The sequence below is a fragment of the Pseudoclavibacter sp. CFCC 14310 genome (assembly GCF_008831165.1).
Taxonomy (GTDB): domain Bacteria; phylum Actinomycetota; class Actinomycetes; order Actinomycetales; family Microbacteriaceae; genus Pseudoclavibacter_A.
Window position 1 is genome coordinate 1 of sequence record NZ_WBKC01000002.1, and the last position, 57,671, is coordinate 57,671.

Annotated in this window: 47 protein-coding genes and 1 tRNA gene (1 of these 48 running past the window's edge); 36 read left to right on the forward strand and 12 right to left on the reverse strand. The window is 65.5% G+C overall.

Annotated features, from left to right (window positions below; genetic code table 11):
- From tig to clpX, 4 genes are all read left to right on the forward strand, one after another.
- A partial coding sequence (tig, locus tag F8O06_RS03805; RefSeq protein WP_158037619.1) for a trigger factor occupies positions 1-1,378 on the forward strand: 1,378 nt, incomplete at its 5' end.
- A gap of 216 nt (positions 1,379-1,594) precedes the next feature.
- The gene (locus tag F8O06_RS03810; protein WP_158037620.1) at positions 1,595-2,194 is read left to right on the forward strand and encodes an ATP-dependent Clp protease proteolytic subunit; all 600 of its coding nucleotides are present in this window, start codon (positions 1,595-1,597) and stop codon (positions 2,192-2,194) included.
- Positions 2,195-2,301: 107 nt separating this feature from the next.
- Positions 2,302-2,955, forward strand: a complete 654-nt coding sequence (locus tag F8O06_RS03815) for an ATP-dependent Clp protease proteolytic subunit (RefSeq protein ID WP_158031811.1) — start codon at positions 2,302-2,304, stop codon at positions 2,953-2,955.
- A 60-nt stretch (positions 2,956-3,015) separates the two neighbouring features.
- A complete protein-coding gene (clpX, locus tag F8O06_RS03820) occupies positions 3,016-4,287 on the forward strand; it encodes an ATP-dependent Clp protease ATP-binding subunit ClpX (protein ID WP_158031089.1) in 1,272 nt (423 codons plus the stop codon).
- 4 nt (positions 4,288-4,291) lie between these two features.
- On the opposite strand, the gene F8O06_RS03825 is transcribed toward clpX, so the two are convergent.
- On the reverse strand, positions 4,292-5,083 hold the full coding sequence (locus tag F8O06_RS03825) for an alpha/beta hydrolase (RefSeq protein ID WP_158037621.1): 792 nt from the start codon (positions 5,081-5,083) through the stop codon (positions 4,292-4,294).
- Positions 5,076-5,339: a hypothetical protein gene (locus tag F8O06_RS03830; RefSeq protein WP_158031091.1), complete on the reverse strand. Its 264-nt coding sequence runs from the start codon at positions 5,337-5,339 to the stop codon at positions 5,076-5,078. The genes F8O06_RS03825 and F8O06_RS03830 overlap by 8 nt, the downstream gene beginning before the upstream one ends.
- Before the next feature lie 116 nt (positions 5,340-5,455).
- On the opposite strand from F8O06_RS03830, the gene F8O06_RS03835 reads away from it, so the two are divergent.
- On the forward strand, positions 5,456-6,796 hold the full coding sequence (locus tag F8O06_RS03835) for an MFS transporter (RefSeq protein ID WP_158031092.1): 1,341 nt from the start codon (positions 5,456-5,458) through the stop codon (positions 6,794-6,796).
- A 79-nt stretch (positions 6,797-6,875) separates the two neighbouring features.
- Here F8O06_RS03835 and F8O06_RS03840 read toward each other — a convergent pair whose 3' ends face one another.
- Positions 6,876-7,964, reverse strand: coding sequence for a radical SAM protein (locus F8O06_RS03840; protein WP_158037622.1), 1,089 nt, complete (start codon positions 7,962-7,964; stop codon positions 6,876-6,878).
- A gap of 164 nt (positions 7,965-8,128) precedes the next feature.
- Here F8O06_RS03840 and F8O06_RS03845 point away from each other — a divergent pair, with 164 nt between their 5' ends.
- Positions 8,129-8,746, forward strand: coding sequence for a hypothetical protein (locus F8O06_RS03845; RefSeq protein ID WP_158037623.1), 618 nt, complete (start codon positions 8,129-8,131; stop codon positions 8,744-8,746).
- Positions 8,747-9,571: 825 nt separating this feature from the next.
- On the opposite strand, the gene valS is transcribed toward F8O06_RS03845, so the two are convergent.
- Positions 9,572-12,217, reverse strand: coding sequence for a valine--tRNA ligase (valS, locus tag F8O06_RS03850; RefSeq protein WP_225733380.1), 2,646 nt, complete (start codon positions 12,215-12,217; stop codon positions 9,572-9,574).
- Between the two features lie 218 nt (positions 12,218-12,435).
- Here valS and F8O06_RS03855 point away from each other — a divergent pair, with 218 nt between their 5' ends.
- The 8 genes from F8O06_RS03855 (at position 12,436) to ndk (ending at position 24,991) form a co-directional block, all read left to right on the forward strand.
- Positions 12,436-13,953, forward strand: coding sequence for a L,D-transpeptidase family protein (locus F8O06_RS03855; protein ID WP_192496830.1), 1,518 nt, complete (start codon positions 12,436-12,438; stop codon positions 13,951-13,953).
- Between the two features lie 151 nt (positions 13,954-14,104).
- Positions 14,105-17,131: an FAD-binding and (Fe-S)-binding domain-containing protein gene (locus F8O06_RS03860; RefSeq protein ID WP_158037625.1), complete on the forward strand. Its 3,027-nt coding sequence runs from the start codon at positions 14,105-14,107 to the stop codon at positions 17,129-17,131.
- Positions 17,132-17,293: 162 nt separating this feature from the next.
- On the forward strand, positions 17,294-18,547 hold the full coding sequence (locus F8O06_RS12150; protein ID WP_192496831.1) for a transglycosylase: 1,254 nt from the start codon (positions 17,294-17,296) through the stop codon (positions 18,545-18,547).
- Between the two features lie 45 nt (positions 18,548-18,592).
- Complete coding sequence (locus tag F8O06_RS03870; protein ID WP_158037626.1) at positions 18,593-19,027, forward strand: pyridoxamine 5'-phosphate oxidase family protein; 435 nt, start codon at positions 18,593-18,595, stop codon at positions 19,025-19,027.
- Positions 19,028-19,312: 285 nt separating this feature from the next.
- The gene (gene ileS / locus F8O06_RS03875) at positions 19,313-22,588 is read left to right on the forward strand and encodes an isoleucine--tRNA ligase (RefSeq protein ID WP_158038188.1); all 3,276 of its coding nucleotides are present in this window, start codon (positions 19,313-19,315) and stop codon (positions 22,586-22,588) included.
- A gap of 4 nt (positions 22,589-22,592) precedes the next feature.
- On the forward strand, positions 22,593-24,092 hold the full coding sequence (locus F8O06_RS03880) for a bifunctional folylpolyglutamate synthase/dihydrofolate synthase (protein WP_225733381.1): 1,500 nt from the start codon (positions 22,593-22,595) through the stop codon (positions 24,090-24,092).
- 31 nt (positions 24,093-24,123) lie between these two features.
- On the forward strand, positions 24,124-24,525 hold the full coding sequence (locus F8O06_RS03885) for a DUF4233 domain-containing protein (protein ID WP_192496832.1): 402 nt from the start codon (positions 24,124-24,126) through the stop codon (positions 24,523-24,525).
- Positions 24,526-24,550: 25 nt separating this feature from the next.
- Positions 24,551-24,991, forward strand: a complete 441-nt coding sequence (gene ndk, locus F8O06_RS03890) for a nucleoside-diphosphate kinase (protein ID WP_225732830.1) — start codon at positions 24,551-24,553, stop codon at positions 24,989-24,991.
- A gap of 156 nt (positions 24,992-25,147) precedes the next feature.
- On the opposite strand, the gene F8O06_RS03895 is transcribed toward ndk, so the two are convergent.
- Entirely contained in the window at positions 25,148-25,747 is a 600-nt protein-coding gene (locus F8O06_RS03895) for a vitamin K epoxide reductase family protein (protein ID WP_158037628.1), read from the reverse strand.
- A gap of 245 nt (positions 25,748-25,992) precedes the next feature.
- Between F8O06_RS03895 and F8O06_RS03900 the strand changes: the two genes are divergently transcribed.
- From F8O06_RS03900 to F8O06_RS03965, 14 genes are all read left to right on the forward strand, one after another.
- On the forward strand, positions 25,993-28,854 hold the full coding sequence (locus tag F8O06_RS03900; RefSeq protein WP_158037629.1) for an Rne/Rng family ribonuclease: 2,862 nt from the start codon (positions 25,993-25,995) through the stop codon (positions 28,852-28,854).
- Between the two features lie 113 nt (positions 28,855-28,967).
- Positions 28,968-29,276, forward strand: coding sequence for a 50S ribosomal protein L21 (rplU, locus tag F8O06_RS03905; RefSeq protein WP_158031102.1), 309 nt, complete (start codon positions 28,968-28,970; stop codon positions 29,274-29,276).
- Between the two features lie 19 nt (positions 29,277-29,295).
- Positions 29,296-29,553 (forward strand): 50S ribosomal protein L27, encoded by a 258-nt coding sequence (gene rpmA, locus F8O06_RS03910; RefSeq protein WP_158031103.1) that lies wholly within the window; start codon positions 29,296-29,298, stop codon positions 29,551-29,553.
- 76 nt (positions 29,554-29,629) lie between these two features.
- Positions 29,630-31,258 (forward strand): GTPase ObgE, encoded by a 1,629-nt coding sequence (gene obgE, locus F8O06_RS03915; protein WP_158037630.1) that lies wholly within the window; start codon positions 29,630-29,632, stop codon positions 31,256-31,258.
- Positions 31,255-32,106: a glutamate 5-kinase gene (gene proB, locus F8O06_RS03920; protein WP_158037631.1), complete on the forward strand. Its 852-nt coding sequence runs from the start codon at positions 31,255-31,257 to the stop codon at positions 32,104-32,106. Before obgE ends, proB begins: the two co-directional genes overlap by 4 nt.
- 173 nt (positions 32,107-32,279) lie before the next feature.
- Entirely contained in the window at positions 32,280-32,999 is a 720-nt protein-coding gene (locus F8O06_RS03925) for a response regulator transcription factor (protein WP_225733382.1), read from the forward strand.
- Positions 32,996-34,639 (forward strand): sensor histidine kinase, encoded by a 1,644-nt coding sequence (locus F8O06_RS03930; RefSeq protein WP_158037633.1) that lies wholly within the window; start codon positions 32,996-32,998, stop codon positions 34,637-34,639. The genes F8O06_RS03925 and F8O06_RS03930 overlap by 4 nt, the downstream gene beginning before the upstream one ends.
- Positions 34,640-34,671: 32 nt before the next feature.
- Positions 34,672-35,973, forward strand: coding sequence for a glutamate-5-semialdehyde dehydrogenase (locus F8O06_RS03935; protein WP_158037634.1), 1,302 nt, complete (start codon positions 34,672-34,674; stop codon positions 35,971-35,973).
- Between the two features lie 97 nt (positions 35,974-36,070).
- Positions 36,071-36,286, forward strand: coding sequence for a hypothetical protein (locus tag F8O06_RS03940; RefSeq protein ID WP_158037635.1), 216 nt, complete (start codon positions 36,071-36,073; stop codon positions 36,284-36,286).
- Between the two features lie 14 nt (positions 36,287-36,300).
- The gene (gene nadD / locus F8O06_RS03945) at positions 36,301-36,915 is read left to right on the forward strand and encodes a nicotinate-nucleotide adenylyltransferase (RefSeq protein ID WP_225733383.1); all 615 of its coding nucleotides are present in this window, start codon (positions 36,301-36,303) and stop codon (positions 36,913-36,915) included.
- Positions 36,916-38,064, forward strand: a complete 1,149-nt coding sequence (locus tag F8O06_RS03950) for a hypothetical protein (RefSeq protein ID WP_158037637.1) — start codon at positions 36,916-36,918, stop codon at positions 38,062-38,064.
- Positions 38,061-38,447, forward strand: a complete 387-nt coding sequence (rsfS, locus tag F8O06_RS03955) for a ribosome silencing factor (protein WP_158037638.1) — start codon at positions 38,061-38,063, stop codon at positions 38,445-38,447. The genes F8O06_RS03950 and rsfS overlap by 4 nt, the downstream gene beginning before the upstream one ends.
- Before the next feature lie 16 nt (positions 38,448-38,463).
- Positions 38,464-38,763: a TIGR02611 family protein gene (locus F8O06_RS03960; RefSeq protein WP_225733384.1), complete on the forward strand. Its 300-nt coding sequence runs from the start codon at positions 38,464-38,466 to the stop codon at positions 38,761-38,763.
- Positions 38,764-38,932: 169 nt separating this feature from the next.
- A tRNA-Ala gene (locus tag F8O06_RS03965) sits at positions 38,933-39,005 on the forward strand.
- Positions 39,006-39,461: 456 nt separating this feature from the next.
- On the opposite strand, the gene F8O06_RS12155 is transcribed toward F8O06_RS03965, so the two are convergent.
- Positions 39,462-39,617, reverse strand: a complete 156-nt coding sequence (locus F8O06_RS12155) for a hypothetical protein (RefSeq protein WP_192496833.1) — start codon at positions 39,615-39,617, stop codon at positions 39,462-39,464.
- Between the two features lie 103 nt (positions 39,618-39,720).
- On the opposite strand from F8O06_RS12155, the gene F8O06_RS03970 reads away from it, so the two are divergent.
- Complete coding sequence (locus tag F8O06_RS03970; protein WP_158037640.1) at positions 39,721-41,223, forward strand: aldehyde dehydrogenase family protein; 1,503 nt, start codon at positions 39,721-39,723, stop codon at positions 41,221-41,223.
- A gap of 1,035 nt (positions 41,224-42,258) precedes the next feature.
- Here F8O06_RS03970 and F8O06_RS03975 read toward each other — a convergent pair.
- A complete protein-coding gene (locus F8O06_RS03975; protein ID WP_158037641.1) occupies positions 42,259-43,383 on the reverse strand; it encodes a 5-methyltetrahydropteroyltriglutamate--homocysteine S-methyltransferase in 1,125 nt (374 codons plus the stop codon).
- Positions 43,384-43,544: 161 nt separating this feature from the next.
- Between F8O06_RS03975 and thrC the strand changes: the two genes are divergently transcribed.
- The 6 genes from thrC (at position 43,545) to F8O06_RS04005 (ending at position 51,059) form a co-directional block, all read left to right on the forward strand.
- Entirely contained in the window at positions 43,545-44,972 is a 1,428-nt protein-coding gene (gene thrC, locus F8O06_RS03980; protein WP_158038190.1) for a threonine synthase, read from the forward strand.
- Between the two features lie 69 nt (positions 44,973-45,041).
- Positions 45,042-46,619: a cryptochrome/photolyase family protein gene (locus tag F8O06_RS03985; RefSeq protein ID WP_158037642.1), complete on the forward strand. Its 1,578-nt coding sequence runs from the start codon at positions 45,042-45,044 to the stop codon at positions 46,617-46,619.
- A gap of 306 nt (positions 46,620-46,925) precedes the next feature.
- On the forward strand, positions 46,926-47,669 hold the full coding sequence (locus F8O06_RS03990) for a TetR/AcrR family transcriptional regulator (RefSeq protein ID WP_158037643.1): 744 nt from the start codon (positions 46,926-46,928) through the stop codon (positions 47,667-47,669).
- Positions 47,666-48,532 (forward strand): 3-hydroxyacyl-CoA dehydrogenase, encoded by an 867-nt coding sequence (locus F8O06_RS03995; RefSeq protein ID WP_158037644.1) that lies wholly within the window; start codon positions 47,666-47,668, stop codon positions 48,530-48,532. Before F8O06_RS03990 ends, F8O06_RS03995 begins: the two co-directional genes overlap by 4 nt.
- Positions 48,533-48,678: 146 nt before the next feature.
- Positions 48,679-50,208 (forward strand): amino acid ABC transporter substrate-binding protein/permease, encoded by a 1,530-nt coding sequence (locus F8O06_RS04000; protein ID WP_225733385.1) that lies wholly within the window; start codon positions 48,679-48,681, stop codon positions 50,206-50,208.
- Entirely contained in the window at positions 50,205-51,059 is an 855-nt protein-coding gene (locus tag F8O06_RS04005; RefSeq protein WP_225733386.1) for an amino acid ABC transporter ATP-binding protein, read from the forward strand. Before F8O06_RS04000 ends, F8O06_RS04005 begins: the two co-directional genes overlap by 4 nt.
- A gap of 4 nt (positions 51,060-51,063) precedes the next feature.
- On the opposite strand, the gene F8O06_RS04010 is transcribed toward F8O06_RS04005, so the two are convergent.
- On the reverse strand, positions 51,064-52,461 hold the full coding sequence (locus F8O06_RS04010) for a peptide synthetase (protein WP_158037645.1): 1,398 nt from the start codon (positions 52,459-52,461) through the stop codon (positions 51,064-51,066).
- Positions 52,462-52,556: 95 nt separating this feature from the next.
- Between F8O06_RS04010 and F8O06_RS04015 the strand changes: the two genes are divergently transcribed.
- A complete protein-coding gene (locus tag F8O06_RS04015; protein WP_158031126.1) occupies positions 52,557-53,396 on the forward strand; it encodes an alpha/beta fold hydrolase in 840 nt (279 codons plus the stop codon).
- Here the strand turns inward: F8O06_RS04015 and F8O06_RS04020 are convergent.
- From F8O06_RS04020 to F8O06_RS04035, 4 genes are all read right to left on the reverse strand, one after another.
- A complete protein-coding gene (locus tag F8O06_RS04020) occupies positions 53,384-54,727 on the reverse strand; it encodes an MFS transporter (RefSeq protein ID WP_158037646.1) in 1,344 nt (447 codons plus the stop codon). The genes F8O06_RS04015 and F8O06_RS04020 overlap by 13 nt on opposite strands.
- Positions 54,728-55,015: 288 nt before the next feature.
- Positions 55,016-56,053 (reverse strand): arsenic resistance protein, encoded by a 1,038-nt coding sequence (locus tag F8O06_RS04025; RefSeq protein WP_158037647.1) that lies wholly within the window; start codon positions 56,051-56,053, stop codon positions 55,016-55,018.
- The gene (locus tag F8O06_RS04030) at positions 56,047-57,165 is read right to left on the reverse strand and encodes an NAD(P)/FAD-dependent oxidoreductase (RefSeq protein WP_158037648.1); all 1,119 of its coding nucleotides are present in this window, start codon (positions 57,163-57,165) and stop codon (positions 56,047-56,049) included. Before F8O06_RS04030 ends, F8O06_RS04025 begins: the two co-directional genes overlap by 7 nt.
- A gap of 117 nt (positions 57,166-57,282) precedes the next feature.
- Positions 57,283-57,671, reverse strand: partial view of a phage holin family protein gene (locus F8O06_RS04035; protein ID WP_225733387.1) — the 3' portion only. It continues 16 nt past the right edge of the window; the window shows 389 of its 405 coding nt (coding positions 17-405); its start codon lies beyond the right edge, outside the window — the gene reads right to left on this strand; its stop codon occupies positions 57,283-57,285.

Genomic DNA, 57,671 nt, shown 5'->3' on the forward strand with positions numbered 1-57,671 from the left:
CAAGCCTGCACTGGAGAAGGCCTACAAAGAGATCTCGAAGAACATCCAGATCCCTGGTTTCCGCAAGGGACATGTTCCTGCTCCGATCATCGACCAGCGTGTCGGCCGCGGTGCCGTCATCGAGCAGGCGATTAACGACAACCTCGACACCTACTACCAGAGTGCGGTGCGTGAGCACGATGTGAAGACGCTGGGTCGCCCCAACGCCGACATCGTCGAGCTGCCGAACGTCGAGACGCTGCAGGGCGATCTGAAGATCGCGGTCGAGGTCGACGTGCGCCCGGAGTTCGAACTGCCTGACGTCGCCGATGTGACCGTCGAGGTCGAGCCTGCGGCTGTGACCGACGCCGACGTCGACGAAGAGCTGGAGCACCTGCGCGAGCGGTTCGCGACGCTGACCAAGGTCGAGCGTCCCGCTGCCAAGGGCGACTTCACGACGATCGATCTGCAGGCCAAGATCGACGACGAAGTCATCGACGACGCATCGAACATCTCGTATGAGATCGGTTCGGGCCAGCTGCTCGACGGCATCGACGAGGCGCTCGAGACGCTGACCGCAGGCGAGACCACCACGTTCGAGTCGAAGCTCGTGGGCGGTGACCACGAGGGCGAGACCGCTCTGATCGAGGTCACGCTGAACGCCGTCAAGGAGCGCGAGCTGCCTGAGGCTGACGACGACTTCGCTCAGCTGGCGAGCGAGTACGACACCATCGCCGAGCTGCGCGACAGCCTGAAAGACGAGGCTGCGAAGCGCAAGAGCACCGAGCAGGTCGGTCAGGCCCGTGGCAAGCTCGTCGAGGCGCTGCTCGAAAAGGTCGAGCTTCCCCTTCCCGAAGATCTCGTCGACGCCGAGGTCAAGGCTCATCTTGAGCAGGAGGGCAAGAGCGAAGACGATCCGCACGCAGCGGAGGTTCGCCCTGATGTCGAGCGCGGCATCCGCACTCAGCTGCTGCTCGACAAGGTCGTCGACGACCTGCAGGTGCAGCTGGGGCAGGACGAGCTCTCGCAGTACCTCGTGCAGCAGTCGATGCAGTACGGCATCGAGCCCAACGAGTTCTTCAAGATCATCAGCGAGCAGGGTCAGCTTCCGGCCCTGTTCGGCGAGATCTCGCGCAGCAAGGCGATTTCGACCCTGCTCGGCAAGGTGAAGGTCGTCGACACCGACGGCAACGCCGTCGACCTGAGCGAGTACCTGCCGAAGGATGCCGAGGCTGAGACGGCAGCGCCCGCCTCTGACGAGTCTGCCGAGGACGCCCTCGATCAGGTCAAGGCTCCTGCGAAGAAGGCACCGGCGAAGAAAGCCGCAGCGAAGAAGGCTCCGGCCAAGAAGGCCGCGGCCAAGACCGCTGCTGAGGCAGAAGAGACCGACGCCGAGTAGTTCGCCGTCGACTCGCAGCAAAAGCGGGGTGCGCCCACTGTGGCGCACCCCGCTTTTGCGTTGTCACGGCGAGCTTTTGCCGACGGCGAACAGCGCGAACGAAGACGGGGGATTCCAGTAGATTCATACATGTCGGCCTCTCTCGGGGCCGACGAAGCTTCGAGTGTCGTCATGGCACCTGCGCCGTCGAGGCGCGCTGAGGAATGGAGAGTGGAGATGGCAGAACCCCAAGGGCAGGCATCGGTCTACGAACGCCTGCTGAAAGAGCGGATCATCTGGCTCGGCAGCGAGGTTCGCGATGAGAACGCGAACGAGATCTGCGCGAAGATCCTGCTGCTGTCCGCCGAGAACCCAGACGCTGACATTTATCTGTACATCAACTCGCCCGGCGGCTCGATCACCGCTGGCATGGCCATCTACGACGCGATGCAGTTCGTGCCGAACGACATCGTCACCGTCGGCATCGGCATGGCCGCTTCGATGGGGCAGTTCCTGCTCTCCAGCGGCACGAAGGGCAAGCGCTACGCCACCCCGAACACGCGCGTGCTGCTGCATCAGCCGCATGGCGGCTTCGGCGGCACGGCGTCAGACATCGCCATTCAGGCACAGCTGATCAGCGACATGAAGCGTCGCCTCTTCGAGCTCACCGCCGAGCAGACCGGCAAGACCGTCGATCAGATCGCCATCGACGGCGACCGCGACCACTGGTTCAGCGCCGAAGAGGCCAAGGAATACGGCTTCGTCGATCACATCCAGGCGGCGGCTCTCAATGTCTCCGGTGGCGGCGGCACGGCGCACAAGTCGGAGGAGAAGTGAGCATGGCAGACCAGTTCGGCGACCAGCACCAGTCACACAGCGGGCAGCACCGCAGAGAGATGGGCATGCAGATGAGATTCCCCAACCTTTCCCAGGCCCCTGTCGGCATGCCGTTCGGCGGCGTGCCCAGCGGCGTCGAGATGCCCTCGTCTCGGTACATCCTGCCCGAGTTCGAAGAGCGCACCGCCTACGGCTACAAGCGTCAGAACCCGTACACGAAGCTCTTCGAAGATCGCATCATCTTTCTCGGCGTGCAGGTCGACGACGCCTCTGCCGACGATGTCATGGCGCAGCTGCTCGTGCTCGAAAGCCTAGATCCCGAGCGAGACATCCAGATGTACATCAACTCGCCCGGCGGCTCGCTGACGGCTCTCACCGCCATCTACGACACCATGCAGTACATCCGCCCCGAAGTGCAGACCATCTGCCTCGGGCAGGCGGCCTCGGCAGCCGCAGTTCTGCTGGCCGCAGGCGCACCCGGCAAGCGCCTCGCACTGCCCAACGCCCGCATCCTCATCCACCAGCCGGCAGTCGGCGGCGAGGGCGGCCACGGACAGGCCTCAGACATCGAGATTCAGGCCGCTGAGATCATGCGCATGCGTGACTGGGTCGAAGACACGCTGTCGCTGCACTCCAACCGCACCAAAGAGCAGGTGCACAAAGACATCGATCGTGACAAGATCCTCACGGCCGAGCAGGCGCTGGAGTACGGCCTCATCGACCAGGTGCTGACGACGCGAAAGACGCAGCGCCCCGCCTGACACACAGTGTCTGCGGCAGCGACTAGGCTCGTGTGATGACATCAGGAAGGAACGGCGAGTATGGCGCGCATCGGTGAGACGTCTGATCTGTTGAAGTGCTCTTTCTGCGGCAAAAGCCAGAAACAGGTGCGCAAGCTGATCGCCGGGCCCTCCGGGGTCTACATCTGTGACGAGTGCATCGAGCTCTGCAACGAGATCATCGACGAAGAGCTCACCGAGCAGCCTGCCGTCGAGCAGACCGAACTGCCCACGCCGAAAGAGATCTTCGCGTTCTTGGGCGAGTTCGTGGTGGGGCAGCAGACGGCCAAACGCGATTTGGCCGTCGCTGTCTACAACCACTACAAGCGCATTCGTGCGGCGGGCGCGAGCACAGACGAGAGCGAACCCGTCGAGATTCAGAAGTCGAACATCCTGATGGTCGGCCCCACCGGCTGCGGCAAGACATATCTGGCTCAGACGCTGGCTCGGCGACTCAACGTGCCGTTCGCCGTGGCCGACGCCACGTCGCTGACAGAGGCCGGCTATGTGGGCGAAGACGTCGAGAACATTCTGCTGAAACTGCTGCAGGCCGCTGACTTCGACGTCGAGCGCGCGCAGCACGGCATCATCTACATCGATGAGATCGACAAGATCGCACGCAAAGCCGAGAACCCCTCGATCACGCGAGACGTCTCGGGCGAGGGCGTGCAGCAGGCTCTGCTGAAGATCATCGAGGGCACCGTCGCGTCGGTGCCGCCCCAGGGCGGCCGCAAGCACCCGAACCAGGAGTTCATCCAGATCGACACGACGAACGTGCTGTTCATCGTGGCCGGCGCGTTCGCCGGGCTCGAAGAGATCATCGCCGATCGCTCCGGCGCGCACGGCGTCGGCTTCGGCGCTCCGCTGTCGACCGAGGCCGATCGAGTGAACATCCTCTCTGAGGTCGAGCCAGAAGACCTGCGCAAGTTCGGCATGATCCCAGAGTTCATCGGTCGTCTGCCCGTGCTCACCACTGTCGACGCGCTGGATCGCGCCGCGCTGATCGACATCCTGGTCGGCCCGCGCAACGCTCTGGTCAAACAGTACGAGCGCATGTTCGCGCTTGACGGCGTCGATCTCGCCTTCACCGACGACGCACTGACGGCGATCGCCGATCAGGCGGTCGAGCGCAAGACCGGCGCCCGCGGACTTCGTGCGATTCTCGAGACCGTGCTCGGCCCGGCGATGTACGAAGTGCCCGGCAACGACGAGATCGCCAAGTGCCTCGTCACGGCCGCGGCCGTCGAAGGCACCGACTCGGTGCAGGTCTTCACACACGAAGAGGTCGAGCGCGCCGCTGAGAAGACCGCCTGACCGGTCAGCCCTGCGACTCCGTGAGCACGTGCTCGTCGAGAAATGCCGAGACGTCTGACAGCTCCTGCGCACTCACCGCGTGGCCGATGCCGGCATAGACCCGCTCGTCCAGTGCGCTGTGCGCGGGCAGCCACTGCTCTGTGAACTGCGTCAGGTGCGGCGGAATGACCGGGTCTCGGTCAGCGCGACCCCAGAACACCGGCGGGCGTTCGACGCGCAGGAGCTCATCCAGCTCACGCGGCTGCTGAGCGACGTACCCGGACAGATTCACCGTGGCACGCAGCAGGTGCGCGTGCGTGCGCAGCAGCTCGGTCGTCATCAGCCCGCCCTGCGAGAAACCCAGCACGCTGACCTGCGCGCTGCGGGAGCCGACCGGCGCGACCTCGTCGAGCCACCGCACCAGTGCATCCACCGCCGGGCGCGCATCGGTCTGGTCGCCGCCCGTGGCAGGCTCACGCAGAGCCGCGATCGGGTACCAGGCGAAGCCATAGTCGTTGCCCGCGTCGAGCGGCGCACGCGGCGCGGCGACGACGAACTCGGGCGGCAGGCTGCTGGCCAACGGCAGGATGTCGGACTCACGCGCGCCCCAGCCGTGCAGCATCAGCAGCAGGGGTCGGGTGGCCAGCGCCTCTGCCCGGTCTTCGGGCGACACGTTCCAGAGCGTGTGGCGGTCGTCGATGCTCAGCACAGCGGTTCGACGCGAGTCGGCTGTCTGGGGCGCAGTCGGCTGCGATGCGCCCGACTGGTCGAGCGGATGCTGCGGCCGTGCATTGGGGTGTGCTGACGGTTCAGGCATAGGGGCCTCCGTTGACGTCGTCGTCTTCGTCGAGTCGGTCGACGGTCACCTCACCGATGTCAGGCAGCCAGCTGATGGTCGTGCCGTCGTCGAGCTCGGCCACGGGGTGACGTTCCAGCCAGGTCAAGGTCCACGACCAGCGTTCGCGCTGTGTCGGTTCGAGGCCCGCCTCGACCTCGCTGATCGCGGCCAGCATCGGGTCGGGCAGGGCGAGCGGGGGAGTCACTCCGACGTTCCATCTGGTGCCGATCTGCATGAGATCCTTCCGTCATCAGCGGTCTTCTCTGCGTCGTAGGGTACCCTGTTTCACGGCCGACGGTGACCTGTGGAGGTCGCCGGCAGCGGTCGCAACCCAATTCAGGAGTCACAGATATGAGCACGACGACGTCGCCGGCACCCGGCACGCAGACCACAGGCAACTCACGCGCACGCGTGCTGGTCGCCAGCCTGATCGGCACCACGATCGAGTTCTATGACTTCTATGCCTATGCGACTGCCGCGGTGCTGGTCTTTCCGGTGCTCTTCTTTCCGAATGATCCGAACAACCCCGATCACACCGTGCAGCTGCTCTCGTCGTTCGCGATCTTCGGCGTCGCGTTTCTGGCGCGCCCGCTCGGCTCGCTGCTCTTCGGCCACTTCGGCGACCGCATCGGCCGCAAGGGCACACTCGTCGCCTCACTCATGTTCATGGGGATCGCAACGTTCCTCATCGGCTGCCTGCCGACCTACGCCCAGATCGGCTACTGGGCGCCGGCGCTGCTCGCGCTGATGCGCTTCTGCCAGGGCATCGGCCTCGGCGGCGAATGGTCGGGCGCGGCCCTGGTGGCGACAGAGAACGCGCCGAAGGCCAAGCGTGCGCTCTGGGGAACCTTTCCACAGCTGGGAGCCCCGCTCGGCTTCATCCTGGCGAACCTGGTGTTTCTGTGGCTGGCGCTCGGGCTCGATGAAGAGGGCTTCCTCAGCTGGGGCTGGCGAGTGCCGTTCCTGGTGAGCATCGCTCTGGTGGCGATCGGCCTGTGGGTGCGGCTGCGTCTGGTCGAGGCTCCGGCCTTCCAACAGGTGGTCGACCGCGGTGAGATCGAGAAGCAGCCCATCGTGACGTCATTCACGGGCTACTGGCGCGAGATCGTGATCGGCACCTTCCTGATGGCGGCGACCTACACAGTGTTCTATCTGGTGAACACCTTCGCACTGACCTTCGGGACGACTCCGGCCACAAAGACGCCCGGCGGTCTCGGCTATGACCGCAGCACGTTCATTCTGCTGTTGATCTTCGGCTGCGTCTTCTTCACGATCACGACGCTGCTCAGCGGCATCGTCGCCGATCGCATCGGTCGTCGCCGGCTGAACACCATCGTGAACGTGGCGATGGCGGTCTTCGGCATCGTGTTCGGCCCGCTGCTCGGCGGCGGCTTCGCCGGGCTGATCGTCTTTCTCGTGGTCGGCTTCTCGCTCACCGGCTTCGCGTTCGGGCCGATGGCATCGACGCTGCCCGAGCTGTTTCCGACGCGTGTGCGCTACACCGGGTCGGCCATCGCCTACAACCTCTCGGCGATCGTCGGTGCCGCAGTGGCTCCGTTCATCGCGGTCTGGCTGTGGAGCCTCGGTGGTGGCAGCGCATTCTGGGTCGGCATCTACCTGACCGTGATGTGCCTGATCTCGCTGGTCGCGATTCGTCTCGCGCCCGAGACGAAAGACGTCGAGTACCACTGACCCGTTGCTCGACGTCGAGGCGTGGCTGAGCGTTGCACAGGAGTGTGCGGTTCAGCTGAGCTGACTCCGGTGAGCTGTTTCAGAACAGCGTGGGTACCGCGGATGCGTCAGTCGCCAGCGGGGATCGGCTGCGCGTCTTCGCTGCGCGCCGGTGCTGCGGCCGAGGTGCTCGGGGAATGGGAGCAGCCTGTGCCCCAGGCTGAGAGCCGTCGAGCCGATACAACGAGATCAACGGCTTGATCAACCCTGCGAGGTGGCGCCGGTAGTCGCTGGTCGCTCGGTCTCCCTTCGGGTACAGCTCGGTGTACCTGTCGACAAGGTCGGGATGATACTCCCGCAGCCAGCGCATGAACCATGGGCGCACGTGGGGGCGTAGGTGCAGCACTTGATAGAGCACGCGGTGGGCACCGGCTTCTCCGACAGTCTGAAGAGTGTGCATCAGGCTTGACCGGCTGTCGGTGAGCAGTGGCAGAATCGGCATCAGGAACACTCCGACGTCGAGGCCGAGATCACGCGCACGGGATACTGTGCGCAGTCGAGCCTGAGCGCTCGGGGTGCCCGGCTCGAACTGTTGGCGCAGCTGGTCGTCGACGATGGGAATCGACATCGACACGCTCACCGGCACCTGTGTCGCGAGTTCGGAGAGCAGCGGCAGATCGCGTCTGATCAGCGTTCCCTTCGTCAGTACTGAGAAGCCGATGCCTGCCTGCGCGAGCTCGCGGTAGATACCGGGCATCAGTGCGTAGCGACCCTCGCAGCGCTGATATGGGTCGGTGTTCGAACCGAGCATCACGAACGGCACGCGGCCGACATGCGAGGTGCGCAGCTCCTGATGCAGGCGTTCGACGATGTTCGTCTTGACCACGATCTGCGTGTCGAAGTCGTGACCTGTGTCGAAGTCGAGGTACCGGTGGCTGCCCCGAGCGAAGCAGTAGATGCACGCGTGCGAACAGCCGCGATAGGGATTGATCGTGTAGGCCCCGGGAAACTCGCTGCTCGCGTCTGGCACACGGTTCAGCGCGGAACGTGCGAGCACCTCGTGGTAGACGAGGTCTGCGAACCCTGGGGTGCGGACTTCGTGGGTGACCTCGCTGAGGCTTTCGATGCGGTCGAGTCCGCTCAGAGCATCGAGGTCGGTGTGTGCCGTCTCTTGTGCATGCCAGCGCATGATGTGATTCGAACATATATTCGAATGATCGTCAAGCTGGTCGTCGCTCGTCGCTACGAAGACCGAGACGGGCCCAACGTGTGCCTGCGGTCAGCGGCTCGGAAGCTCGGTTCTGCTAGTGTGCGTACTGCGGGTGTCGCGGGCAGGTCAAAGGGGTGGGGAATATGAGAAGAGTGTCTGTCATTCTGGGGGCTCTCGGGTTCCTCGCTGTGGTCATCGGAGTCGCCGTGTTCCTGCTGAGTTCGCATTCGGCTGCGCCAGAGCAAGCAGCACAAGAGCAAGAGGCGCAAGAGCAAGAAGTGCCCTCCAGCTCCGGGCCGTTATCCTCAGTCGAGGACGAATACACACAGGCGATCCAAGGCAGCCTTGCGAATGACCTGCAGCTGCCAGACGGTGTTTCATGGCCCTCACTGTCCGAGATGGTGGTCAGAAGTGATTTCGCCACAGACCCATCGTCTGCAGGGGTCGGGGCCGGTGAGGTCGAGCTGACGTACGAGGCCGGAACGGGAGTCGGGCAGGCACTTTCCTTCTATGCCTGGGCGTGGGAGGCAGAATCCGTCAGAGCGCAGAGAGAAGGCGACTCTGACGCTCTGCAAAAGGCGTTGGACAAGTTGAAAGAGTGGACTTCGCTCCCTCAGACCACTCAGTATCATGCGAACCCGGACGGTTGGTATCACGCAGTCGTTGAGCCCGCGCGCAGGGGTGACTTCGCCGCCATGGAGGAAGAGGTCAGCGCCGGGCCACCAAAGCTGCCCGCGACTGCCGAACAAGCAGGACTCTAGTCAGTCTGCGTGCAGGATCGAGGCGATGCCGTCTGCGTTCGTCATTCGTGCAGCCGGCGACTGATCGCCTGAACTCTGTACCCCGACACCTGAACAAGAGGTGATGAGTATGCCGTGTCGTCGTTGGTGCGCTGGTGTTGCGCGGTTGTGCGCGGTCTTCGTGTCTGTTCTCGCTGCGACATTCTGTTTGAGTGGTTGTTCTGATGACGATCCCCCTGCTCCAAGCCCGAGCGAGCTGCGGAAGATCAATTATTTCTCCGAGGACTTGGTAGGAGGTATGAACCGAGCGATTGATGCAGGAAAGCTTGGCTCTGGTGTGCCTTTGAGCACAACGGAATCTGATGTCCTGAACTGGCTGAGAACTCCAGAAGTCGCCAGTGGGGACTCTGTGTATTACGGTGTGCTGTCCGTCGAATCATTGGACGACCAGCATTCCCTATTCCACCTCGTGGTTTTTATCGGTATCGGTTCCGCTGACCCCTGGCACATACCCCGCCAAGATCCTGACGCACCCACGGAGGCACGGACATGCATCAATATCCCCGTCACCCTCGGGACCCAAGCACACGCCGACGCCTTCACCCGCGTCGCCTGCCCACCAGACACCCCGACATATTCCCAGCAGGAACTGCCAGACGGTTCACGGATACCCAGCCTCACTGGACAATGAACAGATCCATGGACAGCATTCTGGCCACCCAAGGATCTGACATGAACATCAGATCCTCGCGGAAGTGACAGCCCGGCCGGAATCACAGCGACAGATGGGCGAAGAGGCGGATGCCACGGAGCATCCGCCTCTCAACTCGGCCGGCCACAGACCGCCTACTGGTCGAGCGAGCCGAACTCCACATCGCTGACGGTGAACTGCTCGCCGTCTTCGGCCAGCACGATCTGCTCTGCCTTGGCGACCGAACGCAGATCGTCGAGCGCGAGAGCGACCTGCTGGATGCGGTCTGCCGGCCCGTGCAGCGTGGCCGTCACGATCGGGGTGCGCATCTTGACCTTCGCCTCGGTCTTCGCTCGACGGAAGGTGATCAGCGCATCGCTAACCGCCGCGAACACGCCGCCCTCGTCGATATCGTCGCCGGCAGCATCGGCTGGCTCGGCGGGGCGAGCCGCAGGAGTCAGCACCTCGGCGGCAGTCGGCCAGGGCTGACGGTGGATGGACTCGTCGTGCGTCCAGCTGTAGACCTCTTCGGTTGCGTACACGATGAACGGCGCGAAGAGCCGCAGCAGCACCTCGAGTGCCGTCTGCAGGGTGACCAGAGCCGAGTCTCGCTCAGCGTCGCCGGCCGCGCCGTAGGCACGCTCTTTGACGATCTCGATGTAGTCGTCGCAGAACGTCCAGAAGAACGACTCGGTCACTTCGAGCGCACGAGCATGGTCGTACGCGTCGAAAGCCTTGGTCGACTGCTCGACGACCTCTGCCAGCGTCGCCAGCAGGCTGATGTCGAGCGGGTTCGTCGCCTGCGTTCCTTGGGACGCCTGACCGAAGGCGAGCACGAACTTGGCCGCGTTCAGAATCTTGATCGCCAGACGGCGGCCGACCTTGATCTGCTTCGGGTTCTGCGGGTCGAACGCAGCGTCGGTGCCCAGCTTGTAGGCAGCCGCCCAGTAGCGCACGGCGTCCGAGCTGAACTGCTCGAGCAGGCTCAGCGGGGTGACGACGTTGCCCTTCGACTTCGACATCTTCTTGCGGTCGGGGTCGACGATGAAGCCCGAGATCGTGGTGTGCGACCACGGCAGGCGGTGATCTTCGAGCTCGCTGCGCAGCAGGGTCGAGAACAGCCAGGTGCGGATGATGTCCTGCGCCTGAGGGCGCAGATCATAGGGTGCGACGAGGTCCCAGAGCTCAGGATCGCGCTCCCAGCCGCCGGCCAGCTGCGGAGTGAGCGAGGAGGTCGCCCAGGTGTCGAGTACGTCGACCTCACCGACGAAGCCGCCGGCCTGTCCTCGCTGCGACTCGTCGAAGCCGGCGGGCGCCTGCGACGAGGGGTCGACCGGAAGCTGCGACTCGTCGGGCACGATGGGATGCTCATAGTCGGTGACGCCCTCGGCATCGATCGGGTACCAGACCGGAATCGGCACGCCGAAGTAGCGCTGACGACTCACCAGCCAGTCTCCGTTGAGACCGTCGACCCAGTTGTCGTAGCGCACGTGCATGAACGCCGGGTGCCACTCCAGCTCGTTTCCGCGCTCTTTCAGCGTGGCACGCAGCTTCTCGTCGCCCGCGCCGTTCGAGATGTACCACTGGCGCGTGCTGACGATCTCGAGCGGGCGATCGCCCTTCTCGAAGAACTTGACCGGATGCTTGATCGGTTTGGGTGCGCCCAGCATCTCGCCCGACTCCTGGAGTGCCGCGACGACGGCCTTCTGGGCTGAGAACACCGTCTTGCCCACGAGCTGAGCGAAGGCGTCGCGACCCTGCTCGTCGGTGATCCATTCCGGGCTCAGATCGATGACGCGACCGTCCTGGCCGATGATGGTGCGGTTCGGCAGGTGCAGCTCGCGCCACCACACCACGTCGGTGACATCACCGAAGGTGCAGATCATCGCGATGCCCGATCCCTTGTCGGGCTGGGCGAGACGGTGGGCGAGCACCGGCACCTCGACGCCGAAGAGCGGCGTGCGCACCGTGGTGCCGAAGAGCTTCTGGTACCGCTCGTCGTCGGGATGCGCCACGAGCGCGACGCAGGCAGGCAGCAGCTCTGGGCGAGTGGTCTCGATGATGACGTCTTCGCCGTCATGTGCGCCCGTTCCATGGAAGGCCAGGGAATGATAGGCGCCGTCGCGCTCGCGGTCTTCGAGCTCTGCCTGTGCCACCGCCGTGCGGAAGGTGACGTCCCAAAGCGTGGGAGCATCCGCCTGATACGCCTCACCGCGCGCCACATTGCGCAGAAATGCACGCTGACTGGCCGTGATCGACTCGTCGCCGATGGTGCGGTAGGTCTGGTTCCAGTCGACCGAGAGCCCCACGGAGCGCCAGAGCTGCTCGAACTGCTTCTCGTCTTCTTTGGTCAGGCGCTCGCAGAGTTCGATGAAGTTGCGACGCGAGATGGGCTGCTGATCGGCGGCCTTCACGCTCTTGCCGTCGCCGCCTTCGAACGGGGGAACGAAGTCTGGAGTGTAAGGGAGCGAGGGATCGCAGCGCACGCCGTAGTAGTTCTGCACGCGTCGTTCGGTCGGCAGGCCGTTGTCATCCCAGCCCATCGGGTAGAAGACCTCTTTGCCCTGCGCGCGCTGGTACCGTGCGATCACGTCGGTGTGCGTGTAGCTGAAGACGTGGCCGATGTGCAGTGAGCCGGATGCGGTGGGCGGGGGCGTGTCGATCGAATAGACGCCCTTGGCCTTGGCGGCATCGCGATCGAAGTGGAAGGTGCCCTGCTGATCCCACTTGGCGTTCCACTTCTGCTCGAGGCCTTCGAGTGCGGGTTTGTCGGGGATGCCGTTGGCAGCGGAATCGGTCACCTGAGGTGCTCCTTCAGTATGTGCGGCACCGCGTCATGAGCCGAAATGGGCTGCTGTGTGCCTGAATGTCGGATACGAGTCGACGAAACGTCGATCCAATTCAGCATACACATGGGCGTTTCGTCCACGGTCGAGCTTGGTTGTCTGTACTAATATGATTCGACAGACATCAGTGCCCGTCTCGCTTGCGAGGCTGCACGGCGAGAGGAAGCATGCCCATGGGGGACAACGTCACTTTGGATCGAGGCACGGGCACGGGGATGACTCCGGAAGCCAAGCCCACGACCCAACTGATCGATGTCGCGGCCGCAGGCGGCATGCCGCCCGCAGGAGGAGCCGACCGCAGTTCTGGCACAACGGGGCCTGGTCGCAAGCGCCGTCGCAAGGCGCCGTTCATTCTCGGCGGGGTGGGCGTGCTCGTTCTGGCCGCCCTCGGTTTTGGGGCTTGGTACTCAGCTGACCACGTCGCTCCTGGCGTCACGTATGCCGGCGCAGATCTCGGCGGTCAGACCAGCGAACAGGCGGCACAGACCATTCAACGTCAGTTCGATCAGCACTCGGTGCCGTTCAGCTTCGACGGCACTCAGCAGCAGGTCAGCGCAGCCGACCTGGGGCTGCAGATCGATGCGCAGCAGACAGCGCATGACGTGATCGCAGGTCAGCCGGCATGGCAGTTCTGGCGCTGGAACAACGCCTCGACCGTCTCTCCGCAGGTCTCAGCCGATGCAGCCGCAGAGAGCACATTCTTCTCTGACGCATGGCCAGCGGCATACACGGTCACTGAACCGAGCCTGGAGTATCAGCCGGCGAAGGCCTCATTCACGGTCGTTCCCGGGAAGGCCGGCCAAGGAGTCGACGCGGCCGCCGTGCAGACTGCGTTCCTCAACTCCTTCGCCAACGGCGACTCATCAGCCCAACGCGTGAGCCAGAGTGAGGTGCAGCCCACGATCACCGACGAACAGGCTCAGGCCGCTCTGCCCACGGCTCAGCATCTCGTGCGCAAGATGACCTTCCAGGCCGCTGGCAAGCCGCTGATCACGGCCGATGCGGTCACAGTCGGGTCGTGGGTCAAGATCTCTGACCGCGACGGCCAGTTCACCGCGGTCTACGACGCCAAGGCCATCAGTGACTTCGTCGAACAGAACGCACCCACGAAGCTCGACCCGACGCCCAAGACGCAGACCGTGCTCGCCTCTGACGCCAACGTCGTGCTCGTGCCTGGCAGCACAGGCAAGACCTTGGGCGATGTGTCGTCATTCTCTGAAGACGTCGCCGCGAAGGCCGCCACAGGCGACAGCTCGTTCGACCTGCCGGTCACAGAAGTGCCGTTCGAGACCAAGACCGTCGACCGCAAGATCGACATCAGCCTCGCATCGCGCTCGGCCTCGCTGATCGAGAACGGCCAGGTCGTCACGACCTTCCCGATGTCTCCCGGTCTGCAGACGAACTCCGGGGCGATGCAGGCGGCGAAGACGTCGACCAAGGTCGGCAACTACAAGGTCTGGTACAAGACGACGGTGCAGAGTATGGGCTGCACGCCGCAGTACGACTACTGCACGCCGAACGTCAAGTGGTCAACGTTCTTCAACGGTGACCAGGCTCTGCATGGCACCTACTGGCACAACCAGTTCGGCATCTCAGACATGAGCCATGGGTGCGTGAACCTGCGCGAGGCCGACGCGAAGACGGTCTACGACTTCGCACCGATCGGCACTCCGGTCTCAGTGCACTACTGATTCGACGAACCGGCTTCGAAAGCGCGGTTCGCAGGTCTGGGGAGTGCGCTCGCCGATCGCTTCGTCGCGTGCATTGTAAGATTCGAGCTGTGCGCGCATGAGCGCGAAACTCATTCCACGACGCACGGGGGAGTCTCGAAAGGAAGATCGCATGTCGACATTGGCCGGCCCCCCGGTGCTTCGACCACCGGCGGATGTTGCAGCGCTGGATGCTGACGTCGTCGCCGAGATCGCGGGTGTGCTCAGCGGTGGTGCGGCCGATGTGGATTCAGGCACACGCCGCCGGGCCGAGTACTCGTCAGATGCCTCGGTGTATCGCGTGGCTCCACGTGCGGTTGTCTTTCCTCGCACGGCCGAAGACATCGTCGCGGTCATGCGCATCGCCCGATCGCACCAGCTGCCGGTCACCATGCGCGGAGCCGGCACGTCGATCGCAGGCAACGCCATCGGCCCAGGCGTCGTGCTCGACACCTCTCGGCATTACAATCGCATCCTTTCGCTTGATCCCGAAGCCCGCACCGCCGTCGTGCAGCCCGGTGTGCTGCTCGCCGCGATTCAGAAGGCCGGCGCCCCGCATGGGCTGCGCTTCGGGCCAGATCCCTCGACATGGACGCGCTGCACCATCGGCGGCTCCATCGGCAACAACGCCTGCGGCCCCCATGCGCTCGCCTGGGGTCGCAGCGCCGACCAGGTGATCGATCTCGATGTGGTGGATGGCACCGGTCGTCGGTTCACGGCCTCGACCGGGCTCGACGAGTTTCCCGAGCTGCGTGACATCGTTCACGGCGGTCTCGCCACGATCCGTCGAGAGTTCGGCACGTTCGGCCGCCAGGTGTCAGGCTATTCGCTCGAGCATCTGCTGCCCGAGCGCAAAGAGAATCTGGCACGCATGCTCGCGGGCACGGAGGGCACGCTGTGCGTGATCCTGCAGGCCACCATTCGGCTGGTGCCGGTGCCGACCGCCCCACACCTCGTCGTCCTGGGCTACCCCGACATGTTCGAGGCGGCCGACGACGTGGTCAATCTTCTGCCGCTGAAGCCGCTGGCCATCGAGGGAATGGACTCCAGGCTGGTCGACGTGGTGCGCCAGCACAAAGGCGACGGTGCGGTGCCCGACCTGCCCAAGGGCGCCGGCTGGATGATGGTCGAGGTCGGCGGCGTCGACGAGGCCGATGCTCGCGAGCGCGCCCACCAGCTCGCCGAGGCATCCGCAAGCGATGAGGTCGCGGTCTTCCCACCAGGGCCCGATGCGACCGCGATGTGGCGCATCCGAGCAGATGGAGCAGGCCTCGGTGGTCGCACGCCGGCAGGGGAGCAGGCCTGGCCCAACTGGGAGGACGCCGCCGTGCCGCCCGCCCGCCTCGGCGAGTATCTGCGTCGATTCGACGCGCTGATGAAGGAGTACCGACTCGACGGTCTGATGTACGGCCACTTCGGCGATGGCTGCACACACATCCGCATCGACTTCCCGCTTGATCGCGACCCGCAGGTGATGCGCGACTTCATGGAGCGCGCCGCCGATCTCGTGGCGACCTACGGCGGCTCGCTCTCGGGAGAGCACGGTGATGGTCGGGCGCGATCCGAGCTGCTGCCGCGCATGTACTCCGCTGACGCGATCGATCTCTTTCGCCGGGTCAAGGGCGTGTTCGATCCCGATTCACTGCTCAACCCGGGCGTGCTGGTCGATCCTGATCCCATCGACGAGCACGTGCGACGCCCGAACGCCGGGCCGGTGCCGGCATCCGGCGGCTTCTCGTTCGAAAGCGATCACGGCGACTTCTCGACGGCGGTGCACCGCTGCATGGGCGTCGGCAAGTGCCGCGCCGACATGCGCGCCGCCGGCGGGTTCATGTGCCCTTCGTATCAGGCGAGCAAAGACGAGAAAGACTCGACGCGCGCCCGCGCTCGTGTGCTGGAAGAGATGATCCGAGGCACGCTGGTCGACGGCGGGTGGGATGCCCCCGAGGTGGCCGACGCGCTCGACCTGTGCCTCTCGTGCAAGGCCTGCTCGAGCGACTGCCCGGCCGGCATCGACATGGCTCAGTACAAGTCTGAGGTGCTGTACCACAAACACAAGGGACGGGTGCGGCCCATATCGCACTACTCGCTGGGCTGGCTGCCGCGCTGGCTGCGCCTGGTGGGCATCGCTCCGGCAGCGGTCAACGCGATCATGAAAGTGCCCGGCGTGCAGCAGGCGATCATCCGAGGCGGCGGCATGGATCGTCGTCGGCGCATGCCCGGCTTCGCCCCCCAGCAGTTCGGGCGCTGGCTCAAGCGCGACGGTCGACGACGCTCGCATGACTTCTTCACCGATGTCGACTGGGTCGCGTCGGTGGGCGGGCGAGCAGGGGCGGCGACGGGCATGCTTCCTGTGGATGCCGCAGACAGTGACGCGCGGCGGGGCGCGGTGGCGGCGCGGCGGGCTGGAGTTCGCACCCCGGTCGTACTTTGGACCGACTCGTTCAGCAACGGCATCGCGCCGGAGATTCCACGGGCGGCCGTCGCCGTGCTGGAAGACGCCGGCTATGAGGTGGTGCTGCCGCCGGACAACGCCTGCTGTGGGCTGACCTGGATCACGACCGGCCAGTTGGACGGCGCGAAGTCTCGGCTCGAGGATCTGCTGGGCAAGCTGGGACCGTTCGCGGCTCGCGGCATTCCGATCCTTGGGCTCGAACCCTCGTGTACGGCGGTGCTGCGCAGCGACCTGCTGCACCTCTTGCCGAACGATCCGCGTTCGCAGGTGGTCGCTGACCATGTGTTCACCCTCTCTGAGCTGCTCAGTGCCCCCGCCCCTCTCGGGCCCAGGCCCGACTGGCGGCTGCCCGATCTGCACGGCACCACGGCAGTGGTGCAGCCGCACTGCCACCAGTACTCGGTGATCGGGTTCGCCCCAGATCGTGCGCTGCTCAAACGTGCCGGCGTCGAGTTCACCGAGCTGGCCGGCTGCTGCGGGCTCGCCGGAAACTTCGGCATGGAGAAAGGGCACTACGAGACCTCGGTCGCCGTCGCCGAGAACGCTCTGCTGCCGGCGCTGCGCGAGGCCGACCAGAGCTGCGGCGGTGACTACGTCTACCTGGCCGACGGGTTCTCGTGTCGCACTCAGGCAGACAACCTCGCGGACAAAGACGGGCGGGCGCTCGCCCAGCTTTTGGCCGACGGACTGCACCTGAGGTACTGACAGGGGCGGGAGCATCTCTGTGGTCGCCCGCTCTGGCTTCGGGGCGCAGATGCGAACACAGCATGGGTTGACTAGGGTCGAGAGTGTCGTCGTGACGAGCTGAGCACGTTTCTCGCCTCACCCGGTCTGACGACACATTGCTGCAGGAGAGTGAGAGACCGGATGACCTCGAGACGACGACCGCTGCGCTGGGCGGCAGGGTCTGCGGCTGCGTGCACGCTGGCGACCGCTCTCGCGGTCACCCCTTCGTCGTTCGCCCCCGGGCGGGTCGACCTGCCTCTCGCCCGTGCCGACGCCGCCGGTGACACCCAGTCGCAGATCGACGCGATCAACGGGCAGCTCGATGATCTCGAGCAGCGTTCCGACGAAGCCGGTGACGCCGCGGTACGCGCACAGGGCGATGCGAGCGACGCCCAACAGGCCCTCACCACGGCCACAGAGCAGGTGGCGGCGCTGCAGGGCCAGATCGACACCGCTCGCGCCGCCGCCGACGAAGCTCGTCGAAACAGCACCTCCGCAGTGCAGCAGCTCGCGCGCGGCACCGGGATGGAGACAGACCCGGCGGGGCAGCTCGTGACCAGTCGCGATCCCTCTGCCGCGCTCTGGCGGCTGACCACACTCGGGCAGGTCTCGCAGCAGACCGATCAGCGCATGACCGAGGCAGGGCAGCGAGCCAGTGAGCTCCAGGCGCTCACCGACCAGCAGCAGCAGGTCGAATCCGAACGCGAGCGTCTCGCCCGCGAAGCCGAGAGCGACGCTCAGGCCGCGAGTGCGGCATCCGCTTCGGCTGACGCGGCTGTCAGCGCTCTGCAGACTCAACAGCAGGGGCTGCTGCAGCAGCTTGCCGACATCAAGCGCACGACTGCGGCGCAGGAGGCCGAGGAGCGACGACAGCGTGAGCTGGCGGCCTCGATCGCCGCATCGAACCAGCCGCAGGCCGCAGCCTCCGACAGTGCGCCAGCCAGCAGCAGCGCGCCGACTCAGCCGCAGACGCCAGCTGTACCGAACCGTCCTGCTCCCGCTCCCGCTCCTGCGCCGACGCCGACGCCGGCACCGGCTCCTTCGCCTGCACCGGCACCAGCTCCGGCCCCAGCGCCGAGCGGTGGCTCGTCGCCTGCTGCGGCGAAGGCGTACGCTCAGTCGCGCATCTCCCAGATGGGCTGGGGCAACGACCAGTTCGTCTGTCTGGTCAATCTCTGGCAGAAGGAGTCAGGGTGGCAGGTCAACGCTGAGAACCGCAGCAGCGGTGCCTACGGCATTCCGCAGTCTCTGCCGGGCAGCAAGATGGGCTCCGTCGGAGCTGACTGGAGAACCAACGCTCAGACGCAGATCGAATGGGGGCTGGGCTACATTCGCGGTCGCTACGGCACGCCCTGCGGCGCTTGGGGCCACTCTCAGTCGACCGGCTGGTACTGACCGCTCAGAGTGGACTCTTCCCACCACAGGGTGTACATGTGATGTATGGAAGACAACACAGTGATCACTCGAGTCGGCGAAGACGAGGCATGGCAGCTGTTCACCAGGAACACCCTCGGCCACCTCGGCTTCATCGTCAACGATGCCCCTGAGGTGCTGCCCGTGAACTACGCTGTTCGCGACCGCAGCCTCCTGCTGCGCACCGCTCCCGGCACGAAGCTCTTCGGCGTGACGGCGAACCCGAAGGTCGCCTTCCAGACAGAGCAGTACACCGAGACCGGCGGTTGGAGCGTCGTGGCCAAAGGAACCGCCGAGGTGCTGACCTCTGAGAGCGCAATCGAAGCGGCCGAACAGGCCGGGCTCAGGCCGTGGGTGCCGACCGTCAAAGAGAACGTCGTGCGCATCGTGGTCAGCGAGATCACGGGTCGTCGCTTCGTCTTCGGGCCAGAGCCGGAGGCGGAACCGGAAGGCGCGGCCTGATCGCAGGGGCGCTCCGTGACCTCTGCGGGCTCGGACTGATCGCGCTACACTGAGATACTGCACTGATCCGGCCATCACCGGGGAGCATCTGGAAGAACCGCAGGTCGCCGCGAACGACAGGCGCAGTAGACCCAGACGGGTCCGGCCCGAGACAGCCGAAGAGAAGCGGTTCGTCGGTGTCGTCGTCAGACGAGGCAGGCGAACAAGCGAGGTGGTACCGCGCACGTCTTTCGCAGAAGGGCGGCGTCCTCGTGCAGGTGAACGAGCACGAGAGTGACACGCGCAATGGTCTATCCGCTTCCCAGCCCCGGCAGCGAGCATCCCGAATCAGTCCAGCCTTCGCCGAGCTTCCCCGCAGTCGAGCAGGGCATCCTGGCCTTCTGGAAGGGCGATGACACCTTTCAGAAGTCGATCGACCAGCGACGCGACCAGCACGCCCCAGAGTGGGTCTTCTACGACGGCCCTCCGTTCGCCAACGGCCTGCCGCACTATGGGCACCTGCTGACCGGCTACGCCAAAGACGTCTTTCCCCGCTTTCACACCATGCGCGGCCAGCGCGTCGAGCGCCGCTTCGGCTGGGACACCCATGGGCTGCCCGCTGAGCTGCAGGCCGAGAAGGAACTCGGCATCACCGACAAGCGCGAGATCGAAGAGACCTTCGGCATCGCGAAGTTCAACGAGGCGACTCGCGCCAGCGTGCTGCGCTTCACCAACGAATGGCGCGAATACGTCACTCGTTCGGCCCGCTGGGTCGACTTCGACAATGACTACAAGACGCTCGACCTCACCTACATGGAGAGCGTCATCTGGGCGTTCAAGACCCTCTACGACAAGGGCCTGATCTACGACGGCTATCGTGTGCTGCCCTACAGCTGGTACGAGCAGACGCCGCTGTCGAACCAGGAGACGAAGCTCGACGACGCCTACAGGATGCGTCAGGATCCCACCGTCACGGTCACCTTCCCGCTGACGGGTGACAAAGCAGCCGCGCTCGGGCTCGAGGGTGCCAAGGCGATCGCCTGGACGACGACCCCGTGGACGCTGCCGACGAACCTCGCGCTCGCGGTCGGCCCCGAGATCGTCTATGCGGTCGTGCCTGCCGGTGAGGCCGGTGCAGGCGACGGCTCGCCTGCGGGCACACGGTTCGTGTTGTCCCGCGATCTGGTCGGCTCGCATGCGAAGGCACTGGGGTATGACTCCGCTGAGGCCGCGCAGGATGCCGTGGAGCGTACGCTGCTGGGCGCCGAACTCGAGCACGTGCGTTACGAGCGGCTGTTCGACTACTTCGCCGATGCAGAGCAGTACGGCACGCAGAACGCCTGGCAGATCCTGGTGGCTGACTACGTGTCGACCACAGACGGCACCGGCATCGTTCATCAGGCTCCAGCCTATGGCGAAGACGACCAGCTGACCTGCCAGAAGTACGACATCCCCGTCGTGCTCTCGGTCAATCAGGCGGGTGAGTTTCTGCCCAGCGTGCCCGAGGTCGCCGGAGTGAACGTGTTCGAGGCGAACAAGACGCTGATCAAGCTGGTCAAGTCGCACGGCCGTCTGCTCGAACAGGCGACCATCGAGCACTCTTACCCGCACTCCTGGCGCAGCGGCAAGCCGCTCATCTACATGGCGCTGCCTGCCTGGTTCGTGAACGTGACCAAGGTCAAAGACCGCATGATCGCGCTCAACCAGCAGATCAACTGGGTGCCCGACAACGTCAAAGACGGTCAGTTCGGCAAGTGGCTCGAGAACGCCCGCGACTGGAACATCTCTCGCAACCGCTACTGGGGTGCACCGATCCCGGTGTGGAAGAGCGACGATCCCGAGTACCCGCGCGTCGACGTCTACGGCTCGATCGAGCAGCTCGAACAGGACTTCGGCGTGAAGGTCGACAACCTGCACCGGCCCTACATCGACGAGCTGACCCGCCCGAACCCCGACGACCCGACCGGCAAGTCGACCATGCGCCGCGTGCCCGAGGTGCTCGACTGCTGGTTCGAGTCGGGCTCGATGCCCTTCGCACAGGTGCACTACCCGTTCGAGAACAAAGAGTGGTTCGACACCCACAACCCCTCTGACTTCATCGTCGAGTACATCGGGCAGACCCGCGGCTGGTTCTACAACATGCATGTGCTCGCCACCGCGCTCTTCGACCGCCCCGCGTTCACCAACGTGATCAGCCACGGCATCGTGCTCGGCAACGACGGGCAGAAGATGTCGAAGTCTCTGCGCAACTATCCGGATGTCAACGAGGTCTTCGATCGCGACGGCTCGGACGCCATGCGCTGGTTCCTGATGTCGAGCCCGGTGCTGCGTGGCGGCAACCTGATCGTCACCGAAGAGGGCATCCGCGAAGGCGTGCGCCAGGTCATCCTGCCGCTCTGGAGCACCTGGTACTTCTTCCAGATGTACGCGAACACGGCACGGCCCGCCGGTTCTTCGGCGTCCGGCTACGAGGCGAAGTGGCGAACCGACTCGACCGACGTGCTCGACCGGTACCTGCTGGCCAAGACCGGTGACCTGGTGCGCACGGTCGAGGTCGCGCTCGAAGGCCTCAACGGCGTCGACGCGACCGACGCGCTGCGGCAGTTCGCAGACGTGCTGACCAACTGGTACGTGCGACGCAGTCGCGACCGTTTCTGGGTGGGCGAAGACACCGACGCGTTCGACACGCTCTACACGGTGCTCGAGACGGTCACGCGTGTGGCCGCTCCGCTGCTGCCGCTGGTCACCGAGCGCATCTGGAAGGACCTCACCGGGGGCGAGAGCGTGCATCTGCAGGACTGGCCCGACGCCGGTGCGTTCCCGAAAGACGACGACCTGGTCGCCGCGATGGATCAAGTGCGAGACATCTCGAGCGCCGCCCTCGCGCTGCGCAAGGCTGAGCACCTGCGGGTGCGTCTGCCGCTGTCGAAGCTCACCGTGGTCGAGGCGGGCGCGGATGCGCTGGCTCCGTTCGCCGACATCCTGCGTGACGAGCTCAACGTGAAGTCGGTCGACCTCGTCGAGCTCAGCGAGCAGACCGCAGAGCGCTTCGGTGTGTCAAAGCGACTGACCGTGCATGCTCGGGTGTGCGGTCCACGCCTCGGCCGCGAGGTGCAGACCGCCATCAAGGGCTCCAAGACCGGCGACTGGAGTGCAGAGGGAGACCAAGTCGTCTCGGGCGGCATCGCCCTGCAGCCGGGGGAGTACTCGATCGATCTGGTCGCCGACGCCAGCTCAGACAGAGGCACCGATCACGCGGTCGGGCTGCTTTCCGGCGGCGGTTTCGTCCTGCTCGAGACCGCGGTGACCCCTGAGCTCGCCGCCGAAGGGCTGGCGCGTGACACGGTGCGCCAGGTGCAGCAGGCACGACGCGCAGCCGGACTCGAGATCAGCGATCGCATCCACCTCACCTTGGGCGGCGACGACGCTGTGCGTGCGGCGCTCGAGGCCAATCGTGACCTGATCGCCGCCGAGACACTCGCGACCGACCTCCATGTCGTCACTGTCGAAGCGCTCGGCGACGAGGCAGACCAGCCCGTCGGCGACGGCGAGCGGGTCGGCATCCTGATCGAGAAGGCCTGAACCTGTGACTGACGCACGCAACGCCACGACGGCTGCCCTCGCCCCGAACAGTGTCGAGCAGCTCACCGAGCAGCTCTATGGGCGGGCTCCTGAGAACCGCATCGAGCCACGGCTGGACGCGGTCGCTCGGGTGCTCGACCTGTTGGGCGACCCACAGAAGTCGTACCGGATCATCCATATCACGGGCACCAACGGCAAGTCGTCGACGGCACGCATCGCCGCCTCGATGCTGGCGTCGGCGGGCCTGCGAGTGGGAGTGTTCACCAGCCCCCATCTGGTGCGCTTCAACGAGCGCATCGTGATCGACGGATCGCCGATCACCGACGAGCGGCTGCTCGGCACGTGGGAGGACGTACAGCCCTTCGTCGAAATGGTCGACGAACAGCTGCGCGGCGAAGGCCGGGCGGCGCTGACCTTCTTCGAGGCGCTGACCGTGCTCGCCTTCGCGGCCTTCGCCGACGCACCTGTCGATGTGATCTGCCTCGAGGTGGGCGTGGGCGGGGAGTGGGACTCGACCAACACCGCCGACGGCGACGTCGCGGTGTTCGCGCCGATCGCGCTCGACCACACCAAGGTGTTGGGCAGCACGATCGCCGAGATCGCGCATACGAAGGCCGGCATCATGAAGCCGGGCGCCATCGCGGTGACCGCCGCGCAGGCACCGGAGGCGATGCGCGAGCTGCAGGCCAAAGCCGACGCTTTGGGCATCACGCTGAAGCGCGCGGGCACCGACTTTGAGGTGTCGGGCGCGCAGCCGGCTGTTGGCGGGCAGGTGATCGACGTGCGCGGCCTGGCCGGCACCTATCGCGATCTCGCGCTGCCGCTCTACGGCGAGCATCAGGCGCAGAACGCCGCGCTGGCGATCGCCGCCGTCGAGGCCTTTCTCGGCGGGGGAGACGTGCCGCTGGGCGCCGATGTCGTCGAGCCGGGCATCGCCTCGGCCAAGTCGCCCGGTCGGCTGCAGGTGGTCGGCACCGACCCGACGATCATCATCGACGCCGCGCACAACCCACACGGAGCGCGCAGCCTGGCCCGTGCGCTGGTCGAGAACTTTCACTTCGATCGCACCGTCGCCGTGATCGGCGTGTTGTCTGACAAAGACGCGAAGGGCTTTCTGCAGGCGCTCGACGGCGCCGTCGACGAGGTGGTGGTGACCGCCTCGCACTCGCCTCGGGCGATCCCCGCAGACGACCTGGCCGCACTGGCGGTCGAGGTGTTCGGCACAGAGCGGGTCAGGGTGGTCGACGATGTCGAAGAGGCCTTGGACGAGGCTCGCTACCTGGCACGCGAGGTCGAGCACTCCGGCATCATCGTCACCGGGTCGATCACGGTCATCGGCGAGGTGGCCGCGCTGACGGACGCCGACACCTCTGCGGTGGCAGCGGATGCGACGTCGGATGCCGACGTCGAGGCGGCGAAGGAAGCCCTTGAGGCGTCGGCTGCCGAAGACGACGACGCGAACGAGATGTGGCCAGACAGCACGGAGCCAGGAGACCGGTTCTGACCATCGGGCCGCAGCACGTAGAATGAAGGCGATGAAACCTCCGAACAGCGCAGACGGTGCGGCTCCGAGCAGCGGTGTGAGACTTCGTCAGAAGCTCTGCAGCGTGATGCTCGGTTTCGAGTCGTTCGTGATCATCTTCTATACCTTGGTGCTCTTCGGGCTGCGGCTGATCTCGTCGCCGCTGGTCTGGTGGCTCGGCGCCGGCTCGATGCTGCTGCTCGTGCTCGCTCTCGCCTGTATGCGTCGAGGCCCCATCGGACTCTGGCTCGGGTGGGCGGTGCAGGTCGTGCTGCTGCTCGCCGGCCTCTTCAGCGGGTTCATCTTCTTCGTGTCGCTGATCTGCCTGGCCCTGTGGATTTACATCATGGTCGCGGCAGCACGCGCAGACCGGGAAGCTGCAGCGGTGCAGCATGAACAACCGACCCAACACTGACGAAACACCCGAAAGGAATCGACAGATGACCACTGCAGAGCAGAAGCAGATCACCCCAGACCACACCCTCGTGCTGGTGAAACCGGATGGCGTCGAACGCGGACTGACCGGTGAGGTGCTCGCCCGCATCGAGCGCAAAGGCTACCGCCTGGCAGACATCCGGTGGGTGAAGCCGACCCGGGAGCTGCTCGAACGCCACTACGCCGAGCACAAGGGCAAGCCGTTCTTCGACTCTCTCGTGGACTTCATGATCAGCGGGCCGATCGTGGCCGTGATCTTCGAGGGCGACAACGTCGTTCCCGGCGTGCGCACGCTGCTCGGCGCAAGCGACCCGACCGTCGCAGCGCCCGGCACCATTCGCGGCGACTTCGGCCGTGACTGGGGCGTCTCGGTGCAGCGCAACGTCGTACACGCATCTGACTCGACGCAGTCTGCAGCGCGTGAGATCGGCATCTGGTTCGCCTGATCCTCTCCGTGCGCAGTTGACCTGCGCAGATGACAGAAGGGGCCGCGCTCTGCAGAGCGCGGCCCCTTCTGTCATCTTCAGGGCTCAGCGGTGCGCAAGGCGCCGTGAGACATGAGCAGAGCAGGTCAGCGCAGCGCCTGAGCGCCGCGCCGACGGTCAGAGCAGAAACTCGATCCAGCCGAGACGGATCTCGGCGAGCACTGCGATCAGCACGAGGTTGAGCAGGCTGACGACCCACGCCCAGTGGAAGAGCCAGACCCCGAAGCGTTTGAGCCCGCTTCCGAAGTGACCTTCACGCAGATTCCAGGCGGTGATGTACCAGAAGCCGAAGATCATGAAGAACCAGACCTCCATGCACCACGGGCACAGTGTGCCGATGACGAAGATGCTCTGGGAGTAGAGCCACGTGATGAACACATAGCCGCCGAGCATGCCGAGGTTGAACAGCTGCCAGTACCACCGTGTCATGCGTGCCCCGGCCAGAGCGCTCACCCCGACGGCGATCGGGAAGATGAAGCACATCAGGCCGAGCAGCGCGTTGGGGAACCCGAAGAGGCTGCCCTGCCAAGACTGCATGTTCGGACCGCAGGTCACCAGGATGTTCAACGAGCAGTTCGGTGTATACGCGGGGTTCTGCAACGTCTTGACATACTCAGTGGCCAGTTCGAAGGCTCCGAGCAGGCCGCCCAGGCCGATGACGACCATGGTGACGGCGAGCGGCTTGGGAAGGGCAGTGCCCGAACGGTTTGCAGACATGCCGCCATTATGGCACGCAGCGGCGAACACCGGATTCCATGCGATAATGGGCTGGGTCGCGTGAGTCGCCCTCACGCGCAGACGCGCATCACAGGCGTCGTCAAAACGACGCAGATGCTGTTCAGGGCCAGGACGCCCTGCGATAGAGCTGAATTTGGCGCATCGACCTCAGCGGTCGTGCGAACAGTTTGAGGAGCCGGCTCGGGGCGACCGGGACTGCGGCTGGATACAGGAGTGCACCAGCGATGGTGGGTAATGAAGAACATGGGAAGGGCGGTCTGTTCGGGCAGCTCTTCGGTACGAAGCGCACCCGACGGGCGAAGTCTGCCTTCGGCGACCACGAGTCAGCGGACGAGACGTCAGGCGACGCCGCGCCGCGCCACGGTGCCGAGGGTGAAGCAGTGAACGAGCACGCCGCCGCCGGTGTCGCGTCGGCCGCGTCGTCTGATGCTGATCGTGGCGATCTGGCGAACCCGGCTGAGGCTCCGGCCCCTGCAGTGGTCGAGGAATCGCTCGCAGTGGCAGAAGAGACAGCCGATGCACAGGCGCGCTCCAACGAATCGGCGACAGCGGACGAGCACTCGTCAGACCAGGCGGCCCGAGCGGCTGCTGCACCGGGCGAGACCGCGCCTGCAGAGGCAGCGCTGACGGATGCCGAGGCAGCCGCCGACGTGTCGGCTCAGGGCACCGGTGAGCTGGCTGCGACCAAGACCGAGTCTGCTGCCGAGGCGGCCGCTGAAGCGACGCCGGCGCAGGCACCTGAACCAGAGCCGGCGCCTGATCCCCTTGCTGAGATCACGCCGTTCTCGCCGTTCAGCGTTCGAGAGGCGGGGGCGACCTCAGCTCCGGCAGTGCCGGTCGCTGAGACGGTCGCCCCGATCGAGCTGACCTTCAAAGAGCCCGAGCTGCCCGAGCGCGACGATGACGAAGAGCCCGAGCTGCCCGAGCACGTCGAGAGCGTGCGTCGTCGCACCCGCAAGCGTGACGGAAGCCGTCGGTCGCGCACGAGCGACGAAGCCGCCGACGAACAGAGCCCGGAGAGCGGGCAGCGCAGTCATCGTGAGACGCCGACCAAGGTCAAGGGCTCGACACGACTCGAGGCGAAGAAGCAGCGTCGCAACGCCAGTCGCGATGCCGGGCGTCGTCGCCAGAGCGTCACCGAGGTCGAGTTCCAGGCACGCCGCGAGGCGGTCGACCGGCAGATGATCGTGCGCTCGACCGACGACCGCATCCAGATCGGCGTGCTCGAAGACGACATTCTGGTCGAGCACTATGCAGCGCACTCACGAGACCTCTCGCTGATCGGCAACGTCTATCTGGGGCGCATCCAGAACGTGCTGCCCAGCATGGAGGCCGCATTCGTCGACATCGGACGCGGCCGCAACGCCGTGCTCTACTCAGGCGAAGTCGACTGGGAGGCTGCCGAGGTCACCGACAAGCAGCGGCGCATCGAGATGGCGCTCAAAGCGGGCGACACCGTGCTGGTGCAGGTCACGAAAGACCCCGTCGGTCACAAGGGCGCCCGTCTGACCAGTCAGATCTCTCTGCCCGGTCGCTACCTGGTGTACGTGCCGGGCGGTTCGATGAGCGGCATCAGTCGCAAGCTGCCCGACAGCGAGCGTTCGCGTCTGAAGAAGACGCTGAAAGAGATTCTGCCTGAGAACGTGGGCGTCATCGTGCGCACCGCTGCTGAGGGTGCGACGAAGGAACAGCTCGAACGGGACGTCACCCGTCTGCAGCAGCAGTGGGAAGAGATCCAGCGCCTGCGCGAGACGCAGCAGGCTCCGGCGCTGTTGCACACCGAGCCGAATCTGCTCATCAAAGTCGTGCGCGACGTCTTCAACGAAGACATCACGAAGATGGTCATCAGCGGCAAAGACGCAGAAGAGACCATTGAGAAGTACCTGCACACGATCGCGCCGGATCTGGTCGATCGCGTCGAGCACTACAGCGGCGACAAAGACATCTTCGACGCCTACCGCATCAACGAGCAGCTGGCGAAGGCGAGCGAGCGCAAGGTCTTCCTGCCGTCGGGCGGCTCGCTGGTGATCGACCGCACCGAGGCCATGACGGTCATCGATGTGAACACCGGCAAGTTCGTCGGCTCCGGAGGCAACCTCGAAGAGACGGTCACGAAGAACAACCTCGAGGCCGCCGAAGAGATCGTGCGACAGCTGCGTCTGCGCGACCTGGGCGGCATCGTGGTGGTCGACTTCATCGACATGGTGCTCGAGTCGAACCGCGATCTGGTTCTGCAGCGTCTGATCGAATGCCTTGGTCGCGATCGCACCAAGCATCAGGTGGCCGAAGTGACCTCGCTGGGTCTGATCCAGATGACCCGCAAGAAGATCGGCATCGGGCTGGCCGAGACGTTCACGCAGCTCGGCGAGAGCTCCGACTCCGGTCAAAGCACGCACAGTTCTCAGAGCGGGAAATCCGGTTCGGCTCGCAAACCTCGCAGCAAGAAGACCCAGGCTGTCAAGCCGGTGAAGAACACCCTGAACGCGAACGTCAAGAACGCCGTCGCCCAGGTCGCCGCCAGCACGATCGCGCAGATCGCCTCTGCTCCGACCGCCGAGGCGTCTGCACCTCTGGCGGCTGCGGGCGATGTGGCAGCGCATGCGCCTGTGCACGAGCATCGTTCTGGCGAGCCAGTCGCCCGTACTTCGCACGCAGAGTCGGGCCTCAGCGCAGCGGAGGGTGCCGCAGCCGCGCCCGCATCCGATCGAATTCGGCCTGCTGCGACGGCACACGAACCCGCAGAGCGTCAAGAGCCCGTCGAGCCGCACCTGCAGGCGAAGTCATTGCAGTCGGCGGAGTCGAGCGAGCATCCGCAGCGACGTTCGGAACCCGCGTCGGCTCGCCGGTCGCGTCGTGCATCGGCTCCGGCAGGGCCGGCGCGCACCGACATCGACCTCGACCTGGATCTGCCGAAGCCGAAGACCCAACCTGCCGCCGAGGCCTCACCGAAACAGCCGGTCGACCGCGACGCCCTGCTGGCAGACGTGCTCGCGCACCTGCCAGAAGGCGCCCGCACGCCGAACGCAGCCAAAGAGACTCGAGGCCAGAGTTTTCGGCAGCGCCCGGGCGGTGAGCGTCAGGACTGAGACACGCGGTCGCGGGTGTTTGACCTGCACACACACAACTGAGTATTATTGAGTGTTGGCTCGGGCTGGTTCTGCCGGCGAGTGAACACAGACTTCAAGACAAAGGATGACACGTGGTTTATGCAATCGTGCGCGCCGGCGGGCGTCAGGAGAAGGTCGAGGTCGGCACTGTCGTGACGGTCGACCGTGTTCAGGCAGATGAGCAGGGCGCTGTGGAGCTTCCCGCTCTGCTGCTGGTCGACGGTGACAAGGTCACCTCGAAGACCGAAGATCTCGCCAAGGTCAAGGTGACCGCCGAGGTGGTCGAAGACCTGCGCGGCCCCAAGATCAACATTCAGCACTTCAAGAACAAGACCGGTTACCGTCGGCGCCTCGGGCACCGCTCTGAGCTGACCAAGCTCAAGATCACCGGCATCAAGTAACAGCGAAAGGCGTCCTCTCATGGCACATAAGAAGGGTGCGAGCTCAACTCGCAACGGTCGCGACTCAAACGCTCAGCGTCTCGGCGTGAAGCGCTTCGGTGGGCAGGAGGTCAACGCCGGCGAGATCATCATTCGTCAGCGTGGCACCCACTTCCACCCCGGCGCCAACGTGGGCCGCGGCAAAGACGACACGCTCTTCGCGCTCGAGACCGGATCAGTCCAGTTCAGCAGCAAGGGCCGTCGCCGCGTGGTGAGCATTCTCACCGCTGCGGAGTGACATTCCGTTTTTCAGCATGATCGAGGCGGGCTCGCATAGCGAGCTCGCCTCTTTCGCACCTTAAGGAGCACATCACATGGCACTCAGCTTCGTCGACGACGTCGTGCTGCACGTCACAGCAGGTGACGGCGGCGACGGCTGTGCGTCAATTCGCCGCGAAAAGTTCAAACCGCTCGCCGGCCCCGACGGCGGCAACGGGGGTGACGGCGGCAACGTCATCGTCGAATCAGACCCGCAGATCACCACACTGTTGGCCTACCACCGTCGACCGCATCAGCGGGCCGAGAGCGGCGGCTTCGGCATGGGCGACTACCGCGACGGCTATGCCGGACAGGATCTGATCCTGCCCGTTCCGGTCGGCACGGTCGTGCGCGACGCGGATGGCGAGATGCTCATCGACCTCGATCAGCCGGGCATGCGCTACACGGTGGCGCAGGGCGGCATCGGCGGTCTCGGCAACAACTCGCTCGCCTCGACGAAACGCAAGGCTCCCGGCTTCGCACTGCTCGGCACACCGGGCTGGAGCGGCGATGTGCGGCTCGAGCTCAAGACCATGGCCGATGTGGCTCTCGTCGGATACCCCTCAGCAGGCAAGTCGAGCCTGATCGCAGCCATGAGCGCGGCCAAGCCGAAGATCGCCGACTATCCGTTCACGACGCTCGCTCCGAATCTGGGCGTCGTCGAGGCCGGAGATGTGCGGTTCACCGTGGCAGACGTGCCCGGGCTCATCGAAGGGGCCAGCGAAGGCAAGGGGCTGGGCCTCGACTTTCTGCGCCATGTGGAGCGGTGCGAGGCATTGGTGCATGTGCTCGACTGCGCCACGATCGAGCCGAATCGAGATCCGATCAGCGACCTCGAAACGATTCTGGCCGAACTCGCGAAGTATCCGGTCGCCGAGGGCAAAACGCCGCTCATCGAGCGACCGCAGCTTGTCGCGCTCAACAAAGTCGACGTACCTGAGGCCGAGGAACTCGCCGAGTTCGTCACAGATGATCTTGAGCAGCGGGGATTCCGCGTGTTCCAGGTCTCGGCGGCCACACGCCGCGGGCTGCGCGAGCTCACCTTCGCGATGGCCGGACTGGTCGACGAGGGTCGGGCCGCACAGCGTGCCGAGGCAGAAGCCGAGGCTGAGCAGCCGGAGCGCATCGTGATTCGCCCGCGATCACGTCGTCGTGAGGCTGAATTCACCATTTCTCGTGAGACCGGCCCGGACGGCGAGTACTTCCGTATTCTCGGTGAGAAGCCGGAACGCTGGATCGCCCAGACGATGTTCGACAATGATGAGGCGGTGGGCTACCTCGCCGACCGGCTGAACCGGTTGGGCATCGAGCAGGAGCTGTTCCGTGCCGGTGCGCGCGCCGGATCGGCCGTGGTCATCGGGCCGGGCAGCAACGAGCGAATCTTCGACTGGGAGCCGTCGATCACCTCCGGCGCCGAGATCGCTGCGCCGCGTGGCGAGGATCTTCGCCTGAGCGATCACTCGCGCCCGACCCGTGCCGAGAAGCGCGTCGAGTACTACGAGCGCATGGATGCCAAGGCCGCTGCCCGAGCCGAACTGCAGGCCGAACGCGAAGCCGGCCTGTGGACGGAGGATCGAGAGCGGACGAGGGCGACCAGTGCATCCGCCGCAGGCTCGACAAACACGACGGATGCCGCAGGCTCGGCCGCTGAGGACACCTCGGACGAAGAAGGAGAGCAGCGGTGAGCAGCGTCATCTCGCAGGCTGGGATTCCCGGCGCCGGGCGCATCGTCGTCAAAGTCGGCTCGTCGTCGATCACCGGTGAGAACGAGCACCAGCTCGGCCATCTGGTGTCGGCGCTGGCGCAGCTGCACGAGGGGGGCGTCGAGGTCGTCCTGGTGTCGTCCGGAGCGATCGCCACCGGGCTGCCGCTGCTGAACCTGAACGGTCGACCTGCCGACCTGGCGACTTCACAGGCAGCGGCTGCCGTGGGTCAGGCACGACTCATGTACCGCTACGAGTCAGTGTTCGACGCCTTCAGCGTGACGACCGCACAGGTGCTGCTCACCGCGAGCGACATCGACGACCGCAGACATCGCCGTCAGGCGCAGCAGACCATCGATCGACTGCTCGATCTGCGTGTGCTGCCCATCATCAATGAGAACGACACCGTCGCGACGCATGAGATTCGCTTCGGAGACAACGATCGGCTGGCGGCGCTCACCGCGGTGCTGGTTCGGGCCGATGCGCTGGTGCTGCTCTCGGACGTCGATGCGCTCTACGACCGCCCGCCGCAGCGCGAGGGCTCGAAGCCCCTGCACTTCGTCGCGCACGACGACGATCTCGAACACATCGAGGTCTCGCCGGTGACGGTCAACGGCGTCGGCACCGGGGGAGCGGTCACGAAGATCGCCTCGGCTCGGGTCGCGACCGAAGCGGGCATCCCGGTGCTGCTCACCTCGACCGAGCACGTTTCGAACGCGCTTTCGGGGCAGTCGATCGGCACATGGTTCGAGGCGCGCCCGGTGCTCGGTCACGAGCTCACCGACACCGGAGCACTGCAGACCATCGAGTCGGTCACCCACGAGCACTGAATGGCGCGTATGTGCTGAGTGTCTGAGGATCTGGACACCTCGCACACATGACGCTCACAGAATTCGCTCAGTATGCTCGAAGCAGTTCTTCGCGAGAACGCCCGGACGACGTATCGTCGGCACTCGCGCGAAGATCCCGGGTTCAGGCCCGGGTGAGAGAGATCGGAGAGCCTGTGAACGAGTCAGCTGCCAGAAGTGAGAAGCACGATGTGACGGTGCTCGTCGTCGACGACGAACCGAACCTGCTTGAGCTCGTCGCTTCAGCCGTGCGCTATGAGGGCCTGAACGTGATGACCTCGCTCAACGGCCGAGGAGCGGTCGATGCTGCCCGCACCACCCGACCCGACGTGGTGATCCTCGATGTGATGCTGCCTGACCTCAGCGGGTTCGAGGTGCTGCGCAAGCTGCACGAGATCGACGAGAGCATCCCGGTGATCTTTCTCACCGCTCGTGACGCGGTCGAAGATCGCATCGCCGGCATCACCGTGGGCGCCGACGACTATCTGACCAAGCCGTTCAACATCGAAGAGCTCATGGCGCGCGTGCGCGGGCTGCTGCGACGCTCGCGGCACTGGGTCGAAGAGGAGCACGACCCCACTGTCGTCGTCGGCGATCTCATGCTGAACGAAGACTCATACGAAGTGACCCGCGGCGGCGACGAGATCAAGCTCACAGCGACCGAGTTCGAACTGCTGCGCTTCTTGATGCGCAATGCCAAGAAGGTCATGTCCAAAACGCAGATACTCGATCACGTCTGGCACTATGACTTCGGCGGAGAGGTCAATGTCGTCGAGCTGTACATCTCGTATCTGCGCAAGAAGATCGACCACGGGCGCGAGCCGATGATCCACACCGTTCGAGGCGTCGGATACGTGCTGAAGCCTGCGGTATGACCGATCGCGAGGGCCCGCGCACCTCGCACCAGCGTGCTGCGAGGCCCGGCGCCTACCGTCGCAAGAGGCGAGGCCTGCTGCGGCACTGGCGGCTGCTGCCGCTGAGCAAGACACTGCCGATCATGCTCGCTGCGCTGCTGTTCTCGAGCGTGGCCCTGATCGCGACCGTCACCACGTCTGCGCTGAACACCTCGCTGTACGGGCAGCTCAACACCGAGCTGAGTCTCGCGACCGAGCGTGCCCGCGCCACTGATGTGGCGAAAGGGGATGCCGTAGTGCGGCCCGATGACCCGGTTCCGCCAGGCCTCGACGTGCGCACGCAGCGGGCGCACACCATCATCGTCGACCTGCGGCAGGGATCTCTCAGAGCCGGCTACATCGACGACGGCGAGACCCCGACCTTCCACCAGCTCGACTCCGATCAGGTCGCGATGCTGCTGAAGGTGCCGGTCGACGGCGGTTTCTACGACGTGCCGCTGCCCGATCTCGGCACCTACCGTGCCGTCGCGATCAACGACCGAACCGGTGCTCGACAGGTCGTCGCCATCTCACAGGAGGCCGTCGCCAATACGATCACGCAGTACATGGTCGTGCAGATGGTCGTGATCGCGCTGGCCGGCATCGGCGCGCTGCTGCTCGGCTGGATGCTCATGCGCCGCGCACTGCATCCGCTCGAGGTCGTCGCACGAACCGCACAGAGCGTTGCCGGGCGCGAACTCGCCACCGGAGACGCGGCGCTGACCGAGCGCATTCCCGAGATCTTCGTCGACGACGTGACCGAGGTGGGTCGCGTGGCGGGCAGTTTCAACCGCATGCTCACACACATCGACGACGCCTTCCGCGTGCGACGGGCCAGCGAGACGAAGCTGCGCCGTTTCGTCGCAGACGCCAGCCATGAGCTGCGCACGCCGCTCGCATCGATTCGCGGCTACACGCAGCTCGTGCTGCGCGATGCCGACACGCTGCCGCCCCATGCGGCCGAGCAGCTGGGTCGCGTGCGCAGCGAGTCCGAGCGCATGTCTGACCTGGTCGAAGACCTGCTGCTGCTCGCCCGTCTGGACAACGAGCCGGTGATCGAGCGTGAAGAGGTCGACCTGCGAGGGCTGCTGATCGACGCCGTGGCAGACGCGCACGCCGCGGGCCCGAACCACCACTGGCAGCTCGACCTCGACGCCAGCCAGCCGCTCGAGGTGCTGGGAGACGAGAACAGCCTGCGTCAGGTGCTGGTCAACCTGCTCGCGAACTCCCGCACACACACGCCGGCCGGCACGAACGTGGTGCTCGGCGCTGCGATCGTCGGCGACGACGTGCGCATCCAAGTGCGCGACGACGGCCAGGGCATTCCGGAACAGATGGTCGACACGATCTTCGACCGCTTCGTCAAAGCTGACGACTCCCGCACCCCGGGGCAGGGGTCGACCGGGCTCGGACTCTCGATCGTGCAGGCGCTGGTTCATGCACACGGCGGCAGCGTCTCGGTCGCGTCGACTCCGCAGCGCTTCGATGACGACGGCAGGCCATTGGAGGGCGACCACGGAACGACATTCACCGTGCTGCTGCCGAGACTGCAGCATCCACAGCAGGACGACGAGACCGGTGCCCAGAACGACGCGGACGATCCGAACGCGAATCGCGCCTGATCGTGTCGGCGCCGTGTCATAGACTGTGAGGCATGTCAGCAGATCACTCACGCGACGATCGTTCACCGCTCACCGGCGAGGCGGCTCTTGCCGCTCTGCGGCCGCGTCTGCAGGCAGCGAAGCAGGCCGGGCGCTCGCTCGCCACACGCACCTCGGGCGTCAAAGATGCAGCGCTTGAGGCGATCGCCCAGGCGCTCGTCGACAACGAGTCGCGCATTCTCGAGGCCAACGCGCGCGATCTCGATCGTGCGGTCGAGACGGGGCTGTCGTTGCCCATGCACGACCGACTGCGCCTCGATCATGACCGCATTGCAGCGCTCGCCGACGCCGTGCGCGTCGTGGTGGGGCTGACCGACCCGATCGGCACGCTCGTGCGCGGTCATCGGCTGCCGAACGGTGTGCGCATCGAACAGGTTCGTGTGCCTTTCGGCGTGCTGGGCGTGATCTACGAGGCACGTCCGAACGTCACGGTCGACATCGCCGCCCTCGCGATCAAGAGCGGCAACGCCGTGGCGCTGCGCGGCGGCTCGGCTGCGTATGACACCAATGACGTGCTGGTGCAGGTGCTGCGTGAGGCGATCGCCTCGGTCGGGCTGCCGGCGGATGCCGTGGTGAGCGTCGACGACCACGGTCGCGCGGGCGCTGACGCACTGATGCATGCGCGTGGGCTGATCGACGTACTGATTCCGCGCGGCGGCAAGGCGCTGATCCAGCGGGTGGTGCAGACGTCGACCGTGCCGGTGATCGAGACCGGTGACGGCAACGTGCACGTCTATCTCGATGCGAGTGCCGATCTGCAGCATGCGGTCGACATCGTGGTGAACGCGAAGACCCAACGCGTGAGTGTGTGCAACGCCGCCGAGACGGTACTCGTGCATCGTGACGCGGCCGAACGAGTGCTTCCCGCCGTGCTGACCGCACTGCACGACAGAGACGTGACGATTCACGGAGACGAGGCCGTTCAGGCGATCGACTCCTCGGTCGTTCCCGCGACCGAAGCCGATTGGCAGACGGAGTACCTCGCACTCGAGCTGGCGGTGCACGTCGTCGATTCGATCGACGAGGCGATCGAGCACATCAATCACTTCTCGACGCACCACACCGAGTCGATCATCACCGAAGACTATGCGAACGCCGAGCGCTTTCTCGCCGAGGTGGACTCGGCTGTGGTCATGGTCAACACCTCGACCCGTTTCACCGACGGCGGCCAGTTCGGGTTCGGCGCCGAGGTCGGCATCTCGACACAGAAGCTGCATGCGCGCGGGCCGATGGGCCTGCCCGAGCTCACCACCACGAAGTGGATGGTGCGCGGCGAGGGCCAGATCAGACACTGACCGCTGACTGGCGCGGGGCGGGCACGCTGGCGCGTGTGTACTGAAGTGGTCGCGTGATCCTCTATCATGGGGTGAGTAGTCAGAAGATGAGGACACAATGCTTGCAACTGCCGTGAACGTACTTGCCGCTGAATCAGTGGAGCACTCGATGCCGATGCCTCCGTGGGGCTTCGCACTGGTCGCCGCTGTGGTCTTCATCCTGCTCGGGCTCATCGTGTTCAGCTACCGTGACGTCAACAACCGGCATCACGATGAGGTCGTTCCGCCGCTTCCCGAGCTGGCCGCCGGTTCAGAGGCGCACCAGGGGCACTGAGCTCCGCCAGTCGCGTGCACACACAGACCACCCCGCATCGGCGTCGACGTATCGGCGTCATGGGCGGTACCTTCGATCCGATTCACCACGGCCACTTAGTGGCTGCCAGCGAGGTGGCGAACGCGTTCGACCTCGACGAAGTGGTGTTCGTACCCACCGGCCAGCCGTGGATGAAAGCTGATCGCCGGGTCACCGGTGCCGACCAGCGTTACCTGATGACGGTGATCGCCACAGCATCCAACCCCAGGTTCACCGTGAGCCGAGTCGACATCGATCGAGCGGGCCCCACCTATACGATTGACACCCTTCGCGACCTGCATCGTCTGCGCCCCGAGGCCGAGCTCTTCTTCATTTCTGGGGCCGATGCCATCGCCCAGATTTTGACGTGGAAAGACAGCGAAGAGCTCTGGAAGCTCGCGCATTTCGTCGCGGTCAGCAGGCCCGGGCATCCGCTCTCACTTTCGAGCCTGCCGCATGACGACGTAAGCTTGTTAGAGATACCTGCGCTTGCGATATCGTCGACAGACTGTCGACGGCGTGCGCGCCGTGGTCAGCCCGTGTGGTACTTGGTGCCAGACGGCGTTGTCCAGTACATCAGTAAATACGGACTGTATCGGGATGAGGACTAAGTGGCCGAAGAACATCAGCTGACGCGGCGAGAGCTGCGTGCACGAGAGCGCGCGGCTCAGCTGGCTGCCTCCGAGGCCGCAGCGGCAAAGACTCCGAGCGACGCATCGAAGACTTCCGGCGATGCAAAGAAGAAGCAGACAGCAGCCGGTTCAGGGCAGGGTGCTGCCTCGAAGGCGCAGCAGTCGGCACAGAGCACTGCTGCCGACGGGCAGTCGAAACGAGCGCATCATCGGCACGGCGCCCCGGCAGCGGCGGCACAGTCGACTCCTGCTCAGCGCCCGGCATCGGCTCAGCGTCCGGCACCTGTTCAGCGTCCGGCAGTGGCGAAGAAGTCGGCTCCGCAGCCTGCTCCTGCCACATCGGCAGGTCCGGCCTTCGTGAAGTCGGCGGCGCCCGCTCAGGCGAAGCCCACCCCGAAGCCGGCTGAGAAGCCGGCGGCAGAACGGCCTGCTGCAAAACCGGTTGGCGGCCCCTCGTCGACGCCGGGCAGCTCGCAGGTGACGCCTGCAGCGAAACCGGCCGCGGCGTCCCCGACGCCGTCGACGCCGGAACCTCGTCGCCGGCGGCCGCTGCTGGCCGATGCACCGGTGGCCTCATCGAAGCCTCGCGCAGCGGCTCCGACCCCGTCGGTGACGAAGTCCGCAGCTCAGCCGAGCCAACCGGCGAAGGCTGAGAGCACTCCGGTGATCATCACGCCGGCGACGTCTGACAGCGACGTCGACGCCAGGATCGCCCCCAACAAGCCGACCATCACGACCGGGCCAGCAACGGCCAGCGTGCTTGTGCTGCCGAGCACACCCGAGCAGAACAGCCTCGCGCTGCCGCTCGACTCGACCGGTGATGTGCTGATCACGACCGGTTCGATCACACTGCCGCAGCTGACCACCGACACCGGTGTCATCCCGGCGGCGTACGAGAAAGATCGCGGCGACCCGCTGGCCGACACCAGCGACTCGGTGCCGGTGACTGACGAGACTCGGCCGGTGTCTGCCGTCGAGACGGTGCGTCGCTACGAGACCGACCGCATTCTTCCCGAGAACTCACAGCACGATCGCATGAACAAGCTGTCGATCGGTCTGCTGATCGGTGCCGGCGTGCTGCTCATCGCCGCCACCGTGTTCGTGCTGCTGCGGATCTTCGGCGCATGACGGCCACCGCAGAGGCGAAACGCCTGGCACAGATCGCCGCTCAGGCCGCGCTCGACTTGAACGGGCACGACATCGTCGCGCTCGACGTCTCGGGCACGAATCCGTTCGCAGACATCTTCGTGGTCGTCACCGGATCGAGCGACCGTAACGTGGTCGCCATCGCCGACGCTGTGCAGGATGCCATGGTCGAGAACGGCGTGAAGATGCGAGGCCGCGAGGGGCGCGAGCTGGGGGAGTGGGTGCTGCAGAACTTCGGCGATGTGGTCGTGCACACCTTCCAGGAAGAGTCGCGCGACTTCTATGCCCTGGAACGCATCTGGAACACGGCGCCGGTGGTCGAGCTTGACCTGCACGATGGTGTGGAGAGCACCTCTGCGCGCTGAATCGGGTGCGAACCTCGTGACTCCGGCTGACGACGCTGATGCGCCAGAGCAGGGTGCCTTTCGTCGCTGGCTGGGGCGGCATCCTCGGATGCTGCGCATCTGGCGGGCGGGTGTCGCGTGCGTCGGCGGGTGCGTGCTGGCCCTCGGCATCGTGCTGCTGCCGCTGCCCGGCCCCGGCTGGATCGTGATCTTCTTCGGCCTCGGTATTCTCGCGACGGAGTTCGCCTGGGCTGCGAAGGCCCTGAAACCACTGAAGAGGTTCTGGGTGTGGCTCAGCGCACGGATGGAGCGCCGGCGCGAGCGGCGTCGTGGATAGTTTGACAGTGCTGTGGTGAACAGTGCCGCAGCAGGGAGCTGTCTGCTCGGGCTGGGTTCGTGCCTCAGCCTGAACGGACTTGTCGATCTCGGGTTGCAATCTTCAAGCAGTTCAGTCTAAGATTATCGAGTTGGCTGAAACGCCGTAAGGTGTTTTGAAGCTCCGAAAGGGGCCTGTGGCGCAGCTGGTAGCGCACCTGCATGGCATGCAGGGGGTCAGGGGTTCGAGTCCCCTCAGGTCCACACGAGATGGTTGAGACATCGCTCGTAACATTAGAAATCCCGCCAGGTGCAACTGGCGGGATTTCTGCGTTGAGGGGCTGATCTGTGCGCAGTGTTTTGCAGGCACCGTGCTCTGCGCGCGATGTAGTGCTGTGTACTGTGGCGACATTCAGCATGAGGGCGCATCAGGTTTTGACTCTGTGCTGATGAGTCTTTGTGCCGGTGCACGGATCCGCTCGGATTTACATGGTTTTGTCGAGATCAGCTGAGGTTGAGCGGAACGGTGCCGCGCTCGACAAATCCGTGTTGCACTGAAGCAAGTAGGGCGCTGCCGCGTTCGACCAATTAGAGGTGGGCAGTGCTGCCCGGCGGCTGTTTGAGTACTGTTTGTCCTCCACCAGTACCGGGCATGTGCGTTGCAGTGCTCACGCACCAGCCCAGCCGGTATGAGCACTGCCGCGGCAGCGCACCGACCGCTCACTCCGGCGCGGAGTACCGTGCGATCTTGAAATCTGTCGCCTCGCGGGCGAGCTCCAGCTCGGCGATCTGGCGTTCGATGCGGTCTCGTTGATCGAGCATGATCTGTCTGCGCTCAGGAATCGTCGCGTCGCCCTGCTCGAGCAGGGAGACCACTACGGCCAGACCGCAGAAGCTGGGATAGTGTTGGTTCCAGCCTGATCCTGCACACAGAGCACAACATCCAGCCGCGCCCACCCCACGACTGAAAGCAGACCGCATGACTGACACCGCGCATCCCCAGAACGATTCGACGCCTGACGAGACGCGCTCGAGACTCTTCATCGGGGGCGCCGCGCGCGCGACCGACGAGACGACGGCCATCATCGATCCGGCGAGGCCGAGCCATATTGTCGGCCATGCGGCGGCGGCATCGCCAGCAGACGTGGCAGACGCCGTGGCTGCGGCGAAAGGTGCGTTCGCGCAGTGGTCGGCGCTGACCCCGCAGCAGCGCGCCGACCTGATGACCGAGGCCGTCGCAGACATCGCGGCAGACCGAGATGCGGATGCCGCGCTGCTGTCGCGAGAGAACGGCAAGATCGTGGCCGAGGCGTGGGTCGACGCGCTCGTCTTCGAGCTGCGCTGGCGACTGGCGCTCACGCTGGTCGACCAGGTCGATGCCGATGTCGTGCTGCGCCCCGAACCCGGCATCCCGGTCGAGACGACGGTGACTTATCAGCCGCTCGGTGTGGCCACGGTGATCGTGCCGTTCAACCGGCCGCTGGCGATTCTCGCGGCATCGCTGCCGTACGCGCTGCTGGCCGGCAACACAGTGATCGTGAAGCCGCCGCTGACTGCTCCGCTGGCGACGGCGCAGCTCGTGCAGCGGGTGGCCGAGCGTCTGCCCGCAGGCGTGCTGAATGTCGTGACCGGGCCGGACGCGAACATGACGGGACTGATTCGCAACGAGGATGTCGCGAAGGTCTGCTTCACCGGGAGCGTGGGCGGCGGTCGTCGCATGATGGAGCTCGCGGCGCCGACGCTGACCCGTGTGACGCTGGAGCTCGGCGGCAACGATGCGGCGATCGTGTTCGATGACGCTCCGCTCGATGAGGAGCACTTGGACCGGCTCTTCCACGCGGTGTTCGACTCGACCGGGCAGATCTGCATGAACGCCAAGCGCATCTACGTGCACCGGTCGCGCCTCGACGAGCTGGTTGCCGGGCTCTCTGCGCGGCTCGACCACGTGGTGCTCGGCGACGGTGTCGACCCGAAGACGACGATGGGGCCGCTGCATTCGGCGGAACAGAAGAGGTTCGTCGACGGGCTGATCGCCGAGGCGAAAGCGGCCGGGGCCGACGTGCGAGAGTTCGGCGAGCTGCCGGGCGGCGATCTTGCCACAGGCAACTTCGTGCGGCCGGCGATCGTGGTCGAACCCGATGCGGGCCTGCGCGTGGTCACCGAAGAGCAGTTCGGACCGGTGATCCCGGTGATGGCGTTCGACGACGCGGCGGATGCGGTGCGCCTTGCCAACGACAGCTGGGCGGCCCTGGGCGGCTCGGTCTGGACGATGGATGCGGCGCGGGCTCGGCGGGTCGCCGGCCAGCTGGTCTGCGGGTATGTATGGATCAACGACCACGGTGCGAACCGGCTCGATCTGCGGGCGCCGTTCGGCGGACTCAAGTCGTCGGGCATGGGGCGTGAGCAGGGGCTCGACGGGCTGCGTGACTTCCAGGATGCGCGGGCGGTCGCTGTGCTGGAGTCTGAGGTGCTCGCCGGATAGGAGGTGGCGGGGACGGCCCGGTCGAAGCGCGCAGCCTTGCCATAGATCGCCCTCAGGTTCGCGGAAGATGAGCCGGCCAGTGTCGAGGAGCGACCTCACGTGAAGGAATATGTGACTGACTGAGTCGCTCCGAGAGCATTCGTCAGGCTCTGGCAGGATTCGCTGCATGAATCTCATGGTCTGGCGCGAAAATATGCTCTCGGGTCATGGCGCCCACATGCTCCGAGGTTGGTTCGTGTGCTCGGAGGAGCGATCGCCTTGTGCGCGGCTCTGCCCAGACGTGCGCGGCTCTGCCCAGATGTACACCGTTCCGCCGAGATGTACACGGTTCCGCTCAGAACAGCCTGATTTCAGCGGAACCGTGTACATCTCAGCGAATTTGTGCTTCATGGCAGACAGATCAGGTCACTGGTGCAGTGCTGAACCTCGACCGAAGACCAGTATCGGCCGACCTGCGACCTCGCCGAGTTCGTGAAGGCTTGTGACGGTACCTGCAGATTCCCTGGATGCGAGGCTACGGCACACGGCTGTGAGGTCGACCAGACGGGGAACTGGGAATGGGACGGCCCCACCAATCCGGATGACCTCGCCTGTCTGTGCCGTCGGCACCCCGCTCAAACTTCAGAGCCACTGGAAGGTCAAGCAGATCGGTGGCGCGAGGCTGCACTGGACGAGTCCGACCGGTGCAGGCAGAGTGACGAGGCCAAGCGGCAATGACGACCCGTCGTTGTGACCGTTCTTGCCGGTTTCACCACGCTTGTAGGTAGGTCTGCCAGGTTCGACCTGCTGGGCCGATTTTGCAGATCTCACAGGTTCGACCTGTTGAGTCGTTGTATCAGACCCGCCAGGTTCGGCCCTTTGACCGCTCCAGTGGATCAGACCGGTCAGGAGGCTCGCGCTGAGACTTGCTCGCGTTAAAACCCGCCTGCCGTGAGATCTTGCTCGCGCTGAGAATCGCTCGCGCTGAGACCCGCCTGCAGCCAGATCTTGCTCGCGTTGCGACCCGCCTGCGCTGAGACTTGCTCGCGCCGAGAGCTACCGATCCTGCGGAAAGCCCCAGACCTCGTCGGCGATCTTCGTGATCTCGCGGAGCTTCGCCCACTGCTGTTCCTCGGTGAGCACGTTGCCCTCTTCGGTCGAGGCGAAACCGCACTGCGGGCTCAGGGCGAGCTGATCGAGCGGGGCGAATTCCGCCGCCTCGCGAATACGCGCGCGCACGGCATCCGCCGGTTCGAGGTCGCCCGACTTCGACGTGACCAGCCCGAGCACGACCCGGCGACCGTCATGGGGCAGAAAGCGCAGCGGCTCGAAGCCGCCGGCACGATCGGAGTCGTACTCCAGGAAGAAGCCGTCGTAGTCGACCTGGCCGAGCAGGTACGGGGCGACCGGCTCGTAGCCGCCCGACGAGATCCACGTCGAGCGGAAGTTGCCACGACACACGTGCGTGGTGATCGTCATGTCTTCAGGGCGGTCGCGAACGATGTCGTTCAGCAGATCGGCGTAGGCCTGTGCGATGTTCTCGGTGTCGAGTCCGCGCTCGCGGGCACGCTCCAGTTCCAGATCAGAGCACAGATACGCCCATGCGGTGTCGTCGAACTGCAGGTAGCGGCACCCCGCAGCGTGGAAGGCACGGACGGCATCCCGCCACGTCTGAGCCAGATCGGCGAACAGCGAAGCCCGGTCGGGGTAGACGCTGTGGTCGATGCTCTCGGGGGCCAGACGAAAGTGCATGACGGTCGGCGCCGGGATGCACTGCTTGGCCGTGACCGTGGTGTGGTCGCGAACGAAGCGGAAGTGCTCGAGCATGGGGTGGTCGTCGGGAAAGCTCACCTTGCCGGTGATGTGCACGGCATGCGGCTTCGGCGCCGTGCCGTGAAAGGCCATGCCGCTGTCCTCTTCGACGATCTCGACGCCATTGAGCCCGCCGAAGAAGTCGAAGTGCCAGAAGGCGCGACGGAACTCGCCGTCGGTCACCGCCTGCAGACCGACCTCCTCCTGCTTGGCGATGACGCGTGCGATCTGCTCGTCTTCGACGGCACGCAGAGCTGCGGCGTCGATCTCACCGCGGGCGAAGCGGTCGCGGGCCTCGTGGACGGCCGGCGGACGAAGCAGACTGCCGACCTGGTCGGCACGAAAGGGGATGCTGTGCGAGGTTGTCATAGGTTCAGTTCTATCAGTTCGGCGGCCGCTGAGGGCTTCTGGCGGCGCCGGACCACGGCCTGTCGTGGTCAGTCGGTATCCTTGAGTGGCAGCCGTACGAGCGCCGTCTATCGAAAGGCACGAACCGCATGACCGAGGGAATGATCGACCACCAGACCGATCTGCAGTACGTCTCGACACGAGGGGGCATGCAGCCCGCGACGTTCACCGAGGTGCTGCTCGACGGTCTCGCCCCCGACGGCGGTCTCGTGGTGCCGCAGACGATTCCCCAGGTGAGCGCCGAGCAGCGCGAGTCATGGCGTTCGCTGACCTACCCGCAGCTCGCGGCGAAGGTGATCGCGCTCTACGCGACCGACATCCCGACGGCCGACCTTGAAGTGCTCACTGCCAGGGCCTACAGCCCCGAGCGTTTTCCCGACCCCGTCGTGCCGCTGACGCCGCTGGACGATCGCACGGTACTGGTCGGGCTGTCGCAGGGGCCGACCATGGCCTTCAAAGACCTGGCGATGCAGTTTCTCGGCGAGGCGATGCCCTATGTGCTGGCTCGTCGAGGCCGTCGCCTCAACATTCTGGGCGCTACGTCGGGAGATACCGGCTCAGCAGCCGAGCATGCGTTCCGCGGCAAGCCCGGCATCAGCGTGTTCATGCTCTCGCCACAGGGCCGTATGAGCGATGTGCAGCGTGCGCAGATGTACTCGATCACCGACGACAACGTGCACAACATCGCCATCGACGGAGTCTTCGACGACTGCCAGAACATCGTGAAGGCGATCAACGGCGATGCGCAGTTCAAGGCCGACCAGGCCATCGGCGCCGTCAACTCGATCAACTTCGGCCGAATCAGCGCACAGATCGTGTACTACTTCTGGGCGTGGCTGCGTGCGACGGATGCGGTGGCCGAGTCCGACCGACCCGAGGCGATGCTCTCGGTGGCCGTGCCGTCGGGCAACTTCGGCAACATCTACGCGGGTCACCTCTCGCGCAGCATGGGGCTGCCGATCGACCGTCTGATCCTCGCCACCAACGAGAACAACGTGCTCGACGACTTCTTCCGCACCGGTGTGTACGTGCCGCGTTCGCGCGAAGAGACGCTAGCCACGTCGAGCCCCTCGATGGACATCTCGAAGGCCTCGAACCTCGAACGCTTCATCTGGGAGCTGCTGGGCACAGACGCATTCCCCGAGCGCTGGGCCGAGCTGCAGCGCACCGGTCGCCTCGACCTCAGCGCCGAGCTGCCGCGCCTACACGCCGAATTCGGCTTCATCAGCGGAACCAGCACCCATGCTGACCGGCTCGCGAGCATCCGATCGACCTATGAGCACAGCGGCGTCGTCATCGACCCGCACACCGCTGACGGGGTCACGGTGGCGCATGAACTCGATGTGCCCGGCCTGACCCTGGTGCTTGAGACGGCGCTGCCGGCCAAGTTCAGCGACACGGTGCACGAGGCGCTGGGCGATGACGTCGACGTGATCTCGCCCGCCGTGCGTGAGCTGCTGCAGCAGCCTCAACACGTCGTCGATCTGCCAGATGATGTGGATGCCGTGCGTGCGTACCTCGAGGAGCACGCGCTGACGGCGCAGGTCTGAGTCTGCGGAGCTGACGGCGCGCGGTCTGTACCAGCGGAGCTTACTTACCAGGTGAACTAAACTGGGGTCATGACGACTCTGGTGTGGTTTCGAGACGATCTGCGGGTGAAGGACAACCCGGCGCTGCTGCAGGCGTCTCGTGACCCGGAGGGCGTCGTCTGCGTCTACCTGCTCGATGAGCATAGTCCAGAGACCCGCGCATTGGGCGGAGCGGCGAAGTGGTGGCTGCACCAGTCTCTGATGCGACTCAGCGAGCGGCTGGCCGAGCTCGGTGCGCCGCTGCTGCTCGAGCGCGGAGCCGCCCGTGTAGTGATTCCGCGTCTCATCTGGGGAGCTGGTGCTGGTGCTGGCGCACACGCTGAGGTCGGTGTGCCTGTCGAGTCTGGTGGGCACACAGAAGATGGCGCGAACGTCGCCACCGGGGCGACGCAGATCACCCGGGTGGTCTGGAACCGGCGGTACGGACCAGAGAAGGCGATCGACGCCGATCTGAAGCTCCGGCTGCGCAACGCAGGCGTCGCCGTGCAGTCGTTCGCTGCGAATCTGCTGCACGAACCCTGGACCGTGCAGACGAAGGCCGGGGGAGCGTACAAAGTCTATTCGCCCTTCTGGCGAGCCTGCGGGGAACTGCCCGTTCGCGCTCCGGTGCCGGCGCCCGACCATCTCACGCCTGCATCCGTCGAACTGCCGACGCTAGGCGGAGGGCGTGAGCCGAGTGCCAGCCCTGCCAGCCCTGCCAGCTCGGCCGCCGAGACGTTCTCGACGACGCTTGCGAGCTGGAACCTACGGCCGAGTGCTCCCGACTGGTCAGCGGGTCTCGCGGATCGATGGACACCGGGAGAGGACGCGGCCCATCGACGGCTGGCGATCTTTCTGGGCGAGGAAGCGTCGCATGCTGCGCCGGGAAGTGCACAGAGACCTGCGCCGATCGACGAGTATGCCGAGCACCGTGACGAACCTGCCGACGACGACGCGGTCTCGGGGCTCTCGCCACACCTGCGGTGGGGAGAGATCAGCCTGGCAACGGTATGGCGCCAGGCCATCGCGAGCGGTCGGTCCGTCGGGACGTTCCTGAGCGAGCTCGGCTGGCGGGAGTTCGCATGGCACACGCTCTTTCAGCATCCCGATCTGGCGACGACTAACCTCGACCGGCGATTCGATGCGTTTCCGTGGCGAGCCGGAGCGGGGCAGGCCGCGGGTGCCGCGATGTCTGCCGCAGAGAACTCTGAGCTGCGGGCCTGGCAGCAGGGCCGCACGGGAGAGCCGCTCGTCGACGCCGGTATGCGCGAGCTCTGGCAGACCGGCGTCATGCACAATCGCGTGCGCATGGTGGCGGCGTCGTATCTGGTGAAGAACCTGATGATCGACTGGCGGGTTGGGGAACGCTGGTTCTGGGACACGCTCGTCGACGCGGATGCCGCGAGCAACCCCTTCAACTGGCAGTGGGTTGCCGGGTGCGGGGCGGATGCTGCGCCCTACTTCCGCATTTTCAACCCCGAGACCCAGCGGCGTCGGTTCGACCCGCAGGGAGAGTATGTCGACCGGTGGCAGGCGAGGCAGCCCGGGATCGAGCCGCTGGTCGACCTGCGCGCGAGTCGTGCGCGTGCGCTCGCAGCCTATGCCGAACTCACGCGGGCGCCTCGGTGACACCAGTGATAAAGGTGACGGTGACGCGCCCGGCCGCGAGCAGAGCTGCGTCAGAGCCGGCGATCGGCAGATAGCCCGGGGCTCTGCGATGCGGAGCGCCGGTGACGAGTGCTCTCTGCGAGATCGATTGTTCGTACTGAGAGATCGACTGTTCTATCTGCTGACATTCTGGGCGCGCAAACTTGCCTGGAGGGTATCGAAATGCGTCAAAACATGAGTACACTCAGAAATGAGCAGGCTCACCAGGACTCCTGAGGAGTCTGCGTCTACAAGAGGTGTCGGCTGCGCAGATCCTGGAGGTGGGAAATGACGGTGACCAAAAGCGAAGGTCGAGTCGCCCGTCGCAAACGAGAGACGCTCGGGCGCATCATACACGCGGCCGCAGAGCTCTTCGACGCACAGGGCTTCGACGCCACGACGACCCAGCAGATCTCCGAGCGTGTCGACATCGCCGCAGGCACGCTGTTCCGCTATGCGGCCACCAAGCCGGAGCTGCTGCTGCTCGTATACAACGAGCGGCTGCGCGAGGCCTTGGCCGCAGCAGAGCGCGCCATGGACGCAGAGGCTGAGACGACGGAGGCTCTTCTCGCCTACGCCGTGTGCATTCTGCGGGCGGCCGCAGACCAGCCACGCAACACCGCGCTCTTCCAGCGTGAGCTCATCTTCGCCGATGCCGACGAGCCATACCGTGCCGAAGGTCTCGCACTCGTCGAAGAGATGGAGCACCATCTCTGCGATCGTCTGATGGCCGATCTCGACGACCAGATCAGAGCGGGCGACGCCGAGCTGTCGGCCACGGCATCCGCCTGCCTTCAGCCGGTCGCCCTGCAGGCTGCCCGCAGCATCTTCGCCGATCTGCACGTGCTGCTGATCCAGCCGCACCGCGCCAGTGACGCGCTGAACAACGACTTCGCCGATCTGCGACTGCAGGTGGCCATGATCGTCGACGGGCTCCGCGTGCGCGCCGCCGAGATCTGCTCCTCGACCCCGGTCAGCACGATCGAAGTCAAGACCAACGACCCAAAGAAAACCCGAAAGGAACCATCATGACCAGCAACATCACCAACGTCACCGTGCTCGGCACCGGCGTGCTCGGATCGCAGATCGCCTTCCAGAGCGCCTACGCCGGGTTCACCGTGACCGCCTATGACATCAGCGACGAGATTCTCGAGCACGCAAAGGCGCGATTCGCCGGCCTCGCCAAGGTGTACCAGCAGCAGGTCGACGGGGCAACGGAGGCCCGGACCGATGCGGCTCTGTCTCGTCTGGGCGTGAGCAGCGATCTCGCGGCCGCGGTGGCCGACGCAGATCTGGTCATCGAGGCCGTGCCCGAGGCCGTGGCGATCAAGCGTGACACCTATCAGAAGCTGAGCGCCGCGGCACCGGCGAAGACCATCTTCGCGACGAACTCGTCGACCTTGCTGCCAAGCGACATCGTGAGCGCGACCGACCGTCCCGACCGCTTTCTCGCCCTGCACTTCGCCAACGAGATCTGGCTGCACAACACGGCCGAGGTCATGGGCACTGAACAGACCTCGTCTGAGGTCTTCGACCGAGTTGTCGCCTACGCCAAAGAGATGGGCATGGTGCCGGTCCCGCTGCACAAAGAGAAGTCAGGGTACGTGCTGAACTCGCTGCTCGTGCCGCTGCTCGACGCAGCGCTCGAACTGGTCGTCTTCGGGTACTCCGAGCCCGCTGATGTCGACAACGTCTGGCGGATCGGAACCGGCGCGCCGATGGGCCCCTTCCAGATTCTCGATGTGGTGGGTCTGAACACTCCGTACAACATCATGGCGCATGGCGACGAGCGCAAGCAGCAGATCGCCGCCTGGCTGAAAGAGAACTACCTCGATCAGGGCAAGCTCGGACGGGCCTCGGGGGAGGGGTTCTACTCCTATGACCAGGCGGAGTGACGCCTGAACTTGGTGCCGGTGATGCGTCTTGCCGGGCCCAGGTCCACGGTCGAAATATTGAGGTGAGTATACTTTTCCCCAGCAATCACTCGACGAGATGAACCTCTCGACGGTGCCTACGGCCCGGCGAGAAGACGGAGGCACTGATGGTCTGCGACCATGCGACCAGAATCGACCAGCACTCTGGTGAGTCTGGGGGTCGCAGGCCATGGGGCGTGCTCACGGCATTCGCGATGGCGTTCTTCACGCTGTTCGCCCTGCTGCTGCCCGGAGTGTCGTCCGCTCACGCCGATGCCGATGAGAACCCGAGCGGCGACGGCGCCGTCGCGGGCCGCACCTTCCGGGTCGCGACCGACACGACCTTCGCGCCCTTCGAGTTCCGCGACTCATCGGGGCAGATGGTCGGCATCGACATGGATCTCATGCGCGAAATCGCCAAGCGCGAGGGCTTCGACGTCGAGATCCAGTCGCTCGGCTTCAACGCGGCACTGCAGGCGCTGTCGTCAAACCAGGTCGATGCGGTGATCGCCGGCATGTCGATCACCGACCAGCGCAAGCAGGTCTATGACTTCACCGACCCGTACTTCCAGAGTGGAGTGCAGATGGCTGTCGCCAAGAACAACGAAGACGTGCACTCCTACGAAGACCTGCGGGGCAGGACCGTCGCGGTCAAGACCGGTTCCGAAGGCGAGGCCTACGCCAAGTCGATTCAAGAACAGTACGGTTTCAAGATCGACGGCGTCGATCAGTCGGCGACCATGTACGAGAAAGTCAAGTCGGGCAATGCCGTTGCCGTCATCGACGACTATCCAGTGCTGGCCTACGGCATCGCCCAGAACAACGGGCTGAAGACGGTGACAGACAAGGTGCCCGGCGGCGACTACGGCGTCGCGGTGAACAAGGGCATGAACGCCGACTTCGTCGACGCGTTCAACCGAGGACTCGCCTCGATCAGGCAGGACGGCGAGTACCAGCGCATCATCGACCACTATCTTGCCGACCCCGAGGCGAACGCCGCCGGCCAGGGCGGGCTGCTGCAGCTCGCCAAGCAGGCGTTCCCCGCTCTGATGCTCGGTCTGCGCAACACGGTGATCATCACGCTGATCTCGTTCGCCGTGGCTATGGTACTCGGCTTCGGCTTCGGCCTGATGCGCGTCGGCACCAGCCGCGTGCTCGACTGGATCGCCAAAATCTTCGTCGGCGTCTTCCGCGGCACCCCGCTGCTGGTCTGGGCGTTCTTCTTCTACTTCGGCGTTCCACAGCTGATCGGGCATCCCGTGAACATCTGGGTTGCCGGCGTGCTCACTCTGGCGCTGAACTCGGGAGCATACATCACCGAGATCATCCGCGGAGCGGTGGGGTCAGTCGACTCCGGCCAGCTCGAGGCGGCCCGGTCGCTCGGCCTGGGCTACAGCAAGTCGATGCAGCGCGTCGTGCTGCCGCAGGCCGTCAAGATCGCCACACCGTCGCTGATCAATCAGCTCGTGATCATGGTGAAAGACTCGTCGCTGCTGCTCGCCATCGGCTTCGGCGAGCTGCTCTATCAGGGCCAGCAGATCTACGCGGCGAACTTCCGCGTGACTGAGACGCTGCTGCTCGTGGCCATCATCTATTTGGTGGCGATCACCTTGCTGACATGGCTCGCCAACGTGATCGACCGGAGGATCAACCGATGAGCGCCGAACCGACCACCAGCGACGGCAGCTCGACAACGGAGAAGGCACCGACCATGGACGAAAGCACCATCAACACGCCTGACAGCGCCAGCGCCGCCGGGTCCGTCAGCGAGACCGATCGCCCCGTCCGCATCGAGGTGCGCGATCTGAAGAAGACCTTCGGCTCGAACGAGGTGCTCAAGGGCATCTCGCTGACGGTGCGATCAGGCGACGTGGTCAGTATCATCGGCACATCGGGGTCGGGCAAGTCGACGCTGCTGCGCTGCCTCAACCGGCTCGAGACCCCGACGTCGGGCACCGTCATCGTGAACGGGCACGACATCTCCGGTGCGAAGGTGAACATCGACGAGGTGCGCCGCGAGGTCGGCATGGTGTTTCAGCACTTCAACCTCTTTCCGAACATGACCGTCGCCGAGAACATCGAGCTGGCGCCGCGAGAGATCCACCACGTGAGCAAGACTGAGGCCCGGAGTATGGCGCTCGAACTACTCGACCGGGTGGGGCTGGCAGACAAGGCGGACGCAAGCCCGACATCCCTCTCAGGCGGCCAGAAGCAGCGTGTCGCCATCGCACGGGCACTCGCCATGAAGCCCGAGATCATGCTCTTCGACGAGGCCACCAGCGCGCTCGACCCCGAGATGGTCGGCGAGGTGCTGCAGGTCATCCGCGATCTGGCCGCCGAAGGCATGACACTGCTGTTGGTGACGCATGAGATGGGGTTCGCTCGTGAGGTCTCGAACCGCGTGCTCTTCCTCGACGCCGGCGTGGTCGAAGAGCAGGGCTCGCCCGAACAAGTCTTCGCGCACCCGCAGAGCGCTCGCCTGCAGACCTTCCTCTCGAAGGTGCTCTGAACCCTCAGCTGGCGCGGTGCTCGACGGCGTCGTGCAGCGTGCGATCCTGCAACCGATGCACGACGGCCTCGAGCCAGGCGCGCATGCTGACACGTGCCTGTGGGGTATCCGGGTAACGGCAGCGCAGATGCATGCCGGTCGGACTCACGACGAACCAGATCATCACGCCGTCGACCCTCAGCGCAGCCGAGACGTACTGCGTCGCCAGTTCTGCAGGCAGCTGCACGGGTAGACGGCGGGTGTCGAGCCAGGAGATTGCGAACATGCCCGGACCGCCCGGCATGCCGCCGCGAGGTTCGAAAATGTCGGCCAGCGGCGTGCCCGCGAGTCGAAGCGCATCTTTCACATCCCGGGCACACTCGCGCGGGTCATCCGAGGCGCACTCGATCACCGAGTTGGTCACGAACCAGCCGACGGAGTCGTGCCAGCGCGGTTCGTACCGACTGTGCACCGGGAAGACCGCACGCAGCGGCCGCCCGGTCATGGCGAGGGTGACTCCGGCCAAGTCGGCGAGCACCATGTGCAGCAGTCGGACTCCCAGGGCCGCGGCCTGCGTCGAAAGCATCTCGAGACGGTCGGCGTCAAGGATGTCACGCACCTCGACCACCTCTGGCACCGCGTGCCGCAGCTCGCCGAGGTCGAGCGGCAGCGTGGGCAGCAGTCCGTCTCCGGCTGCCAGGATCTCGGCCCATCGTTCGAGCACCTCGGGCGTGGCCGCCGGGCGTGCGGCGAGGGCTGCGGTGTGATCGGCGAAGTCTGGGGCTTCGTCGAGCGATGCGGATGCTCCGGCGGCGTCGGTCGTGAGCGTGGCGGTCGGTCGCCCGGTCTCGAGCCGCATAAGAACGTCGTGCTCGACCGCAGACGAGTCGAGCGCTGCCAGCAGGTCTCGGGCGAGCAGCAGCACCGACCACATGTCGACATGAGAGTGGTCTGAGCCGATCACCACGGTCTGCGCGGAGTCTGTCGCATCGCTGGACGGATCGATCAGCACCAGGCGATGGGACGGACGCGAGCAGGGGCGGCAGTGCGCGTCCAGGATCTCATGCACGGCATCCCTCGTCAGCTGCCCGCCCGAGCGAGGATGCTCATGCCAGCTTCCGGCGCTCACCGCATGTTCGGTCAGCTGCAGGGTTCCGTCGTCTGCGCGTGAGAACACTGTGCGCATGGTGCCGTGTCGGCGCACCACGTCGAGCCAGGCCTCGCCCAGTCGCTCTGCGGTGACCGGATGAGGCAGACGGAAGGCGAGCGCCATCCAGGAGCCTGGCCGTTCGCCCTCGCTTACGTGACGTCGCTGATCGAACGAGATCGGTACGTGTTCTCGCACCACCGCACCCATCGTCACGGCATAGTGGCGCACGCGGCCCGCGGGCAGCGTGACTCGGGTGATGTTCGTCAGGCGCACGTTCTGACTGTACCGCGTCGCCGCGCGCTATTCTGGTGTGAATCTCACGTGCTGCCACCTCTGCCGACACGTGGAGAAGACGACTGGGAGTGACCGTGCCCGTGCTGGAGCTGAGCGACGCGAAGATCGACTACGACATCAGTGGCGATGACGGGCCGCTCGTCGTGCAGCTGCACGGCCTCACTTCGTGCCGCGAGCGCGATGCGCGTCTCGGGCTCGACCACGGGCGGGCGCTTCGCGACCACCGCGTGCTGCGCTACGACGCCCGCGGCCATGGGCGTTCGACCGGATCGCTCGAAGCGGCCAGCTATCGCTGGAGCCGGCTCGCCGACGACCTGCTTGCGCTGCTCGACCATGTGGCGCCGGGTGAGACCGTGCACGGGGTGGGGCAGTCGATGGGCTGCGGCACGCTGCTGCACGCGGCCGTGCGTGATCAGTCACGCTTCGCCAGCCTGACCCTGGTCTCACCGCCGACGGCCTGGGACACCCGACGGGCACAGGCGAAGAACTATCTGGCCAGCGCCGAGCTGGTGGAACGCGCCGGCATCGAGGCGTTCATCGCGCAGGGGCACAGGAACGTGACTCCGCCGGCGCTCGCCGACGTGCCCGACACCCGGCCGGCGGTGGCAGAAGGGCTGCTGCCGACAGTGCTGCGCGGTGCCGCCGAAGCGGATCTGCCGAATCCGGCATCCCTCGCAGGCATCGCCACCCCGACGCTGATTCTCGCCTGGATCGCCGACCCTGCTCACCCGATGACGACGGCGCAGGCGCTCAACGCGCTGATCCGGGGCAGCCGGCTCGTGGTCGCTCAGACGCCGTACGGCATCATGGCGTGGCCGGGGCTCTTCGCAGAGCACGTGGCCACCCATGATGCCGCTGTGTTGCAGGCTCCGCAGCAGGAGACGCCGCAGAGCGTCGCCGGTTACCTGCGGTAGTCGACGTCTTTCGTCTCACGACAGGTGAACAGCGCCATGAGACTGAGCACGGCCATCAGACCGAGATAGAGGCCGACGTTCTGCACGCCGTTTCGGGCGAGCGCGGTGGCGATCGACGGGGCGAACGCGGCACCGACGATGGCGGCCAGGTTGTAGGCGATGCCTGAACCGGTGTACCGCACATGTGCCGGGAAGAGTTCGGGCAGGAACGCGCCCAGCGGGCCGAAAGCGGCGCCCATCAGCAGGAATCCGACGCACAGGAAGACCATCACGGGTGCGACGCTGAGGTGCCCGAGCATGGCGCCGAAGAAGCAGCTGAAGACGACCATGCCGGCCGAGGCGAGCGTCAGCACCTTCTTGCGCCCCCAATGATCGGCGAGTACGCACGAACCGACGATCGAACCCGCGAACACCACCACCGAGATCATCAGCATGGCCAGATACTGCCGATTGCTGAAGCCGAGCGTCTTCGTGCCGTAGGACAGCGACCACGTGGTGAGCATGTAGAAGAGCGTGTACGTGACGGCGACGACGAGCGTGCCCTGAACGACGGCACGCCAGTGGTCATGCATCGTGGTCACCAGCGGTGCCTTGACCGTGCGGTTCTGCGCGGCGGCGAGCTTGAACACCGGAGTCTCCTCCATAGTGACGCGAACCCAGAGACCGATCACCACGAGCACTCCGCTGAGCAGGAACGGCACGCGCCAGCCCCAGGCCAGCATCTGATCATGGGAGCAGACCGTCTCAAGCAGCAGGAACAGGCCGTTGCAGAGCAGGAAGCCGATCGGAGCGCCGAGCTCGGGGAACGAGCCGTAGAGCGCGCGGCGGTTCGACGGGGCGTTCTCGGTGGCGACCAGTGCGGCGCCAGACCATTCGCCGCCCAGGCCGATGCCCTGGCAGAACCGGCAGAGGCACAGCAGCACGACCGCCCAGACGCCGGCCTGAGCGAACCCGGGCAGCACGCCGATCAGCACGGTTGCGGCGCCCATGGTGAGCAGCGAGACGACCAGCGTCGTCTTGCGGCCCAGACGGTCGCCGAAGTGGCCGAAGAGCAGTGAACCGAACGGGCGGGCCACGAATGCGACGGCAAAGGTCAGCAGCGAGGCGAGCACGCCGACGGTCGCGCTGGCCTGTGGAAAGAAGACCGTGGGAAAGTAGTTGGCCGCGGCGGTGCCGTAGGCGTAGAAGTCGAAGAACTCGATGGCGGTGCCGATCATCGACGCGGCGATCACCTTGCGTGCGGAGTCTCGCTGCAGGCCTGCCGCGGTGGCGGCAGGCACGGTCTTCGGCATTCGACCTGCGGTCGTCTGCTCATCCAGTGTGCTGGACATTGTCGTGTTTCACCTTTCACATCCTGACTGCGGCACCGGTTGGTGGGGCAGAGAAAAGGCCCTGTCGCAAAGACAGAGCCTGGATGTGCGCATCGATGATCACGCCTGTCGGGCTCTGCCTTCGCAGGCGAGCCCGAGCAACTTGTGTTCGATCATTCCGCCGACGAATGGGACGGAATAATAATTCGTGTGGATGCGACGAACGACGTCTTGCGTACCATCATGGCGGAACCTCCTCTCGAACACCTGGTCAGCTGTCAACGACAGCCGACAGTCGCACAGTATAGGTCAGGATGCGTACGAACGCCAGGTCAGGCGTGTCGTCGGTGCGGCCGGCCGGCGGGAACGCTGCCGGAGCAGCAGCTGTGTGATCACCGTCAGATGCGGGAACTCGACGAGCATGCCGAGCACGATCGCAGCCTGGACGACGGGCTGGCCAGGCAGCGCGACGGCTGTCACGGCGAGCATCATCGGTGCGTTTCGGGCTGAGGTGGTCATCGAGAGCAGCGCATGCGCCGAATAGGGCAGACGAGTCAGATGTGACACGCCGGTGACGAGCCACCACGAGACCACGAAGAACACGAAGACGGTGACGAAGACGAGGCCGAAGGCAGCCGGATGTTGGACGACGGTCGATCCGTTGGCCGCGAACAGCGCCAGAATGAGCGCGGCGATCACGGGTGTGACGAGGTGGTCGAGCGCGCCCAGGATGCGTTCGCACACGTCGACCGGAGTCGTCAGTCGCAGTGCCGCGCGCACAGCCAGAGCACAGAGGGCTGGCAGCGCGAACCACTGCACCAGCGCCGGCCCGATCTCTGCCACGGTCGAGACCACGCTGGCGCCGGTGAGCCAGCTCAGGTACACGGGGTAGAGCGAGAGCTGCGTGACCATATTGATCGGAATCAGCGCCGCGCCCGTCACGGTGTCGCCATGTGCCAGCCGTGTGAAGCCCAGAAACCAGTCGGTGCAGGGAAAGAGCAGGTAGATCATCACGCCCAGCCGCAGCAGGGGATCGTCCGGGAGCACGAAGGAAGTCACCCCGATGGCCAGCACCGGAACGACCACGAAGTTCATCGCCCAGGCCAGAGCGATGAGCGGCGCGCTGGGGCGAATTCGCTGAGGCGCCGTGCCAGAGACGCCTGCGCGGCGGCCGACGGGCAGGGTGACGAAGAGCATCGCGACCAGCAGGAGCACCAGCGGATCGGTCAGCTCGCCGGCGACCGCAGAGGCCGTGGTCGAGACGCTCGCGATGATGCTGCCGACCGCCATCGAGAGCACCGGCAGCAGCGCGGTGACGACCGTCGCGGGGTGCAGGCCCTTCAGCATGCGCAGCTCGTTCCGCAGCAGGAGAGATCGTCGAGCAGCATGCCCTGCTCGCGCCAGAGATCGAGTGCCGAGCAGTCGCGGCCGGCCCGCTCGCCGATCACGCGGGCGACATGGGCGAAACGCTGTCGATACTTGTAGACGAAGCAGAATCGCTCGTCGTCGTGCCGCAGCGCCGGTCCGGTGAGGAACAGGCCAGGGGTGACGGTCGACTCGTCGTGCTCGGTGAGCAGCGGCCAGCCGTCGTCGCGCCGGTCGAAGAGCTCGGCTGCGGGACCGAGCCCGGGACCGTAGCCGGTGGCCGCGATCGGCGGCGTCTCGCTCAGCACCGCGGGACCGCGCGAGGTGCTGACGCGAAAGCCGGTGCCGTTGCGCACCACGGCGGTGGCGCTCGCATCTCGCAGCTCGAGGCGGCCGGTCTCGAGGGCGGCGCGCATGCGGATGCGGGTGCGCGGGGCGAGCCCGAACGACGGGTCGGCCTGTCGATCGCCGTTGACTCCGTGGCCCCACGGCCGCTCGGCGTCGATGACCGACACCTCGGCACCTCGTTCGACGTGATGGCAGGCGATCTCGATGCCTGACTCGGAGCCGCCGATCACCGCGAGACGTCCGCTGCGCTCGGCCCAGGCATCCGCATGCGACGAATGGGTGAGCAGATGCTCGCCGCGGATGCCGGGCAGGCGCGGCTCACTGCGTTCGCCGCCCGCCCAGATCAGCGTGCGAGAGCGGCCGCGCCCCCGGTCGGTCTCGATCTCGAAGCCGTCGTCGGTGGGTGTGATGCGCTGCACTCGGGTGTCTTCGGCGACCGGCACGCGGAAATGCGAGACCAGCGAACGGAGGTAGCGCGCGTAGCCGGGGCCGTCGGGGTAGTCGACGCCCAATGTGAACGCCGGAGAGGTGCTCGGGTGCACCGAGTTGAGGTCGGTCGCGCCGAAGCCGTTGCCGGTGAACGACGGCGTGAGGAACCGCTGTTCCGGGTGCCAGTCGTGAAAGGTCTGGCCGATCTGCCCGGCGTCGATCAGCGAGACCTCGAAGTCGCCGATCGCGTTGGCGGCGACCGCCATGCCCACGCCGGCCGGGCCCGCTCCCACGATGGTTGCGTCGATGACGTGCATGGAACACCACTCTCATAACTAATGCGAATAGTTCGCAATAGTAGTGTGGCGTGTCGGTCGTGTCGAATTCTCGGTGATGTGGGTCCTCGGTGGCCTGGGTCCGCGGTGACGTGGGGCTCAGTCGCGAGAGCCGATGCCCACTGCCCGGGTGACCAGCTCGACCAGCCAGTTGGCGAAGCCGAGCACGATCGCGCCGAACACCGCTGACCACCAGAAGCGATCGATGGTCAGCCCCCAGCCCCAGGAGCTGCTGATCAGACTGGCCGTCCAGAGCAGCAGACCGTTGAGCACGAACGACCAGAGTCCCAGCGTCACGATGTAGAGCGGGATGCTGATGAAGCGCAGCACGGTGCCGAAGAACGAGTTCACCAGGGCGATGATCGCCGCTGCCAGCAGGTAGGTCAGGATGCTGTTCATCGGAGGCTCACCGGCGAACGGAACCACGGCGATGCCGGGCACGATCGCAGCGGTGATCCAGAGGGCGACTGCCGTCAGCACCGCCTGCG

What these genes read in the sequence shown, in the direction of transcription:
- F8O06_RS03985 (WP_158037642.1), top strand. Translation starts at nt 45,042, where the DNA reads ATGACGACTCTGGTGTGGTTTCGAGACGATCTGCGGGTGAAGGACAAC.
- ileS (WP_158038188.1), top strand. Translation starts at nt 19,313, where the DNA reads ATGGTCTATCCGCTTCCCAGCCCCGGCAGCGAGCATCCCGAATCAGTC.
- F8O06_RS03995 (WP_158037644.1), top strand. Translation starts at nt 47,666, where the DNA reads ATGACCAGCAACATCACCAACGTCACCGTGCTCGGCACCGGCGTGCTC.
- F8O06_RS03840 (WP_158037622.1), bottom strand. Translation starts at nt 7,964, where the DNA reads ATGCGCTGGCATGCACAAGAGACGGCACACACCGACCTCGATGCTCTG.
- F8O06_RS03935 (WP_158037634.1), top strand. Translation starts at nt 34,672, where the DNA reads ATGTCAGCAGATCACTCACGCGACGATCGTTCACCGCTCACCGGCGAG.
- F8O06_RS03895 (WP_158037628.1), bottom strand. Translation starts at nt 25,747, where the DNA reads ATGTCTGCAAACCGTTCGGGCACTGCCCTTCCCAAGCCGCTCGCCGTC.
- F8O06_RS03940 (WP_158037635.1), top strand. Translation starts at nt 36,071, where the DNA reads ATGCTTGCAACTGCCGTGAACGTACTTGCCGCTGAATCAGTGGAGCAC.
- F8O06_RS03970 (WP_158037640.1), top strand. Translation starts at nt 39,721, where the DNA reads ATGACTGACACCGCGCATCCCCAGAACGATTCGACGCCTGACGAGACG.
- F8O06_RS03835 (WP_158031092.1), top strand. Translation starts at nt 5,456, where the DNA reads ATGAGCACGACGACGTCGCCGGCACCCGGCACGCAGACCACAGGCAAC.
- F8O06_RS04020 (WP_158037646.1), bottom strand. Translation starts at nt 54,727, where the DNA reads ATGTCCAGCACACTGGATGAGCAGACGACCGCAGGTCGAATGCCGAAG.
- F8O06_RS03825 (WP_158037621.1), bottom strand. Translation starts at nt 5,083, where the DNA reads ATGCCTGAACCGTCAGCACACCCCAATGCACGGCCGCAGCATCCGCTC.
- rpmA (WP_158031103.1), top strand. Translation starts at nt 29,296, where the DNA reads ATGGCACATAAGAAGGGTGCGAGCTCAACTCGCAACGGTCGCGACTCA.
- ndk (WP_225732830.1), top strand. Translation starts at nt 24,551, where the DNA reads ATGACCACTGCAGAGCAGAAGCAGATCACCCCAGACCACACCCTCGTG.
- F8O06_RS03855 (WP_192496830.1), top strand. Translation starts at nt 12,436, where the DNA reads ATGGGGGACAACGTCACTTTGGATCGAGGCACGGGCACGGGGATGACT.
- F8O06_RS03900 (WP_158037629.1), top strand. Translation starts at nt 25,993, where the DNA reads ATGGTGGGTAATGAAGAACATGGGAAGGGCGGTCTGTTCGGGCAGCTC.
- F8O06_RS04000 (WP_225733385.1), top strand. Translation starts at nt 48,679, where the DNA reads ATGGTCTGCGACCATGCGACCAGAATCGACCAGCACTCTGGTGAGTCT.
- F8O06_RS04005 (WP_225733386.1), top strand. Translation starts at nt 50,205, where the DNA reads ATGAGCGCCGAACCGACCACCAGCGACGGCAGCTCGACAACGGAGAAG.
- F8O06_RS03885 (WP_192496832.1), top strand. Translation starts at nt 24,124, where the DNA reads ATGAAACCTCCGAACAGCGCAGACGGTGCGGCTCCGAGCAGCGGTGTG.
- F8O06_RS03930 (WP_158037633.1), top strand. Translation starts at nt 32,996, where the DNA reads ATGACCGATCGCGAGGGCCCGCGCACCTCGCACCAGCGTGCTGCGAGG.
- F8O06_RS03815 (WP_158031811.1), top strand. Translation starts at nt 2,302, where the DNA reads ATGCCGTTCGGCGGCGTGCCCAGCGGCGTCGAGATGCCCTCGTCTCGG.
- F8O06_RS12150 (WP_192496831.1), top strand. Translation starts at nt 17,294, where the DNA reads ATGACCTCGAGACGACGACCGCTGCGCTGGGCGGCAGGGTCTGCGGCT.
- obgE (WP_158037630.1), top strand. Translation starts at nt 29,630, where the DNA reads ATGGCACTCAGCTTCGTCGACGACGTCGTGCTGCACGTCACAGCAGGT.
- F8O06_RS04030 (WP_158037648.1), bottom strand. Translation starts at nt 57,165, where the DNA reads ATGCACGTCATCGACGCAACCATCGTGGGAGCGGGCCCGGCCGGCGTG.
- F8O06_RS03975 (WP_158037641.1), bottom strand. Translation starts at nt 43,383, where the DNA reads ATGACAACCTCGCACAGCATCCCCTTTCGTGCCGACCAGGTCGGCAGT.
- F8O06_RS03810 (WP_158037620.1), top strand. Translation starts at nt 1,595, where the DNA reads ATGGCAGAACCCCAAGGGCAGGCATCGGTCTACGAACGCCTGCTGAAA.
- F8O06_RS03870 (WP_158037626.1), top strand. Translation starts at nt 18,593, where the DNA reads ATGGAAGACAACACAGTGATCACTCGAGTCGGCGAAGACGAGGCATGG.
- rsfS (WP_158037638.1), top strand. Translation starts at nt 38,061, where the DNA reads ATGACGGCCACCGCAGAGGCGAAACGCCTGGCACAGATCGCCGCTCAG.
- F8O06_RS03860 (WP_158037625.1), top strand. Translation starts at nt 14,105, where the DNA reads ATGTCGACATTGGCCGGCCCCCCGGTGCTTCGACCACCGGCGGATGTT.
- clpX (WP_158031089.1), top strand. Translation starts at nt 3,016, where the DNA reads ATGGCGCGCATCGGTGAGACGTCTGATCTGTTGAAGTGCTCTTTCTGC.
- F8O06_RS03990 (WP_158037643.1), top strand. Translation starts at nt 46,926, where the DNA reads ATGACGGTGACCAAAAGCGAAGGTCGAGTCGCCCGTCGCAAACGAGAG.
- F8O06_RS03845 (WP_158037623.1), top strand. Translation starts at nt 8,129, where the DNA reads ATGAGAAGAGTGTCTGTCATTCTGGGGGCTCTCGGGTTCCTCGCTGTG.
- F8O06_RS04025 (WP_158037647.1), bottom strand. Translation starts at nt 56,053, where the DNA reads ATGCTGAAGGGCCTGCACCCCGCGACGGTCGTCACCGCGCTGCTGCCG.
- F8O06_RS03830 (WP_158031091.1), bottom strand. Translation starts at nt 5,339, where the DNA reads ATGCAGATCGGCACCAGATGGAACGTCGGAGTGACTCCCCCGCTCGCC.